This window comes from Streptomyces sp. NPDC043746 (genome assembly GCF_056436485.1).
On sequence record NZ_JBWKCM010000013.1, the window covers coordinates 111,045 to 167,594 of the forward strand.

Genomic DNA, 56,550 nt, shown 5'->3' on the forward strand with positions numbered 1-56,550 from the left:
GACGAGATGCTCGCACGGGACGGACGGAGCTGGAGGCGGCCATGAAGATCGATCTCACGGAGACCACATCCAGCAAGATCAACCAGGCGCTGGTCTCGGCCCGCCGGGCGATCGGCACCCCCGCCATCGGCATGGTGCTCACGCTGGTCATCGTCACCGACGAGGAGAACGCCTACGACGCGCTCAAGTCGGCCGGTGACGCCTCCCGCGAGCACCCCTCGCGGATCATCGCGGTGATCAAGCGGGTCAGCCGCTCGCCGCGGGCCCGGCGCGACGCACGCCTGGACGCCGAGGTCCGGGTCGGCTCGGACGCGGGGACCGGCGAGACCGTCGTCCTGCGCCTCCACGGCGAACTGGCCAACCACGCCCAGTCGGTGGTGCTCCCGCTGCTGCTCCCCGACGCCCCGGTGGTGCTGTGGTGGCCCGAGGACGCCCCGGCCGACCCGGCGAAGGACCCGCTGGGCGCACTCGCCCAGCGCCGGATCACCGACACCTACGCCGCGGAGGCCCCGCTCGACGAGCTGGCGGTGCGGGCGGCGACGTACAGCCCCGGCGACACCGATCTGGCCTGGACCCGGATCACGCCGTGGCGCTCCATGCTGGCCGCCGCCCTGGACCAGCAGCCGGCGACGGTGATCGGCGCCGTCGTCGAGGGCGAGAGCGACAACCCGAGCTGCGAACTGCTCGCGATGTGGCTCGCGGACCGGCTCGGCGTCCCGGTGGAGCGCACGCTCTCCGGTGGCCCCGGACTGACCGCCGTACGGATGGAGACGAAGAACGGCGTCATCGTGCTCGACCGGGCCGACGGCTCACTGGCCACGCTCTCCATGCAGGGCCAGCCGGACCGCGCGGTGGCGCTCAAGCGCCGCGAGACCGCCGAGCTGCTGGCGGAGGAGCTGCGCCGGCTGGACCCGGACAACACCTATGAGTCCGCGGTGAAGTTCGGGGTGGAGAAGCTCCACGCGGGCGGCGAGGTCACGGCGAAGCCCGTGGACGGGAAGCCCGCGGAGGGCGAGCGCAAGACGCCCGCCAAGAAGGCCCCGGCCAAGAAGGCGGCCGCCAAGTGACCCCTCCCCAACTGGTCGTGCACCGCGACAAGGAGCTGATGGCGCAGGCCGCGGCGGCCCGGCTGATCACGAGGATCGTGGACGCCCAGGCCGCCCGGGGCCACGCCTCGGTGGTGCTGACCGGCGGGCGCAACGGCAACGGCCTGCTGGCCGCGCTCGCCGCCGCCCCCGCCCGGGACGCGGTCGACTGGGCGCGCCTGGACCTGTGGTGGGGCGACGAGCGGTTCCTGCCCGAGGGCGACCCCGAGCGGAACGTCACCCAGGCCCGGGAGGCGTTGCTCGACGCCGTCGAACTGGACCCGGCGAGGGTGCACGCGATGCCCGCGTCAAACGGCCCGTACGGCGAGGACGTGGACGAGGCGGCAGCGGCGTACGCGGCCGAACTCGCCGCCGCCGCAAGGCAAGAGGACCACGGTCCGGTGCCCGCCTTCGACGTGCTGATGCTGGGCGTCGGCCCGGACACCCATGTGGCCTCGCTCTTCCCGGAGCTGCCCGCGGTACGGGAGACCGAGCGCACCGTCGTCGGTGTGCACGGGGCCCCCAAGCCGCCGCCGGTCCGTATCTCGCTCACGCTCCCCGCGATCCGCGCGGCGCGTGAGGTGTGGCTGCTGGCGGCGGGCGAGGACAAGGCGAAGGCAGCGGCCATCGCGCTGGCCGGGGCCGGGGAGATCCAGGCCCCGGCGGCGGGCGCGTACGGGCGCGACCGTACGCTCTGGCTGCTGGACGCGGCGGCGGCCTCGCAACTGCCGCCCGCGCTGTATCCACCGGCTTCCGCCTGAGCGTCCTCGGCCTCCCGGCCACCGGGCCCGGCCCGCTTCTCACGAGCGGGCCGGGCCTTCGGCGTGAAAGGCTCGCCCCCATGGTGCATATCGGAACCGTGGTGATGGGCGCGAGTGACGTACGACGAGCCGCCGCCTTCTGGAAGGCGGCGCTCACGTACACCGAGCGCGAGCCGGGGACGGACGGCTGGGTGGTGCTGGTACCGGTCGAGGGGCCCGGCGTCGGAGTGGCGCTGGGGCGCTCCACCTCCCCCGTGCAGGAGGTCCCCCGGGTCCACCTCGACCTCTACTCGGACGAGCAGGAGGCCGAGGTGGAACGGCTGGTCGCGCTGGGCGCCGAGCGGGTGGCGTGGGAGCTGTATCCGCCGGACCCGGACTTCGTGGTCCTCGCCGACCCCGAGGGCAACCGCTTCTGCGTCATCGACACGGCGCACGGCGGCTGAGGGCCCCGTACCTCAGAGGATGATCTGGTCCGTGCCCTGGTGCAGCCTGGTGATCGCGGCCCGGCAGGCGCCGACGAAGCGGTCGAAGACCTCGGTCGTGCTGCCCGCCCGGCCCGCGCGGGTGTTGTTGGTGAACATGGCGGCGCGCAGCTCCGTGGTGAGTTCCAGCTGACCGCCCTTGGAGAGCATGGTGCGGTTCACCGGGTTGTTGGGGTTGACGCCGGCCAGGTCGGGCGTCTCGTTCCCGTCCCGCCAGGCGATGCCCACCTTGTCGAACTCCGCCTTGAGCAGGGTCTTGAACCGGGTGTTCAGGCCGCCGACCACCACGGCCTGCGGGACGGTTCCCGCCTGCGCCGACGTACAGCCGTGCAGGCTCAGGACGTTGAGGCTGCTGAACGCCATGGAGAGCGCGACATGGTCGTCGCAGTTCTTGGCGGTGACGTGCAGGTCGCGGTTGCCCGAGGAGCGCAGTCCCTCGAACATCCAGTAGTCGTGCACCCCGTGGCCGTCCTGGAGCGGGGCGAGGGTGGCGGGGTGGTAGCCGGCTATGCCGAGGCACAGCTCGGAGGTGCCGGTCTCGATGCCGCCCCCGTGCAGGGCCATGACGGTGGTCCGGTTGTACGGGTACTTCTCCGGGGTCGAGTGGTCGACGTACTCATGTCTCTTGTAGCGGCGGGCGAACTCGACGCCCTCCTTGCCCGCGAGCTTCTTGTAGAGGTCGGTGTTGGAGGTGTAGATGTCCAGGTCGCCCTTGGCGTGGGCGGGGGTCGCGGTGAGCGAGCCGAGCAGCGGGCCGCTGACGGCGGCGGTGGCGAGGGCAGTGAGTACCGTACGACGGTGGGTGAACGTCATGATCGATATCGTCGCCCACGCGGGCTCACCAGCACAACGCCGGGATGGTGTTCTCCGTCACGGACCGCCCGTCAGGCAGCGGGACCGTCCGTCGCGGCGTCGGTGCCCTCCAGGAACGGCTCCAGCAGCCCGGGGACGGCCTCGGAGGCGAAGGCCAGCCCCTCGGCCGCGTCGGTGTCGTACGCCGTGTACGCGCCCCCTCCGGCCGCCGTGGTGGCCGTGATGGTGAGCAGCCCGGCCCGCCGCTGGAAATACGACTGCTTGACGGTCCAGCCGATCACCCCGGCCCGCTCCAGGGCGGCGGTGGAGCGGCGGAGCGTGCCGGAGCGGGTCACGAGGTAGCGGCCGGAGATCGCGTGGCCGAGCCCCCGGTACGCGTCCAGGGCCAGCGCCACCGCGAGCGGCAGGGACACCGCCGCGCAGCCGAGGGAGATCCACAGCAGTACGGGGGCGAGCAGCGCCCCGAGGAGAGCGAGGAGCAGGACCGGGGCGAGGGCGGCGGCGAGCGCCCAACGCAGCCTGCGGCCCCGGGCGGCGCGCGGGTGGCGGGTCAGCGCGGCACCGGTCGGGGTGACCGCCTCCCGGAGCACGTCGGCGGCGACGGAGTCGGCCAGTGGGCGCGGCACCACCGGGAGGACGGTGTTGTGGTCGGCGTTCTTCGCCTCGTGGTCCTTGGCGAGGCCGGTGGTGATGGCGTCCAGCCGAGCGGCGCCGAACAGCCGTACGCCGAGGGGCTCGACGAGGTCGACCCCGCGCAGCCGGGCCTCCTCCACGGAGATCGACCGGGAGGTGAACAGCCCGCGCCTCACCCGCAGGGTGCCGCCGGGCTCGCGCTCCAGGCGGTAGTTCCACCACATCTCGATCCAGAGGCCGAGCGCGCCGATCGCCCCGGCGGCCAGGGCGGCGGCGACGAGTGTGACGACCACCCACAGGAGCGGGGTCTCCTGGAAGCGGTCCCCGGCCCAGGCGATGACCGCGCCCCGGGCGCCGAGCCAGTCGCTGATCTGCATGACCGCGCCGAGCGCCGCGCCGCCGAGCATGGGGGCGACGAAGGAGACGGGGGCGTAGCGGATCCAGCGCGGGTCGAGCGTGGCCAGTTCGCCGTCGCGGTGGACGCCGGGCGGGGCGGTGGCGGTGCGTTCGAGAAGGAGGCGGCGGAGCCGTTCGCCCTCGGCGCGGGTGACCGGGTCCAGCTCAAGGGTGGATTCGGCGCCCTGTTCGCCGGTGCCGATCCTGACGGTGACCAGGCCGAGCACGCGCAGCAGCAGGTTGGCGGTGAGGTCGACCGTACGGATGCGGCCGCGGGCCAGGGAGCGGCGCTTGACGAGGAGGAGGCCGGTGTGGAGGTCGACGCGCTCCTCGCCGATGCGGTAGCGGGTGCGGTGCCAGCGGACCCGGTCGGCGCCCGCCGCGGCCCCGATGACCAGGAGGCCGACGCCGGCCGCGGCGAACACCGCGCCGGGGAGCCCGAGCCAGCGGGAGAGGCCGAGGGTGACGGGGAGGGCCGCGCCCGCGACGACGCCCGCCACGACGAGGGCGGAGACCAGGACCGTACGGGGGTCGAGGCGGCGCCAGTCGTCGTAGGGGGGACGCGGGGTGCTCATGTGGCGTCGCCGGGGGTGTTGCGGGTGATGCGGGTGAGCCGTTCGGCCAGTTCGGCGGCGACCTCGTGGTCCAGGCCCTCGATCCGTACGGCGCCCCGGGAGGAGGCGGTGGTGACCGTGACGGTGGCGAGCCGGTGGAGCTGCTCCAGGGGGCCACGGACGGTGTCCACGGTCTGGATGCGGGACATGGGCGCGATCCGCCACTCCTGCCAGAAGAACCCGGTGCGTACGTAGACCGCGTCCTCGGTCACCTCCCAGCGGTGGGTACGGAACCACCAGAGCGGGAGCAGCAGGGCGGCCCCACCGCCCGCCGCGGCGATCACCGCGGCGGGCAGCAGCAGCCAGAAGCGGGCGGGCTCGATGAGCGCGCCGAGCACGGCGAGCGGGACGACGGGGACGGCGGTCGTCAGCAGCCACTGGGCCCGCCACCAGCCGACCGCCCGCTCGTTCAGCGTGTTGCGCGGCGGCCGCAGCCGTATCTCCGCCTTCGTCCCGCCCTCCGGCATGGGTCAGCGCCCCCGCAGCGTGCGGTAGGCGGCGACCAGGGCGGCGGTGGAGCTGTCCAGCTCCCCGGCGCCGGTGCCCTCGGCCCCGGCGTCCCCGGTCAGGAGGGGCTCGATCCGCTTGGCGAGGACCTTGCCCAGTTCGACGCCCCACTGGTCGAAGGAGTCGATGTCCCAGACGGCGCCCTGGACGAAGACCTTGTGCTCGTAGAGCGCGATGAGCTGGCCGAGGACCGAGGGGGTCAGCCGGTCGGCGAGGATCGTGGTCGTCGGGTGGTTGCCGCGGAACGTCTTGTGCGGGACCAGCTCCTCCGGCACACCCTCCGCGCGGACCTCGTCGGGCGTCTTGCCGAAGGCGAGCGCCTGGGTCTGGGCGAAGAAGTTGGCCATCAGCAGGTCGTGCTGGGCGATCAGGCCGGGCAGCAGGTCGTGGACCGGGGCGGCGAAACCGATGAAGTCCGCCGGGATCATCTTGGTGCCCTGGTGGATCAACTGGTAGTAGGCGTGCTGCCCGTTGGTGCCGGGGGTGCCCCAGACGACCGGTCCCGTCTGCCAGTCCACCCGGTCGCCCTGGCGGTCCACGGACTTTCCGTTGGACTCCATGTCGAGCTGCTGGAGGTAGGCGGTGAACTTGGACAGGTAGTGGCTGTAGGGCAGCACGGCGTGCGACTGGGCGTCGAAGAAGTTGCCGTACCAGACGCCGAGCAGGCCCAGCAGGAGCGGGGCGTTCTCCTCGGCGGGGGCGGTGCGGAAGTGCTCGTCGACGAGGTGGAAGCCGTCGAGCATCTCGCGGAACCGGTCCGGGCCGATGGCGATCATCAGCGAGAGGCCGATCGCGGAGTCGTAGGAGTAGCGGCCGCCGACCCAGTCCCAGAACTCGAACATGTTGGCCGTGTCGATGCCGAACTCCTCGACCTTCTCCGCGTTGGTCGACAGCGCCACGAAGTGCTTGGCGACGGCGTCCTGACCGGCGCGCAGCTCGGTGAGGAGCCAGTCGCGGGCGGAGGTGGCGTTGGTGATCGTCTCGATGGTGGTGAAGGTCTTCGAGGCGATGATGAACAGCGTCTCGGCCGGGTCCAGGTCGCGGACCGCCTCGTGGAGGTCGGCGCCGTCGACGTTGGAGACGAACCGGACGGTGAGCGAGCGGTCCGTGAAGGAGCGCAGCACCTCGTGCGCCATGGCGGGGCCCAGGTCGGAGCCGCCGATGCCGACGTTGACGATGTTCTTGACGGGCCGGCCGGTGTGGCCGGTCCACTCCCCCGCCCGGACCTTCTCGGCGAAGGCGGCCATCTTGTCGAGGACGGCGTGGACGGCGGGCACCACGTTCTCGCCGTCGACCTCGATCACCGCGTCGCGCGGGGCGCGGAGCGCGGTGTGCAGGACGGCCCGGTCCTCGGTGGTGTTGATCTTCTCGCCTCGGAACATGGCGTCCCGCAGCTCCGCTACCCCGGTGGCGGCGGCGAGCTCGCGCAGCAGACGCAGCGTCTCGTCGGTGACCAGGTGCTTGGAGTAGTCGAGGTGGAGGTCACCGACCCGGAGGGTGTAGGCGGTGCCACGGTCCGGCGCCTGCGCGAACAGCTCGCGCAGTCCGGTGGCGCCGAACTCCTCGCGGTGCTTGGCGAGAGCCGTCCACTCGGGGGTCTGGTTCAGCTTGGTTCGGCTTGCTGCGTTCATCCCGGATATCAGCCCACTTCTTCTCGTACGTCAGCATCCCCGCTGCCCCTCCAACCTAGTTGATCGAGGAGGCGTGCGACGCGGACGCGGGGCGTGCGGCGGAAAAGCGGTCGGCCGGACACCCGTGGGGTGTCCGGCCGGTGAACGACTGGGTGGTGCGTGGGTCAGATCTCGCCGCGGAGCTTGGCCAGCGCCTCGGCGAGGATCGCCTCGCCGTCCTCGTCGCTGCGCCGCTCGCGTACGTATGCGAGGTGGGTCTTGTACGGCTCGGTGCGGGGCGGGTCCGGAGGGCTGTCCTTGTCCTGGCCGGCCGGGAAGCCGCAGCGCGGGCAGTCCCAGGTGTCCGGCACCTGCGCGTCATGGGCGAAGCTGGGCTGTGTCTCGTGCCCGTTCGAGCACCAGAAGGAGATGCGCAGGCGCGGCGCGGACTCGCCCCGCTCGGCCTCGCCCATCGGCCCCGCTCCGACCCGGCTTCCCCGGATCGCGTTGCCACTTGCCACGGTCGTAACTCCCTGCCTGACGGTGCTCGACGAAGCCTCAGTCTACGTAAGGCCCAACGCACGTCCAGTGAAAGGAGTTACACCGTCACCGGGAATCGCGGGCGGGGTCAGTCCCCGAGCTTGACCAGCAGACCGAGGACGACGACACAGGCGAACCAGATCAGACCGACGACGACGGTGATGCGGTCGAGGTTGCGCTCGGCCACCGAGGAGCCGCCGACGGAGGACTGCATTCCGCCACCGAACATGTCGGAGAGGCCGCCGCCCTTGCCCTTGTGCATGAGCACCAGCAGCATCAGCAGCAGGCTGAAGACGATCAGAGCGATCTGGAACGCCATAACCACGGCTGGTCCCTACTTTCCGGAATTCTCGACTACTGCCTGTTCGTGACTGCGGGGGCCGGAAGGGTGGACAACCCTCTCGGCCCCCGCAAGGGTACGACGGATCCGCGCTACCGCATACTCACTGGTCGCGGAAGCGGACGATCTTGACGAACTCGTCGGCGTCCAGCGCCGCGCCGCCGATCAGGGCGCCGTCGACGTCGGGCTGAGCCATGATGGCCGCCACGTTGCCGGACTTCACCGAGCCGCCGTACTGGATGCGGACGGCGTCGGCCAGCTCCTGCGAGTACAGCTCGGCCAGCCGGCGGCGGATCGCCCCGCAGACCTCCTGGGCGTCCTCGGGGGTGGCGACCTCGCCGGTGCCGATGGCCCAGACGGGCTCGTAGGCGATGACGATGGACTCGGCCTGCTCGGCCGGGAGGTCCTTCAGGGCGCCGTCGAGCTGCGCGAGGGTGTACGGGACCTGGTCGCCGGCCTTGCGGACGTCCAGGCCCTCGCCGACGCAGAGGATCGGGGTCAGGCCGTGCTTGTAGGCGGCCTTCACCTTGGCGTTGCAGATCTCGTCACTCTCGCCGTGGTACTGGCGCCGCTCGCTGTGCCCGACGGCCACGTAACGGCAGCGCAGCTTGGCGAGCATCGGGCCGGAGATCTCGCCGGTGTACGCGCCGGAGTCGTGCGCGGAGATGTCCTGGGCGCCGTACTTGATCTTCAGCTTGTCGCCGTCGACCAGGGTCTGCACGGAGCGCAGGTCGGTGAAGGGCGGAAGGACGGCGACCTCGACGGCGTCGTAGTCCTTGTCGGTGAGGGCGAAGGAGAGCTTCTGGACGTGGGCGATGGCCTCGAGGTGGTTGAGGTTCATCTTCCAGTTGCCCGCCATCAGCGGGGTGCGGGTGGTCATCGGGGTTAGCCCTCCAGTGCGGCGAGGCCGGGAAGCGTCTTGCCCTCGAGGTATTCGAGGCTGGCACCGCCACCGGTCGAAATGTGTCCGAAAGCGTTCTCGTCGAAGCCCAGGATGCGGACGGCGGCGGCGGAGTCACCGCCGCCGACGACGGTGAACGCCGGGGAGTCGATGAGCGCCTGGGCCACCGCCCGGGTGCCCTCGGCGTAGTCGGGGTGCTCGAAGACGCCCATCGGGCCGTTCCAGAAGACGGTGGCCGTGTCGGCGAGCTTCGAGGCGTAGAGCTTGCGGGACTCGGGGCCGATGTCCAGGCCCATCTGTCCTGCGGGGATGGCGTCGGCGGCCACCGTGGCGGGGTGCGCCGGAGCCTTGGTCTTCATGTCCGGGAACTCCCCGGCGACCAGCACGTCGACGGGGAGCACGAACTCCACGCCGCGCTCCTTCGCCCGCTCGATGTACTCCTTGACGACCGGGATCTGGTCCTCCTGGAGGAGCGAGGCGCCGACCTCGTGCCCCTGGGCGGCGAGGAAGGTGAAGACCATGCCGCCGCCGATCAGGATGCGGTCGGCCTTCTCCAGCAGATGGTCGATGACGCCGAGCTTGTCGGAGACCTTGGCCCCGCCGAGGACGACGGCGTACGGGCGCTTGACGTCGGTGGTGAGCTTCCTGAGGACGCCGACCTCGGTGGCGATGAGGTAGCCCGCGTAGTGCGGCAGGCGCGCCGGGAGGTCGTAGACGGAGGCGTGCTTGCGGTGTACGGCCCCGAAGCCGTCGCCCACGTACACATCCGCCAGCTCGGCCAGCCGGTCGGCGAAGGCGCCGCGCTCGGCGTCGTCCTTGGAGGTCTCACCGGCGTTGAAGCGGAGGTTCTCGACGACGGCGACCTGGCCGTCGGTGAGGCCCGCGACGGTGGCGCGGGCGGAGTCGCCCACGGTGTCGGTGGCGAAGGCGACGTCGGCGCCGAGGAGTTCACCGAGGCGCGCGGCGGCGGGTGCCAGCGAGAACGCCGGGTCCGGGGCGCCCTTGGGGCGGCCCAGGTGCGAGGCGACGACGACGCGCGCGCCGGCTTCGGCGAGTGCCGCGACGGTCGGCAGGACGGCTCGGATCCGGCCGTCGTCGGTGATGGTGGTGCCGTCCAGCGGCACGTTGAGGTCGGCGCGGACGAATACCCGCCTGCCGGCGACCCCTTCGGTGAGAAGTTCGTCGATCGTCTTCATCTGGTCTTCCGTTACTCCTTGCAAGGACGGATGAACATGCTAAGAGGCTCGACCGGCGCGTCGTTGCGCCGGTCGAGCCCCTTGCTCACATCGTGGTGCCGCCGACCCCGAGGATCAGAGCTGGCTGCCGACGAAGACCGTCAGGTCGACGAGGCGGTTGGAGTAACCCCACTCGTTGTCGTACCAGCCGAGGATCTTCACCGTGTTCCCCTCCTGGACCATGGTCAGGGAGGAGTCGAAGGTGCAGGACGACGGGTCGCCGACGATGTCCGAGGAGACGATCGGGTCCTCGGTGTACGTCAGGAAGCCCTTGAGGGCACCGTCGTCGGAGGCCTTCTTGAACGCGGCGTTGACCTCGTCCTTGGTGACCTCGCGGTCCAGGGTGACGACGAGGTCGGTGGCGGAACCGGTCGGGACCGGGACGCGCATGGCGATGCCGTCGAGCTTGCCCTTGAGCTGCGGGAGGACCAGGGCGGTGGCCTTGGCGGCACCGGTCGTGGTCGGAATGATGTTCTCGGCGGCGGCGCGGGCGCGACGCAGGTCCGAGTGCGGGAAGTCCAGGATGCGCTGGTCGTTGGTGTACGCGTGGACCGTCGTCATCAGGCCCTTGACGATGCCGAAGTTCTCGTCGAGAACCTTGGCCATCGGCGCCACGCAGTTGGTGGTGCAGGAGGCGTTGGAGATGACGTGGTGGTTGGCCGCGTCGTACTTGTCCTGGTTGACGCCCATGACGATGGTGATGTCCTCGTCCTTGGCCGGAGCCGAGATGAGGACCTTCTTGGCGCCACCGGCGATGTGCTTCTCGGCGTCGGCCTTCTTGGTGAAGATGCCGGTCGACTCGATGACGATGTCGACACCCAGCTCACCCCAGGGGATGTCGGCCGGGTTGCGCTCGGAGAGCACCTTGATCGTGTGACCATCGACGGTGATGGTGTCGGCGGTGTGGCTGACCTCTGCCTTGAGACGACCCAGGATGGTGTCGTACTTCAGCAGGTGGGCCGTGGTCGCAGTGTCACCCAGGTCGTTGACAGCCACGATCTCGATGTCCGCACCCTGCTCGAGCAGCGCGCGGAAGTAGTTGCGACCGATGCGGCCGAAGCCGTTGATGCCTACGCGGATCGTCACGAACCGATCTCCTCGTATAGGTACGCCGGTTTCTGAAGCCGACGAGGTGTATAGGGATGTCCCCGACCGCTATCGACCCTACCTCTCCGAGGCCCCTGGGGTGACATCGAGAGGGCCGGTACACGCCACGGAAAACAGCGGAGGCCCGTACTCCCCAGTAGGGTGCACGGGCCTCCGTTCAGGGTGCGGGACCTTGGTCCCGAAGCGGCCCGGGACGTTGGTCCCGGGCCGCCGACGGCTCAGCCGACCAGACCGTCCGCCATCTCCTCGCTGAGCGTCGCCTCCGTGCCGGGGATGCCGAGATCCTGGGCGCGCTTGTCGGCCATGGCCAGCAGTCGGCGGATCCGCCCGGCGACGGCGTCCTTGGTGAGCGGCGGGTCGGCCAGGGCGCCCAGCTCCTCCAGGGATGCCTGCTTGTGCTCCATGCGCAGCCGGCCGGCCGCCGCGAGGTGCTCGGGGACCTCCTCGCCGAGGATCTCCAGCGCGCGCCCCACCCGGGCCCCGGCGGCGACGGCAGCGCGGGCCGAGCGGCGCAGGTTGGCGTCGTCGAAGTTGGCCAGCCGGTTGGCCGTGGCGCGGACCTCGCGCCGCATCCGGCGCTCCTCCCAGGCCAGCACCGACTCGTGGGCGCCGAGCCGGGTGAGCAGGGCGCCGATGGCGTCACCGTCGCGGACGACGACCCGGTCGACCCCCCGCACCTCGCGGGCCTTGGCCGCGATGGAGAGCCTGCGGGCCGCGCCGACCAGGGCGAGGGCCGCCTCGGGGCCGGGGCAGGTGACCTCCAGCGAGGAGGAGCGGCCGGGCTCGGTGAGCGAGCCGTGTGCGAGGAACGCCCCGCGCCAGGCGGCCTCGGCGTCGCAGGTGGCCCCCGAGACCACCTGCGGCGGCAGCCCGCGGATGGGGCGGCCGCGGCCGTCCACCAGGCCGGTCTGGCGGGCCAGCTGGTCGCCGCCGGCCACCACCCGTACGACATAGCGCGAGCCGCGCCGCAGCCCGCCGGGGGCCATCACGATCAGCTCCGAGCTGTGCCCGAAGATCTCGAGGATGTCGCGCTTGAGCCGGCGCGCCGCCATCGCGGTGTCCAGCTCGGCCTCGATCACAATGCGGCCGCTCACCAGGTGCAACCCGCCCGCGAACCGAAGAATCGCCGAGACCTCTGCTTTCCTGCAGCAGGTCCGGGTGACGGGAAGCCGAGAGATTTCGTCCTTCACCGCTGGCGTCATCGCCATGGGCCGATCCTTCCATGCATCCGAAAAATACGGTCGTACGCGGCGGCCAACAGCTCCTGATCATGGACCGGAAGGCCGTCGGGCGATGCCACCGGCGCCAGCTCGACCGCGGCCCCGAGCCGCTGGGCGGCGTCGTCGAGCGCTGCGCGGTCGGGCACGGCTGCCGCGTCGGCCAGCACCACGTCCAAGGCGAGTTTAGGGGCGTGTCGTCCCAAAACCTCCACATGACGCTGCGGTGAGAACCCCTCGGTTTCCCCGGGCTGTGGTGCGAGATTCAACGAGAGGACCTTGCGGGCCTTGGTGGTGACCAGTGCGTCGAGCAGCTCCGGCACCAGAAGGTGCGGGATCACCGAGGAGAACCAGGAGCCGGGGCCGAGGACCACCCAGTCGGCGTCCAGGACCGCGGCGACGGCCTCCGGGACGGCCGGCGGGTCGGGCGGGACGACGTGCACCGACTGCACCTCGCCCGGGGTGAGCGCCACGGTGGCCTGGCCGCGCACGGTGACGATCGCGTCGGGCAGCTCGGGGTCGTGGCCCTTGACCAGTGCCTGGAGCTCCAGCGGCACGGCGGACATGGGCAGCACCCGCCCGTGCGCGCCGAGCAGCTTGCCGACCAGGTCGAGCGCCTGGACATGGTCGCCCAGCTGCTCCCACAGGGCCACGATCAGCAGATTGCCGACCGCGTGCTCGTGCAGGTCGCCCTTGGACTCGAAGCGGTGCTGGATGACCCGGGACCAGGTGCGGCCCCAGTCGTCGTCGCCGCAGAGCGCGGCGAGCGCCTTGCGCAGGTCGCCGGGGGGCAGGACGCCCAGCTCCTCGCGCAGCCGACCGCTGGAACCGCCGTCGTCCGCGACGGTGACCACGGCCGTGAGGTCGCCGGTGATCCGTCGCAGCGCCGCCAGGGACGCCGAGAGGCCCATGCCGCCGCCGAGCGCGACGACCTTGGGCTGCCCACCGCGTCTGCGGCCGGAGAGTGCCGCGCCCGCGCGGCTCAGCCGACGCATCCGCAGATTGCGACCGGTCACTCGCGCCCCATGTCCCGGTGGACGAGGACGGTCTCGATCCCTTCGGCGGCCAGGCGGGCCGAGAGCTTCTCCGACATGGCGACGGAGCGGTGCTTGCCGCCCGTGCACCCCACGGCGATGGTCACGTACCGCTTGCCCTCGCGGCGGTAGCCGGCGGCGATCAGCTGGAGCAGCTCCGTGTACTGGTTGAGGAACTCCTTGGCGCCCGGCTGGTCGAAGACGTAGCCGGAGACCTCCTCGTTGAGGCCGGTGAAGGGGCGCAGCTCGGGGACCCAGTGCGGGTTGGGCAGGAAGCGGCAGTCGACGACGAGGTCGGCGTCGACGGGCAGGCCGTACTTGTAGCCGAAGGACATCACCGTGGCACGAAGCTCCGGCTCGGACTCGCCCGCGAACTGGGCGTCCATCTTGGCCCGCAGCTCGTGCACGTTGAGGCTGGAGGTGTCGATGACCAGGTCGGCGTCGCCGCGCAGCTCGCGCAGCAGGTCGCGCTCGGCGGCGATGCCGTCGACGATGCGGCCGTCGCCCTGGAGGGGGTGCGGGCGGCGGACCGACTCGAAGCGGCGGACCAGGGCGTCGTCGGAGGACTCCAGGAAGACGATCCTCCGGGTGACGTGCTTGGCCTCCAGGTCCGCGAGGGATTCGCGGAGGTTGTCGAAGAAGCGGCGGCCGCGCACGTCGACGACGACGGCGATCCGCGCCACGTTGCCCTGGGAGCGGGCGCCCAGCTCCACCATGGTGGGGATCAGCGCGGGCGGCAGGTTGTCGACGACGAACCAGCCGAGGTCCTCCAGACACTTGGCGGCGGTGCTGCGGCCGGCGCCGGACATGCCGGAGATGATCACCAGCTCGGGGATGGCCGGCAGCGCTGCCTCGCCCGTCTCGTTCGTGGTGTTCGTACTCACGTCTGCTCCGTCTGCTCGGTCTGTTCGTTCGTGCTGCTGCTGGTGGCCGGGGTCTCCGGGGCGGGTGGTGGCGCCCCGGTGGGCGGCCCTGTCGATGGGTTCGCTCATGACGTGGCCCCGTCGTCCTCTTCCATGATCTCTCCTGTGGCCGTGTTCACGGCAGGGGCCGCGGGAGCTGCCGCGGCGAGGGCGGCCGCCACCGATTCGGCCGTCCGGCGCCCTATCCCGGGGACCTGGCAGATCTCCTCGATTGTCGCCTGCCGGAGCTTCTTCACGGAGCCGAAGTGCTTGATCAGCGCCTGTTTGCGGGTCTCACCGAGCCCGGCCACGTCGTCCAGGGGGCTGGAGCGGATGCGCTTGGCCCGCTTGGAGCGCTGGTAGGTGATGGCGAAGCGGTGGGCCTCGTCGCGCACCCGCTGGAGGAGGTAGAGCCCCTCGCTGGAGCGGGGCAGGACGACGGGGTCGTCGTCATCGGGGAGCCAGACCTCCTCCAGTCGCTTGGCCAGGCCGCAGACGGCGATGTCGTCGATGCCCAGCTCGTCCAGGGCGCGCCGGGCGGCGGCGACCTGGGGCTGTCCGCCGTCGACCACGACGAGCTGCGGCGGATAGGCGAACCGCTTGGGGCGGCCGTCGTCCTCGCGGGGCTCGCTGTCGCCGGCCGGCAGCGGGACGCCCTCCCGGGCCGGGTCCGGGGCCGCGGGGACCTGGACGGGGTGCGGGGCCTCCCCCGAGGCCGGCGGGGTCTGCTCCCACTCCCCCGTGCGCGCCTTCTCCTGGAGGTAGCGCCTGAAGCGGCGGCCGATCACCTCGTGCATCGAGCGGACGTCGTCCTGTCCCTCGAAGCCCTTGATCTGGAAGCGGCGGTACTCGCTCTTGCGGGCGAGGCCGTCCTCGAAGACCACCATGGAGGCCACCACGTCGTCGCCCTGGAGATGGGAGACGTCGTAGCACTCGATGCGCAGCGGGGCGGTGTCCAGACCGAGCGCCTCCGCGATCTCCTCCAGCGCCCGGGAGCGGGTGGTCAGGTCGGAGGCGCGCTTGGTCTTGTGCAGGCCGAGCGCCTGCTGGGCGTTGCGCTGGACCGTCGCCATCAGGTCCTTCTTGTCGCCGCGCTGCGGGATGCGCAGGCTGACCTGGGCGCCCCGGCGCTCGGCGAGCCACTGGGCGACCGCCGCGGTGTCCTCGGGCAGGGCGGGCACCAGGACCTCCTTGGGGACGGCGTCCCCGCGCTCCTCCCCGTACAGCTGCTGGAGGGCGTGCTCGACGAGGCCTGCGGTGTCGACCGCCTCGACCTTGTCGGTGACCCAGCCGCGCTGGCCGCGGACCCGCCCGCCGCGCACGTGGAAGATCTGGAGGGCGGCCTCCAGCTCGTCCTCCGCGACGGCGATCAGATCGGCGTCGGTGGCGTCCGCGAGGACGACGGCGCTCTTCTCCATGGCCCGCTTGAGGGCCCCGGCGTCGTCCCGGAGTCGGGCGGCGCGCTCGTACTCCATCTCCTCGGCCGCCTGCATCATGTCCTTCTCCAGGCGGCGGATGTAGGTGCCGGTGCGCCCGGCCATGAAGTCGCAGAAGTCCTCGGCCAGCGCCCGGTGTTCCTCGGGGGTGACCCGGCCGACGCAGGGGGCCGAGCACTTGTCGATGTACCCGAGGAGGCAGGGGCGGCCGGTGCGCGCGGCGTTCTTGAAGACCCCGGCGGAGCAGGTGCGGACGGGGAAGACCCGGAGCATCAGGTCGACCGTCTCGCGGATGGCCCAGGCGTGCCCGTACGGACCGAAGTAGCGCACGCCCTTCCGCTTGGCCCCGCGCATCACCTGGACGCGGGGGAACTCCTCGTTCAGCGTGACGGCGAGATAGGGATAGCTCTTGTCATCCCGGTACTTGACGTTGAACCGGGGGTCGAACTCCTTGATCCAGGTGTACTCCAGCTGGAGCGCCTCGACCTCGGTGGAGACGACCGTCCACTCGACGGAGGCGGCGGTCGTGACCATGGTGCGCGTGCGCGGGTGGAGATGGGCCAGGTCCTGGAAGTAGTTGGCGACGCGCTGGCGGAGGTTCTTGGCCTTCCCGACGTAGATCACCCGGCGGTGCTCGTCGCGGAACTTGTAGACCCCCGGGGAGTCGGGGATCTGCCCCGGGCTGGGGCGGTAGCTGGAGGGGTCTGCCATGCCTCACACCCTACTTGCGGGGTGTGACAGCGCGTCGTCCTCCAGGGCACGGGGCGGTGTGCTCCCCGGTACGGGGGCTCCGGGGCGCCGGGGGGTGTCGGCGCCCCGGAGCACGGCTCAACGGCCGTGGGCCGCGCTCCGGGGACGTGCTGGACGGGCAGGGCGTACTGGGCGTACGGCCCCGGAGCGTTCCCTCCGCTCAGGCGTCCGGGGCGCCGCCCTGCCGGGTGCGGTTCCGGCGGCCCACGGCGGCGGCGCCGCAGAGGGCGAGGGCGAGCAGGGCCCCGGCCCCGGCGACCGTGGAGACCGCTCCCAGGGCGGTGTCGGGCGTGCCCGCGGCCGTGGTCGTGTCCGGCTCGTCGGCGGGCGCGGGGCCGGGGGCCGGTGCCTGGGCGCCGAGTGCGGCTTCCGGGGCCCGGGCGCCGGGGGCGGGGGCCTGCCCGGTATCCGCACCCGCGGCCTCGGGGCCGTAGCCTCCCGCCTTGCCGGACTTCGCGTACCCGGAGCCGGGCAGCTTGTCGCCGTACGCCTCCTTCACCCGGGCCCGGTAGGCGTCGAGTGTGATCCCCCCGGTCCCCACGGCGGCCTTCGCGTCCTGGTCCAGCGGCAGGACCCGGGAGGCGTCGTGGACGTACCAGGCGTCGATCTGCGGTTCGCGGAAGACCGTGCCGCCGGGGAGCGCGCGGGCCCCCTGGGCGGTGTAGCGGGCCTCGTCGTCGCCGGTGGCGATGTTCACCACCTGCCACTTCCCGCTGCCGCCGGACCCGGGGACGGTCCACAGGGAGGCCTTCTGGCCGTCGGAGGAGACGGCGGTGGCGGCGAGGTAGTCCAGGGTGCTCGGCGCGGCCCCCGGCTTCCCGGCGACGAACGCGGCCGAGAGGGTCCGCACCGGCACGGTCCCCGCCTCGATACGCGGTGCCGCCGCCGTACGGGCCACCGCGCCCTCCCGGGCGAAGAACCGGGACAGGGTGTCCAGGGTCGCCGGTGCTGAGGCCGCCTCGTGGGCGGCTGCCAGCGTGGCGGCGGTCAGCACGGGCGGGGCGGGCGTCCCGTCGGCGGGCGGCCCGTCGGCGGAGGCCACAGGTGCGGCGGCGAGCAGGACGGTCGCGGCGAGTGCGGTGGCGGCGGCGAGGCGCCGGGTGGTCGCGGTCATGTCCTCACACCCCGATCCGGTAGAGCGAGTGGGTCCAGGAGAACTGGTTGTTGTTCACGTACCAGGAGTGGGAGGCCCAGTTGTAGCGGTCGCTGGAGGGCCACGGGTCGCCCCAGTAGACCCAGCTGTTGGCGTCGTCGTACCCGTAGATGACGTGCATGTGCCCGCCGCCGGACGACCACTGGATGCGGGTCTCGATGGGCCGCCGGGCGGATATCTCGCTCTGCACGGTCGGGTAGCGCAGCCAGCCCGTGACGTAACTGCCGGGCCGGACGCCGGTCCAGGACAGCCCGGTCTGGACGTTGCCGAGGGTGGCCTGCGAGTTGGGGCACTCGGTGTTCTGGTTCCGGTTGAAGGAGGCGTTGCAGAACTGGTTCTGGGAGTAGCTGCGGCCGAACCAGGCGGCGATGGTGTTGCCGCCGGCCGCCCAGCACCAGTTGCTCTTCTGCTGGGCCTGCATGGTGATGTTGAGGCGCTGGGCGGCGGCGATGGCGACCCCGCCGTCCTGGGCGGCGGGCTCTGCTGCCGCGGCGGTGGCGGTGGCCGCGGGGACGGCGAGAAGGGCGGCGGCCAGGAGGGCGGTGGACGAAAGCCTTCGTGGCCGGATTCTTCGGTTGCGCATGGCGTTCCTCCCAAGGCGGGGGCACAACAGGGGGGTGGGGATCGGAGGAGCGCGTCCGGACGCTGATGAGAAGGATCGATCGTTGTCCGGAACAGGTCAACACGCTTCAATACGGAGTGACATCACGGTGTGAACGGCGCGACGGCCGTGTGAACGGCGCAGCCCCGTCACCTGCTCCCCCGCATCCCCCGGGGGCGGTGTCCCCTCTCCCCCACGTGAACGTTCACCGGAGGCGCCCTATGCGGCACACCGAGAGAGAACTCGCCCGCATCCTGCACACCGGCCCCTTCCATCTGGCCCTGCGCACCGCCCTCTCCGTGCGCGGGCTCCCCCTCCACCGGGTGCAGCACCATCTGGCCCACCGGGGCGTCAAGCTCGGGGTGACCAGCCTGAGTTACTGGCAGCAGGGCGTACGCCGACCCCGGCGCCCGGAGTCGCTGCGGGCCGTCCGCGCGCTGGAGGACGTGCTGGCGCTGCCGGACGACTCGTTGCTGCGGCTGCTGCGGGACGGTGGTCCGGGTGCGGACGGGGAGCGTCCGGCGGCCCGCCCGTACCGCTCGCTGCTGGAGTCCTCGGGCGCGGTGGAACGGCTGCTGGCGGCGATGGAGTCACCGGTGGACGGCGGGCTGCACACCGTGGACCACCAGGAGCGGGTACGGATCGGGGCACGGCGGGAGCTGGCGGGCCGCACCTCGCTCCATCTCGTACGCGCCCACCGGGACGGGATCGACCGCTATCTGGCCATCCACCGCGGGGACCCGGGGTGCGACCCCTCGCGGGTCGCCGTGCGGGCCGGGGAGAACTGCCGGCCCGGGCGGGTGCGCTGGGACGCCGAGGCGGGGGTGCTGGTGGCGGAACTGCTCTTCGACACCCGGCTCCGGTCGGGCGAGACGTACCTCTTTAGCTACGGCTTCGAGGACGGTACCGGAGGGCCCAGCGACGAGTACGTACGGGGCTTCACCTTCGGGGGTGGGCAGTACGTGCTCCAGATCGGCTTCGACGAGGCCGCGCTGCCGGTGCGGTGCCGCCGGTTCGAGCAGTCCTCGGCCGGGGCGGCCCGCGCGGCCCGCCGTGACCTCACGCTCACGGGACTCCACCGGACCGTGCACGTGGTGGAGGAGGGCGTACGGCGGGGGCTCGTCGGCATCGACTGGGACTGGGACTGACCGCCCCGAGGGCGGAGTTGGGGTGGTGCCCGGTCGGCGGGGCCGTGAGCCGTGCGGAGGCGGCTTCAGGCGACCGGGCCGCACCGCGGTGGGCTTCAGGCGTCCCCGGCCGTACCGCGGCGGACTTCAGGCGTCCGGATCGAACCCCGGTGTCAGGCGTCCGGGCCCGCGACGAGCTTTCCGCCCTCGGCCGTGACCGGGACGGCGGGCAGCGGCACGGTGGCCGGGCCCTGGAGGACCTCACCGGTGGTCGTGTCGAACCGGCTGCCGTGGCAGGCGCAGTGGCCCTCGGTGCCCTCGATCTTGGTCAGGACGCAGCCGCCGTGGGTGCACTGGGCGCTGAACGCCTTGTACTCCCCCTTGGCCGGGCAGCTGACGACGAGGCGCTGCTCCCGGTAGAGCTTGGCGCCGCCGACGGGCACCTCGGAGGCCTCACCGAGGGCGACGGGGGCGGTGGGGGTGGGCTGCTTGGCGTGGCCGAGCTTGGACTCGGTCGAGCAGGCGGCGGCCCCCAGCCCGGCGGCACCGGCGAGCGCGGCGCCCTTCAGCACGGTACGGCGGGCGGCGGGCAGGCCGGGCATGCGAACTCCACGGATCGTTGGTCGCGGTGGTGCGGTTCGGGGTGGTGCGGGCGTCGCCGGAGAGGCAGGGAGGCGACGAGAGCCGCGGCCGCCCGTTCCCCGCCGGTGACGGAACCGACGATACCGGCGGGGAACGGACGGCCTGCGGCCGGGCCTGCCTCCGGTGGGCCGCCCACCCACTGCGGCGGCCCACCGGAGAGGGGCCGTGCCGGGCGTCGCGGGCCCGGTCAGGATCCGCCGGACACGCCCTGACGCCGTGCGGACGCCCGGGCACCCCACGCATACCCCGTGCGGGAGGCAGGCGCTCGGCTCGCACCGTGCGGGCGCTCGGGCGTCCTGGGATCACGCCTTGCGGGCGCGCGTCGCCTTCTTCGCGGCGGCCTTGGTGGCGGTCGCCTTCTTGGTCGCCGTGGCCTTGGTCGCCGTGGCCTTGGTCGCCGTGGCCTTGGTCGCCGTGGCCTTGGTCGCCGTGGCCTTCTTGGTGGCGGCGGTCTTCCTCGGTGCCGCCGCCTTCTTCGCCGTGGCCGTCCGACGAGCCGCGCTCCGCCCCGACGGGACCGCGGCCTCGCTGATCCGGTCCGCGTCCAGGATCCCCTGGAGGAACTTCCCGGTGTGGCTGGCGGGGACCGATGCGACCTGCTCCGGCGTGCCCTCGGCCACGACCAGACCGCCGCCGTTGCCGCCTTCGGGGCCCATGTCGATGACCCAGTCGGCGGTCTTGATGACGTCCAGGTTGTGCTCGATGACGATCACCGAGTTGCCCTTGTCGACCAGGCCGGAGAGGACGGTGATCAGCTTGCTGATGTCCTCGAAGTGGAGACCGGTGGTCGGCTCGTCGAGGACGTAGACCGTCCGCCCGGTGGAGCGCTTCTGCAGCTCGCTCGCCAGCTTGACGCGCTGCGCCTCGCCGCCGGAGAGGGTCGGCGCGGACTGCCCGAGCCGGACGTAGCCGAGGCCGACGTCGTTGAGCGTACGGAGGTGGCGGGCGATGGCCGGGACGGCCTCGAAGAACTCCAGGCCCTCCTCGATCGGCATGTCCAGCACCTCGGCGATGGACTTGCCCTTGTAGTGGACCTCCAGGGTCTCCCGGTTGTAGCGCGCACCGTGGCAGACCTCGCACGGGACGTACACATCGGGCAGGAAGTTCATCTCGATCTTGATCGTGCCGTCGCCGGAGCAGTTCTCGCAGCGACCGCCCTTGACGTTGAAGGAGAAGCGGCCCGGCAGATAGCCGCGCACCTTCGCCTCCATCGTCTCCGCGAACAGCCTGCGGACGTGGTCGAAGACCCCGGTGTACGTCGCCGGGTTGGACCGGGGGGTCCGGCCGATCGGGGACTGGTCGACATGGACCACCTTGTCGACGAGGTCGTCGCCGTCGACCCGGGTGTGGCGGCCGGGGACCGACTTGGCGCCGTTCAGCTCGCGGGCCAAGTGGGTGTAGAGGATGTCGTTGACCAGGGTCGACTTCCCGGAGCCGGAGACTCCGGTGACGGCGGTGAGCACACCGAGCGGGAAGGAGACGTCGATGTCGTGCAGGTTGTTCTCGCGGGCGCCGTGCACGGTGAGGCTGCGGGCCGGGTCGACCGGGCGGCGGACGTCCGGCGTCGGGATGGACCGCTTGCCGGAGAGGTACTGCCCGGTGACCGACTCCTTGTTGGAGAGCAGCTCCTTGAGCGAGCCGGAGTGGACGACCTTGCCGCCGTGCTCACCGGCGCCCGGGCCGATGTCGACGACCCAGTCGGCCACCTTGATGGTGTCCTCGTCGTGCTCGACCACGATGAGCGTGTTGCCCATGTCGCGGAGGCGGACCAGGGTCTCGATCAGCCGGTGGTTGTCGCGCTGGTGGAGGCCGATGGACGGCTCGTCCAGGACGTACAGCACGCCGACCAGGCCGGAGCCGATCTGGGTGGCCAGCCGGATGCGCTGGGCCTCGCCGCCGGAGAGGGTGCCGGCCGCGCGGTTGAGCGAGAGGTAGTCCAGGCCGACGTCGACCAGGAACTTCAGCCGCTCGTTGACCTCCTTGAGGACGCGCTCGGCGATCTTCTTGTCGCGTGCGTTCAGCTTGAGGCGGCCGAGGAACTCGGCGCACTCGCTGATCGACATCGCGGAGACCTCGGCGATGGACCTCTCCATCACCGTCACCGCGAGGACGATCGGCTTGAGCCGGGAGCCCTCGCAGGTGGGGCAGGGCACCTCGCGCATGTAGCCCTCGAAGCGCTCGCGGCTGGAGTCGCTCTCGGCCTCGGTGTGGCGCCGCTTGACGAACTGGACCGCGCCCTCGAAGGCGGGGGTGGTGTAGGCGCGCTCGCGCCCGTACCGGTTGCGGTAGCGGACCTCGGTCTGGATCTTGTGTCCGAAGAGCAGGGCCTTCTTGGCGCGCTGCGGGAGTCCGGCCCAGGGGATGTCCGTACGGAAGCCGAGGGCCTTGGCCAGGGCCCCGATCAGCCGGCCGAAGTACTCCTTGGTGTGGCCGTGGGACCAGGGGTGGATCGCCCCTTCGTCGAGCGACTTCTCCTCGTCCGGGACGATCAGCTCCGGGTCGACCTCCATGCGGGTGCCGATGCCGGTGCAGTCCGGGCAGGCGCCGAAGGGCGAGTTGAAGGAGAAGGAGCGCGGCTCCAGCTCCTCGAAGGAGAGGTCGTCGTAGGCGCAGTAGAGGTGCTCGGAGTACATCCGCTCACGCTCGGGGTCGTCCTCGGGGAGGTCGACGAAGTCGAGGACGACCATGCCGCCGGAGAGGCCGAGGGCGGTCTCCACCGAGTCGGTGAGGCGGCGCTTGGCGCTGTCCTTGACGGTGAGGCGGTCGACGACCACCTCGATGGTGTGCTTCTCCTGCTTCTTGAGCGTGGGCGGCTCGGAGAGCTGGATGGTGGCACCGTCGACCCGGGCGCGGCTGTACCCCTTGGTCTGGAGGTCGGCGAAGAGGTCGACGAACTCTCCCTTGCGCTCGCGGACGAGCGGCGAGAGGACCTGGAAGCGGCTGCCCTCGGGCAGGCCGAGGACCTTGTCCACGATGGCCTGGGGCGACTGGCGGGCGATGGGACGGCCGCACTCGGGGCAGTGCGGCTTGCCGATCCGGGCGAAGAGCAGGCGGAGGTAGTCGTAGACCTCCGTGATGGTGCCGACCGTCGAGCGCGGGTTGCGCGAGGTCGACTTCTGGTCGATGGAGACGGCCGGGGAGAGACCCTCGATGAAATCGACGTCCGGCTTGTCCATCTGGCCGAGGAACTGCCGGGCGTACGAGGAGAGGGACTCCACATAGCGCCGCTGGCCCTCGGCGAAGATCGTGTCGAACGCGAGGGACGACTTGCCCGACCCGGAGAGCCCGGTGAAGACGATGAGGGAGTCACGGGGGAGATCGAGCGAGACGTTCTTCAGGTTGTGCTCGCGCGCGCCACGGACGATGAGACGGTCGGCCACGCCGGTCCGCACCTTTCTGGAGAGAGACGGGGGAACTGAGCCCCCGATCCAGGTTATGGGGGGCGCCACAGCGATGGGGAAGCTTTGTCTCCTCCGAGCGTATAGCACGCACATTCGATTTACGGTCGCCCTGGAACACCTTCACCCGAACGAGTGGCGGAGCTAGGCTCGGCCGCATGATGGATCATGCGCATGACCTGGCAGCTGTACGCGAAGCGACCGATCGGCTGCTCGGCGAAGCGGGGAAGTGGGACGAGGCCGCACTCGCCGAGCCGTCACGGCTGCCCGGGTGGAGCCGGGGCCACGTTCTGGCCCACCTGTCACGTAACGCCGACGCGCTCGGAAATGTTCTCCGCGGGCTGCCGATGTACGCGAGCAGCGAAACCCGGGACGCCGACATCGCGTCCGGCGCCACCCGCTCCCTGGCCGAGCAGGTGGCCGACTTCCGGGAGAGCGCCGACGGCTTCCAGGCGGTGGCGGCGGAACCGGCGGACTGGTCCCGTACGGTCACCCTGCGCAACGGCGTGACGGACTCCGCTTCCCGCGTCCCCTTCCGCCGGCTGATCGAACTGGAGATCCACCACGTCGACCTGGACGTCGGCTACGAGCTGGAGGACCTGCCGGGCGGCTTCACCGAGCGGGAGATCGTCTTCCTCACCGACCGCTTCACCGGCCACCCGGACGTCCCCGCCACCACGGTGACCGCCGAGGACGGCCGGACCTGGACCACCGGCGGCGGGACGGACGGCCCGGCCGTGTCGGTACGGGGCACGGCGGCCGACCTCCTCGGCTGGCTGGCCGGCCGCCGCGACGGCTCCGCGCTGACCGTCACCGGGGGCGCACTGCCCGCGCTGCCCCCGCTGTAGGTCGCCGTGCCCGCGGGGTCCGGCCGGTTCCCCTCGGACACCGTCCGGCCCCGGCGGCGACGGATTAGGGTGAACGGTATGACGTACAGCGGAGCGGTGAAGGTCGGCGGACCGGCGAGCGTGCACGAACTGGCGGATCTGATGATCTCCAAGGTCGCCGTGGGTGCCATGGACAACAACGCCTATCTGCTGCGCTGCCGGGCCACCGGCGAGCAGCTCCTGATCGACGCGGCGGCCGAGCCCGCCACCCTGCTCTCCCTGATCGGTGACGACTCCATCGCGTCCGTCGTCACCACCCACCGCCACGGTGACCACTGGCAGGCCCTAGCCGAGGTGGTGACGGCCACCGGCGCCCGTACGTACGCGGGCCGGTACGACGCCGAGGGCATCCCGGTCCCCACGGACGTGCCTGTGGAGGACGGCGACACGATCACCGTCGGCCGGGTGGAGCTGACCGCCCGCCACCTGACGGGCCACACCCCCGGCTCGATCGCCCTGGTCTACGACGACCCGCACGGGGCCCCGCACCTGTTCACCGGGGACTGCCTCTTCCCCGGCGGGATCGGCAACACCCATCAGGACCCCGAGGCCTTCGTGAGCCTCCTGAACGACGTCGAGACGAAGCTCTTCGACCGGCTCCCCGACGAGACCTGGGTCTACCCGGGCCACGGCAACGACACGACCCTCGGCGCCGAGCGGCCGCATCTGCCGGAGTGGCGCGCGCGGGGCTGGTGACCCCGGCCCGTTCTCCCCGGAGCCGGTGCGGCTCCGCACCGCTCTCCCGTACACGCACAGCGGCCGGGACGGACGGCTTCCGCCGTTCCGCCCCGGCCGCTGCCGGTGACTCCCTGCGCAGCTCCCGGCTGCCCCGGGTCAGCTGCTGACGCTCTCCGGCTGCTCGTCGGTCGCGCCGACGCTCTTCGCCTTGGCCGCCGCCTCGGCTTCCGCCGCCTCCTGCTTCCTGTTGGCGATCAGGCTGGTGATCGTGGTGACGACCAGGACGCCGCAGATGACGGTGAGGGAGAACGGGATGGAGATCTCGGGCACGTGCACCCCGGACTCGTGCAGGGCGTGCAGCACCAGCTTGACGCCGATGAAGCCGAGGATCACCGACAGGCCGTAGCTGAGGTGGACCAGCTTCTTCAGCAGACCGCCGATGAGGAAGTACAGCTGGCGCAGACCCATCAGCGCGAACGCGTTGGCCGTGAAGACGATGTACGGGTCCTGGGTCAGGCCGAAGATCGCCGGGATCGAGTCCAGCGCGAACAGGACGTCGGTGGTGCCGATGGCGAGCATGACCACCATCAGCGGTGTCAGGACGCGCTTGCCGTTCCGCTGGATGAAGAGCTTCGTGCCGTGGTACTGGTCCGCGACCCCGAAGCGCTTCTCGATCGACTTGAGGAGACGGTTCTCCTCGAACTCCTCTTCCTCCTCGTCGGCCCGCGCCTCCTGGATGAGCTTCCAGGCGGTGTAGATCAGGAACGCGCCGAAGATGTAGAACACCCACGAGAAGTTCGCGATGACGGCGGCACCGGCCGCGATGAAGATCGCCCGGAGCACCAGGGCGATCAGCACACCGATGAGCAGCACCCGCTGCTGGAGGTGCGAGGGCACCGAGAACTTCGCCATGATCAGGACGAAGACGAAGAGGTTGTCGACGCTCAGCGACTTCTCGGTGATGAATCCGGCGAAGAACTCGCCGGAGGCCTGGCTGTTGCCGAACACCAGCAGGCCGAGGCCGAAGAGAACGGCCAGCGCGATCCAGACGACCGTCCAGATCCCGGCTTCCTTGGTCGACACGTCATGCGGCTTGCGCCCGATGAAGAAGTCGACGGCGATCAGGGCGGAGAGACCGATGATGGTCACAGCCCAAAGAGTCCATGAAACGTCCACTGCGCCTCCGGCAGTTCGCTACGGCTACTGATCAGCGTCGTCGCTGCCGGAGGTCTCTTCCACCCTGGCGACACGGGATGCGCGCCGGGCCGACGCCCCGGGACCGGTCACGGTCCGTACTGACGGGACGTCGCGTAAGGAGTACTCCCCTCCGTGGACCGAACAGTACAGGCACGGCCAAGCGCAGGTAAAGAAAATAGTAAAGAGATTACCAAATGCGCAGGTCGGAATGGTGTTCGGAGATCAGCGGCCAGCGGCTCCGCGGGCCGTCGCGACCGCCGCGAGGACCTGCTCCAGGACGCGGCTGCCCGGCGGCACGACCGGCGGCTCATAGGTCCACGCGTGACCGACCCAGGGGTCCGCGAGGTGGTTGTCCGCGACCGGGGTGATCCGCAGCAGCGAACGCCACAGCGGGTCCAGCACCGGACCGTACGCACTCGCGTCTTCGCGGTCCGCCACCATCAGCAGATGGACACCGACGGCCGGGCCCTCGTCGGCGAGGTACCGGAGCTGGGTGACGGCCCGGTCGTCGAAGCCGTGCGGGAAGTCGTTGACGACCAGGAGCTGCTCACCGGTGTCCAGGTCGGGCGGGAGCGAGTCGGCCGCACCGGCCCGGACCGCCATCTGCACCAGGTCCACCCGGCGGGTCAGATGGGCCAGGACCGAGGCCACGCCCTGGGCCCCGGCGGCCGGAGGCCCGGCGAGGACGCCCGCGTCGACCAGTGGCGCCAACGGGCCCGCCGCCGCGCCCGCCGGGTCGATGACGTGCACCGAGAACTCCCCGGGCGGATAGACCGAGAGCAGCCGGGCCGCGTGCAGGACGGCGGTCTCCATCGCCTGACGGCGGAGCCGGCCGCCGTCCATGAGCGCGGCGGCCTCGGAGGCCGTACGCCCGCTGTCCACCCATATCCCCCGCTCCAGCGGCAGCCGGACCAGCAGCGGGACGCGCAGGTCGGTGCGCTCGGGCAGATGGAGGTCGCCCAGGCGCAGGGCCATCGGCAGCTCCATCGGGATGCGGTGGGCATGCCAGACGGGGTTGCCCCACCCGGCGTACGCGGCCGGGAGCGCGGGCTCGACGACCGCGGCCTCGGCGGCCAGCTGGCCGAGGTCCCGGTCCAGCGCCTCCCGGGCCCGGGCGGTCAGCTCGTCGCGCTTGGCACGGGCCTCCTCGCGGGCCCGGTCGCCCGCGCCGCCGATCCGGTTGCGCGGGTCGGAGAGGGCGCGGTCCAGCTCCTGGCCCATCCGGGACTCGGCGAAGTCCACGGCGCTGCGGTAGGCGGCGACGGCCCGGGCCAGGTCCTCGAACATGCCCCAGATCTGGTTGTAGAGCCGCTCGTCCATCGACCAGCCGGTGGCGTCCCCGGCCACCGGCTGGGGCGCCTGCCCGGGCTGCGCGGGCGCCGGGGCGGGCGGCGGAGCGGGCGGGGCCGGCGGCGCGGTGGGGCGGCGCCGGGGGTGAGCGTAGTTGATGGGGCCACCGGGGTGAGGGACGCCTGGGGCGGGTGCCGTGGGTGTGCCTGCGGTGGGGGAGGTGGTCGGCGTGGGCGTGCCGGAAGCGGGGGCGACCGGGTCTGTGACGGGGCGGGGGCCCGTGCCGGCGCCGGAGGGCGCGGTGGGCGGCGTGTGCGGTTCCGACGTCTGCCGTACGCGGTCGGCTTCGGGGGTGCGGGGCGGTGGCGGGGGGACCGAGCGGGCCAGGGAGCGGGCGACCGCCTCCTGGATGGCGGCGGCCAGCCCGGCGGCACCGGGCAGGCCCTGGTCCGCGAGCATCTCGGCCAGCCCGGCCGCGTACCCCTGTCCGACGGCCCGGACCTTCCAGGCGCCGTGGCGGCGGTACAGCTCCAGGGCGTTGACCGCGGTCTCGGCGTCCAGGCCGGTGAGCGTGAACGTGGCGATCTCGGTGCCGTCGAGTCCGGTGACGGCGGCAAAGGGCGCGGCGGTGGCGCCGAACCTGGCCGGTCCTCCGGTACCCACCGGGAGGGCGAGCAGCACGGTGACCCGGTGCACCGCCTCGGGCAGGGCCTCCAGGTCGACGGCGAGGCGGTGGCCGGCCGCGGCCTGCCGGGAGACCTCCAGGCCGGGGAGGCGGTGCGCGCCGGGGTGGGCGACCCACTCGACGCCGCGTACCGTACCGCTCTCGTCGGCGAGGGTGGCGCCGGCCACGACGGGTGAGCCCGCCGAGATCCGGATCTCCAGACGGGTCTGGGGCAGGGTGTGGTTCTGCCCCCGGACCAGTTCGGCCGTCATTGCGCTGTCCCCCTCGACGATGTGCGGTGCGCCGGGCCCCGCGCGGTGCAGCTCCCGGAGGCGGTGCCTCCGGGAGCTGCACGTGCCGGTGCCGGCCTGTTCCGGTCCCGTCCGCCTACAGGTGCGGAAGGATGGACGGCATCAGGTCCTGGAACGTGCGGCCGTTGGCCGGGTTTCCGAGGGCGGTCATCTGCCATCCGCCGCCGACGCGGTGGACCTTGGCCATGATCTGGGCGGTGTACTGGCCGCCGCCGTCCAGGGTGTACCGGGCCAGCTCCTGGCCGTTGGTCTCGTCGACGATGCGGCAGAAGGCGTGTCGGACCTCCTGGAACGTCTGGCCGGTGAAGGAGTTCACCGTGAAGACGATCTGGTCGATGTGGACCGGGACGCGCTGGAGGTCGACGAGGATCGCCTCGTCGTCGCCGCCGGAACCGGCGCCGCCGACCAGGTTGTCGCCGGTGTGCTTGACCGAGCCGTCGTCACTGACCAGGTGGCGGAAGAAGACGACGTCGACGGGCTGCTTGTCGGCGAAGAGCACCGCCGAGGCGTCCAGGTCGATCTCCCGGGTGCGCGAGCCGAACAGGCCGCGGCGCGGAGCCGCCTGCCAGCCGAGCCCCATCCGTACCGCGGTCAGGGTCCCCCCGTCGCCCTTCTGCAGGCTGATGGCCTGCCCCTTGGTCATATTGACCGTCACGCGCTGTCCCCTCTCCGCATTGCCCCGCAACCGTCCGTGTGCGGTTTCCCCGCACCCTACGCATTCCCCCCGGCGCGGCAGCAGGTTCGGTCCGTTTTTGTGTCGGTCTTGCAACACACCGCGCGGGCACGGCGGTAGCCCCGTGCCCGGTGGGCGGGGCCTCAGGCGAGGCCCGCCTCCTTCATCTGGCGCAGCTCCTTCTTCAGTTCGCCCACCTCGTCGCGGAGCCGGGCGGCCACCTCGAACTGGAGGTCGGCTGCGGCGGCCCGCATCCGGTCCGTCATCTCCTCGATGATCCCTGCCAGTTCGGTCGCGGGGCGGTCGCCGACGACCGCCGCGCCCTTGGCCTTGCCCCTGGTGCCCGCCCTGGCGCCGCCCCTGGCCGTCTGGGTGCCGAGCGTCGGGACCGGCGTCTTGGGCTCCCCGCCCTGGCGGTAGCCGGTGCCGAGGAGCTTCTCGGTGTCGATCTCCTCGCGGGCGATGGTCGCGACGATGTCGTTGATCTTCTTGCGCAGCGGCTGCGGGTCGATGCCGCGCTCGGTGTTGTAGGCGATCTGCTTCTCGCGGCGTCGGTTGGTCTCGTCGATCGCCTGCGCCATCGCCGGGGTGACCTTGTCCGCGTACATATGGACCTGACCGGAGACGTTGCGCGCCGCGCGGCCGATGGTCTGGATGAGCGAGGTGCCGGAGCGCAGGAAGCCCTGTTTGTCGGCGTCGAGGATGGCCACGAGGGAGACCTCGGGGAGGTCGAGCCCCTCGCGGAGGAGGTTGATGCCGACCAGGACGTCGTACTCGCCGGAGCGCAGCTCGCGCAGCAGCTCGATGCGGCGCAGGGTGTCGACGTCGCTGTGGAGGTAGCGGACCTGGATGCCCAGCTCCAGGAAGTAGTCGGTGAGGTCCTCGGACATCTTCTTGGTGAGGGTGGTGACCAGGACGCGTTCGTCGCGCTCGGTGCGGGTGCGGATCTCGTGCACCAGGTCGTCGATCTGGCCCTCGGTGGGCTTGACGACGATCTCGGGGTCGACCAGGCCGGTGGGGCGGATGATCTGCTCGACGAAGCCGTCGCCCCGAGAGAGCTCGTACTTCCCCGGGGTGGCGGAGAGGTAGACGGTCTGGTCGATCCGCTTCAGGAACTCCTCCCATTTCAGGGGGCGGTTGTCCATGGCGGACGGCAGCCGGAAGCCGTGGTCGACGAGGGTCCGCTTGCGGGAGGCGTCGCCCTCGTACATCGCGCCGATCTGCGGCACGGTGACGTGCGACTCGTCGAGGACGAGCAGGAAGTCCTCGGGGAAGTAGTCGAGGAGGGTGTTGGGGGCGGTGCCGGGGGCCCGCTCGTCGAAGTGCATCGAGTAGTTCTCGACGCCGGAGCAGCTGCCGATCTGGCGGAGCATCTCGATGTCGTACGTGGTGCGCATGCGCAGCCGCTGGGCCTCCAGCATCTTGCCCTGCTTCTCCAGCTCGGCCAGACGCTCCTCCAGTTCCTGCTCGATGCCCCGGACCGCCCGCTCCAGCCGCTCGGGACCCGCGACGTAGTGGCTGGCGGGGAAGACGTGGACCACGGGGTCCTCGCTGATGACCTCGCCGGTGAGCGGGTGAAGGGTGGAGAGCGCCTCGATCTCGTCCCCGAACATCTCGATGCGGACGGCCAGCTCCTCGTAGACCGGGAAGATCTCGACGGTGTCGCCCCGGACCCGGAAGGTGCCGCGGGTGAAGGCGAGGTCGTTGCGCGTGTACTGCATCTCCACGAACCGGCGCAGCAGCTGGTCGCGGTCGATCTCCTCGCCGACCTTGAGCTGGACCATGCGGTCCACGTACTCCTGGGGGGTGCCGAGGCCGTAGATGCAGGAGACGGAGGCGACCACGACGACGTCGCGCCGGGTGAGCAGCGAGTTCGTGGCGGAGTGGCGCAGCCGCTCGACCTCCTCGTTGATGGAGGAGTCCTTCTCGATGTAGGTGTCCGACTGCGGGACGTACGCCTCGGGCTGGTAGTAGTCGTAGTACGAGACGAAGTACTCCACCGCGTTGTTCGGCAGGAGCTCGCGGAACTCGTTGGCCAGCTGGGCTGCGAGCGTCTTGTTCGGCGCCATGACCAGGGTGGGGCGCTGCAGCTTCTCGATCATCCAGGCGGTGGTCGCGGACTTGCCGGTGCCGGTCGCGCCGAGCAGGACGACGTCTTTCTCACCGGCGCGGATACGCCGGTCCAGCTCGGCGATGGCCGCCGGCTGGTCGCCGCTGGGCTGGTAGGGACTGACGACCTCGAAGGGCGCCACCGAACGTTCGATCTTGGAAACGGGCCGCATGCAACCACCGTACGGCCCCCCACTGACAACGGCCTCGGATCCGCGCCGAGCGGGCCCTGCGGTCCGCGCCGCACCGGCGGTCGTGCCCTCGCGCGCGGGCGGCGAAGGCGGTCAGTCGGCCCGGGGGTCGGCGGAGACGACGGTGGGCGCACCGGGCTGCAGCTGTACGCCGAGCGCGGCCATGCCCGTGTAGTGCATCCCGGTCACCGCGAGGGCCATCATGACGCCCGCGCCGAGGCGGGAGAGGAGGGTGCGGGGGGAGAGCGCGGACCAGAGGGCGGCGGTGGCGCCGGTGGCGGCGATCAGGACCGAGAGGACGACGAGAGGCGTCTCGTACGTGAAGTGCCCCGGGAAGCGGATCCCCGCCATGCCCAGGTAGTGCGTGGAGGCGATGCCGAGGCCGGTGAGGGCGCCGCCGGTGATCAGCGCCATGCGGGTGGCACCCCGGTACCCGACGACGAAGAGGCCGACCCCGGCCATCACGACGAGCACGACCAGGCCGATGAGCACGTGGGGCCGGTCGCGGGAGAGGGGTGCCTCCACGACGGTGAAGCCCGTGATGGCCACGTGGTGCATGATCCAGATGCCGAAGCCGACGGAGAGCGCGCCGAGCAGCAGCCGGACGGTGCCGGAGAGGTGTGCCGTGCGCGTCGTGCGGGGTGGCCTGATGGCGCAGCGGAGGCCCACCGCGGCCCCCAGGCAGGCCACGAGGAACGCGAGCGCCAGGATCGCCGGGGCATGGGTGAATCCGTCGACCGTTCCCCGCACGCTGGCACACCCTTCCCGAAGGTTGGTTTCGAGAGGGTCCCCAGGGGACGGACTCGGCAGACAGATATCAGGACAAGCATTCTATAGTTGCGATGCCTCTGACGTTCACGCTGCGGTCACCGCCCCCGTACCCCGCGTTGGCAGGCCACCGCCACACTTGTCGTGGCCCCCAACCCCGGTTACGAGGAGTCGACGTGTCGGTCCGCACCACAACCGCCCTGGCCGCAGCCGCGGTCGTGCTCGGCACGGCCGCCGCGACCGTGTTCGGCGTCGGCGCCCTGCTGCCCGGCGCCCAGCCGCGGACGGCGGACGCCCGGACCCCGGACCGGTCGGCGAGCCCCGTCGTCCTGGCCCACCGGGGCGCCTCGGGCTACGCGCCGGAGAACACGCTCGCCGCCGTGGACGCCGCGAAGGCGCTCGGCATCGACTGGGTGGAGAACGACGTCCAGCGCACCAAGGACGGTGAGCTGGTGGTGCTGCACGACACCGACCTGAAGCGCACGACGGACGTCGAGGAGGTCTTCCCCGACCGTGCGCCGTGGGCCGTCAAGGACTTCACCGCCGCGGAGATCGCGAAACTGGACGCGGGCAGCTGGTTCGGGGAGCGGTTCGCGGAGGCCCGGGTGCCGACACTCACCCAGTTCCTGCACCGCCTGGACCGCAACCGGCAGAAGCTGCTCCTGGAGATCAAGAGCCCGGCCACCTATCCGGGCATCGAGCGGGACATCCTGCGGGTGCTGCGCAAGGAAGGGTGGCTGGATCCCTCGCACGTACGCGACCGGCTGGTCATCCAGAGCTTCGGCGCCGACAGCATCAAGGAGGTGCACGCCCTGCGCCCCGACGTGACCACCGGCTTCCTGGGCACCCCCGATGTGGCCGAACTGCCTTCCTACGCGGCGTTCACGGACCAGATCAACCCCTCGTACAAGACGATCGGCGCAGACTACGTGGCGGCCGTGCAGCGGCTCAAGGGCCCCCACGGCAAGCGGCTGCGGGTGAACACCTGGACGGTCGACAGCGCGGCGGACGCGGCAAGGGTCCACGCCTACGGCGTGGACGGCATCATCACCAACTACCCCGACGTGGTGCGCGACGCCACCCGCTGATGCCGTCCTCCGACGGACCCCGCTGACGCGCCCCGTGGTGGCGGGCGGGCCGGGGGCGCCGACGGCCGGCAGGCTCTGTCAGCGGGCGGTCGTACCGTGGACGGCATGAACAGCTACGGGCTCGGTGGAGAGCCGGCCGTCGAGTGGTCCGTCGTGACGAGCGCCGTCGGACCGCTGCTGCTCGCCGCGACGCCCGTCGGCCTGGTCACCGTGGCCTTCCACGCCCGGCCCGACGTGCGGGACGCGGCGCTCGCCAGGCTGCGGACGCGGCTGGGCACGGAGCCGGTGGAGGCGCCCGGCTCGGCGCGGCTCGCCGAGCCGATACGCAGGCTCGCGGCGTACTTCGCGGGTGGGCTGCGGGAGTTCGGCCTGGAGCTGGACTGGTCGCTGACGGCCGGTTTCCCGCGCGAGGTGCTCCGCGAGCTGGAGTCCCAGGTGCCCTACGGGACGGTCATCGGGTACGGGGAGCTGGCCGCCCGGGTCGGGCGGCCGGAGGCGGCGCAGGCGGTGGGGGCCGCCATGGGGTCCAACCCGCTGCCTGTGGTGGTGCCCTGCCACCGGGTGGTGGAGAACGACGGCGGCCTCGGGGGGTTCGGCGGCGGGCTGGAGACGAAGCGGCGGCTGCTGGCGCTGGAGGGGCTGCTTCCGCAGCCGCTGTTCTAGCAGCAGCTGTCGGGGGAGCGCCGGTCCTGGGCCTGCTCCAGGGGGTGGCGATCCGGACGGTTCGTCGGCCGGTTCACCCGTGCGGGTGCAGCACGCCGTTCATGTGATGGCACACTGCGCCGGTGACACCACCACTCCCCCGCTCCGCCGTCCCGCCGGTCACGGCCGCCGCGCTGCCCGCCCTCCAGCGCCGCACCTCGGCCGTGCTCGTCGTCAGCCAGATACTCGGCGGCCTCGGTGTGGCCATCGGTATCGCCCTGGCTCCGATGCTGGCGACCGAGGTGACCGGCTCCGAGGCCCTGTCCGGTCTGGCCCCGACCGCCTCCGTCGTCGGCACGGCACTGCTGTCGCTGCCGCTGGCCGCCCTGATGACCTCGCGCGGCCGGCGCCCCGGCCTGGTGCTCGCCTATCTGATCGGCGCGCTCGGCGGTGCTCTGGTGGTCGTCGGCACGGTGGTCCGCAGCTTCCCGTTGCTGCTGCTCGGGATGGCCGCGTTCGGCGCCGGGTCCTCCGCCAACCTCCAGGCCCGGTTCGCGGCCGCCGACCTGGTCGGGCCGGAGCGGCGGGGCCGGGCGATCTCCACCGTCGTCTGGGCCACCACCATCGGCTCGGTGGTCGGCCCCAACATCGCGGCCCCGGCGGGCCGGGTGTTCCGCGGCAGCCCGGTACCCGAGACCGCGGGCCCCTATCTCTGGTCCGCGGTCGCCTTCCTGCTCGCCGGAGTGGTCGTGGCCGTGCTCCTGCGCCCCGACCCGCTGCTCACGGCACGCGCCCTGGCCCCGCAGAGCCCGCGGGGACGGCCGAAGCGGTCCCTGCGCGCCGGGGTCGCGGCGGTCCGCGCGTCGCCGATGGCTAAGCTGGCCCTGGGGACCGTCACCGTGTCGCACACCGCGATGGTGTCGATCATGGTCATGACCCCGGTCCATCTGGGCGGGCACGGCGCCGGTCTCCAGCTGATCGGGCTGGTCATCAGCGGCCACATCGCGGGCATGTACGCGTTCTCGCCGGTGATGGGGTGGCTGGCCGACCGGTTCGGCCGGCTCTCGGTGATCGGCCTGGCGGTCGGTCTGCTGAGCGGCGCCGCGCTGCTCGCGGGGACCGCGGGGCCCCGGCACGGCCAGACCGCCCTGGGGTTGTTCCTGCTCGGCCTCGGCTGGTCGGCGGGGATGATCGCCGGTTCGGCGCTGCTCACCGACTCCGTGGCGCAGGATGCCCGGGCGGCCGTGCAGGGCCTGTCGGACCTGACCATGAACGCGGCGGCGGGCATCGGCGGAGCGACGGCCGGGGTGATCGTCGCCCAGTGGGGGTACGGCCCGCTGAACGCGATCGGTGCCGCCCTGCTCCTGCCGGTGGCCGCGCTCGCCCTGCGCCGAAGCCTGAAGGGGGCAGAGCGGCCGGAGCCCTCTGAGCGGTCCGAGCACTCCGAGCGGTCGGACCCCTCTGAGCCCTCAGAGTCCACGAAGGCGTGAGCCCCAAGGGTGTGCGGGCGCGTAGGTGGGAGGGCCTGAAGGTGCGAGGGCCTGAAGGTGTGGGGCGCGAAGGCTCCCGCGCCTCACGGGGCCTTCACGCCGACGACCTCGCAGATCTCGGGGCCTCAGAGGCTGATGTGGTACGCCTTGCGGAGCGTCTCGTGGACCGTCCAGGTCGTCCGGTCGCCCTCGCGCAGTACGCAGGCGTCCCCCGGCCCGATCTCCAGGGTCGCGCCGCCCTCGACCGCCACGGTCGCCCGGCCGCTGACGACCACGAACAGCTCGTTCGCCTCGGTGTCGGTGACCACGCCCGGGGTGATCTGCCAGATCCCGCGCACCTGCTTGCCGTCGGCGGACTCCCACAGCACCTTGCCCGTCACCACGGGCTCACCCGAGACGATCTGGGCCGGGTCGAGGGGCTCCGGTTCAAGGTCGGCGTCCGGGATGTGTACGGCGAAGGAGGCGGGGGCCTGGTCATGTGTCGTCATGGCCGGTCACCCTAGCGACCGCTTCCGGCCGACCCGCCACCGGGACGGGCCGGAAACCGTCCCCTCGTGGTTTGCCGCCCTCCCGCCCGCGACAGGGATGGGGACATGCCACAGAACATCGACACCTCCTACGAGCCGGCCCTCTCCACCGAGGTACGCGCCGCCCTGGCCGACGGGCTCCCCGTCGTGGCCCTGGAGTCGACGATCATCGCGCATGGGCTGCCACGCCCCCGCAACCTCCGGGTGGCACGCGAGCTGGAAGGGATCGTCCGGTCCGCCGGGGCCGTCCCGGCGACCATCGCCGTTCTGGACGGGCGGGCCCATGTGGGGTTGGAGAAGGACCAGTTGGAGCGGATCGCCACCGATCCGGCGGTCCGGAAGCTGGGCCATCGCGACCTGGCCCCCGCGCTCGCGCTCGGGGCGAGCGGAGCGACGACGGTCTCCGCGACCGCGTTCCTCGCGGCCCGGGCGGGGCTGCGCTTCTTCGCCACCGGCGGGCTCGGGGGCGTACACCGGGAGTGGGCCGAGAGCCAGGACGAGTCCGCCGATCTGCGGCTGCTCGCCCGGACCGGGATCACGGTGATCTGCGCGGGAGTGAAGTCGATCCTCGACGTCCCCGCCACGCTCCAGCGGCTGGAGACCCTGGGGGTGGGCATCCTCGGTTACGGCACCGCGCACTTCCCGGGCTTCTACCTGAGCAGTTCGGGCCACCCGGTCGACTGGACCGTGCGCAGTCCGGGAGAGGTGGTGGAGGTGATGCGGGCGAAGGAGGCGCTGGGCGGCCCGGAGGCGGCGCTGATCGTCGCCAACCCCGTACCGGAAGCGGACCAGTTGGCCCCCGCCCTGCACGACCGGGTGCTGGCGGAGGCGCTCGACGCGTGCCGGGAGCGCGGGATCACCGGACAGGGCGTGACCCCCTTCCTGCTGGACCACCTGATGCGGCGGACCGAGGGCGCGTCGCTGGAGGCGAACCTGGCGGCGGTGCGCGGGAACGTACGGCTCGCGGCGGCGATCGCCGCGGCGGCAGCCGTACGGTGAGCCTCCCCCGGGCAGGCAGCGCCGCCGCCCCCGCCCCGGGGCGCGGGCTCCTCGTGGTCGGGGAGGTGGTCACGGACGTCGTGGCGCTGCACGGCTCCCCCCTCGTCCACGGCACGGACACCGCCGCCCGGATCCGGAGCGTGCCCGGCGGCGCGGGGGCCAACGTCGCGTGCTGGGCGGTGCGTTCGGGGTGCCGGGACGTGGCGCTGCTGGCACGGGCCGGGGCGGAGTCCGTCGACTGGCACCGGGACGCGCTGGAGGGGGCCGGGGTGCGGGCGCTGCTGGCGGTGGACGACGAGGTGGCGACCGCGACCGTCATCGCGCTGGTGGACTCCGCCGCCGAGCGGACCTTCCTGACCGACAGCGGGGCCGTACTTCGGCTCGCCGCCGAGGACTTCGCGCCCTCGATGCTCGACGGCACGGGGTGGCTGCACCTCTCCGGCTACCTCCTGTTCGCCGCCACCAGCCGTGCCGCCGCGCTGCTCGCCCTGCGGACCGCCCTGGAGCGCGGGGTTCCGGTGAGCGTGGACCCGGCGTCGGCGGGGTTTCTGGGGGAGCTGGGCCCGAAGCGGTTCCTGGAGTACGCCGAGGGGGCCGAGCTGCTGCTGCCGAACGCGGACGAGGCCCGGCTGCTGACCGGGCTGCCCGAACCGGCCGAGGCGGCGGCGGAGTTGAGCGTTACGTTCCCCCGCGTCGTCGTCACCCTGGGCGGCGGGGGCGCGGTGGTGGCGGCCGGGGGCCGGGTGACGGGGCGGGTCGATGCCCGGCCGGTACCCGCTCCCGTCGACTCCACCGGCGCGGGCGACGCGTTCACCGGCGGGTTCCTCGCGGCCGTGCTGGCGGGGGCGGACGACCGGGCCGCCGCGGCGGCGGGCTGCCGGGCGGGGGCCGAGGCGGTCGCCACGGTGGGGGGCCGGCCGCCCACGTAACCGGTATGCCCTCGCGTGAACCGGTGAGCCCGCACGTGCACAGCCCCCCTAGGCAGCGCCCACGCCCGACCACGCCGGATGCCCCGGGTCGTCGGCGCGCACGACCACGTCCGCCCGTTCGGCGGGCGCGGCCTCCTCCTCGTACCGGGCGAAAGCCGGCAGTGTCCACCGTTCCGCCTCCGGGGTGCGCCGTCGCAACGCGCCCGGCGAGAGCCGCACATGCACGCTCAGCGCGAACGGGAACCACTGGCCGAGCAGCAGCGGCCCGTGCACGATCGCCACCCCGCCCTCCGGCAGCCGGTGGTACGGAGTGCGCGTGGCCCGGTCCGTCGCCGGGTCCCACAGGTCGGGCAGCACCCGTCCGGAGCCGCCCGCCTCCAGCGGCCCGAACACCTCGCGCCAGAGCGCGCCCGTGTCGAACCAGCTGTCCGCGTACGCGTCCGGGTCCTCCTTCCCGTACTCGAACCGCAGGCTCGCCGGGCGCAGGAAGCCCTCCGTGGAGACCACGAGCACCGACCGGCCCCGCAGCCTCAGCTCCCCGGCGACGCGTTCGGCCAGGTCAGCGGTGCGGGCGGCCGGGGCGCCGTCGATGCCGAGGGCGAGCCGGGGCGATCCGTCGGCGGCGGTCAGGCCGTCCGCGTGCCGGGCCAGCTCGCCGGCCAGCCGTTCCCAGGTGATCGCTTCGAGTCGCACACCTCCATCATCCACGCGGGAGGACACGGACCGGGGGCACGGGCCCGCACGCCTCACCCGCCCCGCAGTTCGGTGGCGAGCGGCCCCTCCCCCGCCACCTCGATCCGGCCGTCCTTGACCGCCTCCGCGAGGGTGACACCGCCGCGTCCCAGCTCCAGGCAGAGTTCGGCGTCGAGGGTGATGCGGGCGTCGGGCCGGGGCGCCGGGCCGAACCCGTACAGCTCGCCGCCGGGCTCGACCGCCGCGCCTCCTCCCGTACGGACATGGAACTCGCCCTCTTCCAGCAGGACTTCGAGGACGCCCTCCTGGGTGAGACCGGCCAGGGCGCGCAGCAGGGGCAGGGCGAACCAGTGGGCGCGCACGGCGTCGGTGGGGCGGCGCTCGGTGAGGGCGGGGGCTCCCCACTCGGCGAGGGCGGTGAGGACGGGGAGCAGACCGTGGCCGCGCTCGGTCAGTTCGTAGACCGACGCGGCGGCGGGCGGCGGGAGCTTGCGGCGTACGGCGAGGCCGCCCTGCTCCATGTCCTTGAGACGGGAGGCCAGGACGTCGGTGGAGACGCCGGGCAGATCGGCGTGGAGGTCGGTGTAGCGGCGGGGTCCGGCGAGCAGTTCGCGGACGATCAGCAGCGTCCACCGGTCGCCCACGGAGTCGAGGGCGCGGGCGGTGGCGCAGAACTGGTCGTAGCTCCGGCGTCTGACGGGGCGTTGGGCGGCGGGCTGCTGACGTGGCATACGACGCAGTCTAGACATGTTGTTGGACTTTCCAAGCTCCAGCTTGGTAAAACCAAGTGTCGCAGTTCGGCTCGGGGAGGCACCGCATGGAGTTCCGGCAGTCCAGCAAGCTCAACGAGGTCTGTTACGAGATCCGGGGCCCGGTCATCGAGCAGGCCAACGCCCTGGAGGAGGCGGGCCACAGCGTGCTCCGGCTCAACACGGGCAATCCGGCGCTCTTCGGCTTCGAGGCGCCGGAGGAGATCGTCCAGGACATGATTCGGATGCTGCCCCAGGCCCACGGGTACACCGACTCGCGCGGGATCCTCTCCGCACGGCGGGCGGTGGCCCAGCGCTACCAGGCCATGGGGCTGACCGAGGTCGGCGTGGACGACGTCTTCCTGGGCAACGGGGTCTCCGAGCTGATCTCGATGGCCGTGCAGGCGCTGCTGGAGGACGGCGACGAAGTGCTGATCCCGGCCCCGGACTTCCCGCTCTGGACGGCGGTGACCACGCTCGCGGGCGGCAAGGCCGTGCACTACGTCTGCGACGAGGGCTCCGACTGGAATCCGGACCTCGCCGACATGGCGTCGAAGATCACCGACCGGACCAGGGCCGTCGTGATCATCAACCCGAACAACCCCACCGGGGCGGTCTATCCGCGCGAGATCCTCGAAGGCATCCTGGATCTGGCCCGCCGGCACCACCTGATGGTCTTCGCGGACGAGATCTACGACCAGATCCTGTACGACGGGGCCGAGCACCACAGCGCGGCCGTCCTCGCCCCGGACCTGGTGTGCCTCACCTTCAGCGGACTCTCGAAGACGTACCGGGTGGCAGGATTCCGCTCCGGCTGGATGGTGGTCTCCGGTCCGCAGCAGCACGCCCGCAACTATCTGGAGGGCCTGACCACGCTGGCCTCCATGCGGCTCTGCCCCAACGCGCCCGCGCAGTACGCCATCCAGGCCGCGCTCGGCGGGCGGCAGTCCATCCGGGAGCTGGTGGCGCCGGGCGGCAGGCTGCACGAGCAGCGCGACCGGGCATGGGAGCGCCTGAACGAGATCCCCGGCGTCTCGTGCGTGAAGCCGAAGGGCGCGCTGTACGCCTTTCCGCGCATCGATCCGAAGGTCCACACCATCGTCGACGACGAGAAGTTCGTGCTGGACCTGCTGCTGCGCGAGAAGATCCAGGTGGTGCAGGGCACGGGCTTCAGCTGGCCGCGTCCGGACCACTTCCGCATCCTGACGCTTCCGTACGCCGACGACCTGGACGCGGCCATCAGCCGCATCGGCCGCTTCCTCAGCGGCTACCGGCAGTGACCCGGCCTCGGGGATCCGGGGGCCCTGGGCGCAGGAGCGGGCCCGGAGGCGTAGCCGGCCTCCGGGCCCCGAGGGTGCCGCCCATCGGGCACGCCGGCGCGTTTAAGGGTCCGGGTCAGTCATGATGTCGTCGCGTCCTGCCTTTGGACCACCGCAGATCGGAGCTCTGCGGGCCGGACTTGAACCGGCATCTCGACGCGCGCGGGCCCGGGCCCGTTCGATCCGGCGATCGGCGGCGAATGCTGAGTCTGGAGCAAGAGTCTGAGATTGACGGCGGTCTGCCTCTGCCTGCTTGGGCTACTCCGGCCCGTGCCGGAGGGAGGAGTCGAACCTCCACTGGAACCGCGCCTTCACGACAAGCTTCCGTTTCAGCTTGCGCTCCTCGCGCACCCCGGTCGCCGTCATCGGCGGCCGGGGAATCCATGGTCGGTCACCCGAAGAGGTAACCGAATACCGCTTCACCCACCCGCTGGTCGGTGACTTCTGCGCCGTTGGCCTCCTCGCGGGCGAACTTCACGGCCTGCTGGAGCTTCTCGATCCGGTCCAGCAGCTCGTTGACGCGTCGCGCGGGCAGCGCACCGGAGAACTTGACGGTGGTCCAGTACCCGATCGGGATGTCCTCGTAGTACACCTCGACCTGGGCCGGGTGCTTCTCGGTGGCCTCCGCCTTGACGTGGTTGCGGGGCACCTTCTTCGTACGGACCGTGCGGACCGGCTCGGTCTTCCAGGCGTCGGTCGACGGGTCCTGCACCCAGGCCTCGGCCGCGTCCAGCACCGGGAGCTTGCGGATGAAGGTGTTGAGGTCGGTCAGCTGCTTCTCCAGGAAGAGCAGATACGACACCGGCACCTCGGCCACCAGCACCCGGCCGTCGACCTTCACATCGGCCCGGGCCGAGCAGTTGGCCCAGTCCTTGGTGGCGGTCACGTCGAAGAGCCGGGTGAGCGTGGTGGCGGTCTCCCGCAGCACGTCCTCGGTCCTGACCTGGACCAGGGTCGACTCGGGCGGAAGCTGCTCGCCCTCCTCGTCCTTGGGCTGGTAGGTCCGGGAGATACCGGCCAGCAGCGCGGCCTTCTGCAGGCCGTGGTGTGCTGCCGTGAGGTCCTGGTGCGCCTTGGACTTGACGCCCTTCTCCACTGCGATGATCTGATTGAGTTTCGCCACGTCGGGGACGCTAACAGGGCCGACTGGCCGGTGGCCAAAGGTTTTGCCGCCCGTCTCCGGCCCCCGGGCGTGACGCTCGCCCGGAGGCGCGGTTCAGCGGACGTACGACGGGGTGTCCTCCGGGTCCGGGACCGCGTCGCCGGCCAGCAGCGCTTCGAGGACGGCGACCGGGTCGGGGTGCGGGGCGGCCCGGGGCCACCAGTCGTCGGCGCCGGGGTCGGACTCGTAGCCGTACCAGCGCATGTCGTGGCCGAAGCGGAGCTGGAACGAGCCGTCGGGGTGGGTGAGGTGGTTGCGCCGGGGCGTGAAGCGCGGGAACCCGGCGGCGGCCAGCAGCGGTCTGGCCCGGTCGAACGGCCCGGCCGGCGGGTCCCAGGGCTCCTCCAGGACCGCCAGCCCCTCGGCTCCGCCCTGCCGCCAGGCGGCCACCGCGCGGGCCAGGCCGGTGGTGTTGCGGCCGGTGGCGTGGGCCAGCTCCCGGTAGAGCGCGCGGGTGGTGGCGGTGAGCCCGGCGGTCGGGCGGGAGGCGGCGATCCGGACGGCGTCCTGCCAGGGGGTGAGCCCGGCCAGCGGGTCGCGGCCCGTCGTCAGGAGCGCGTGGGCGCGGGCCGCCGCGTCGGTGGCGAGGTGCTCCAAGCCCAGCGGGTCGCGCGCGCCCGGCAGATCCGGGTAGGACGGCGGCCGGTCGGGATGGGCCGGTACGGGGAGGGGCGGCGGGAGCGGCGGCAGGAAGCGGTCCGCCAAGGCCTTTGCCGCGGGGAGGGACGGGGCGACGGGAGGGGCGGCGGGGCGTTCGCGGGCGGAGTGCTCGGCGTTGCGGCGGCCCAGCTCGTCCAGCAGATCGCGCTCGCCCCGGCCCCGCATCAGCAGCAGGACGAACGGGTCGCTGTCGAGCAGCCGTGCGGTCTGGTAGCAGAGGGCGGCGACGTGCTTGCAGGGCCGGCCGTGGTCGGGGCACGTACAGCTCGGGTCCAGGTCGTCCCCGCCGGGCAGAAGCCGGACGCCGGCGTCCCGGGCGGTGTCGGCCAGGGAGTGCGGCATCTCCTTGGCCAGCAGCGCGGAAAGGTGGCCGGGGTGGGCGGCGACCGCGTCGAGCAGGGTGTCCCAGCCGGTGTCGGTGAAGGTGCGCAGCCGCAGCTCCGAACGGTAGGGGCGGGGGCGGCTGCCGTGCACATAGGCGACGGCCCGGCCGGGGGTGACGGTGATCGCGGCGACCTTGCCCTCGTCGGCGTAGGCCCGGCCGCGGGCGAGCCGGGCCCCGTCCATCGACAACGACTCCAGCGCGGCCACCCAGGCGCGGCCCCACCAGCTGTCCGCGAAGGGATCGCCCTCCCGCGCGGTCCGGGCGGGCACGGCGTCGAAGCTACGCCGCAGATCGTCGGGGCCCGGCCGCGCACGCGGCGCCGAGCGGGGCACCGGGGCCGGGCGGGGTGCCGCCCCGGACGCCGCTGCCGGACGCGGCCGGGAACCGGGGGCCGGGCGCGGGCTCATGCGGGCCTCCGCAGCGAGACGAGGTCGGCCAGATCGCGGTCGCTCAGCTCGGTCAGGGCGGTCTCCCCCGTGCCGAGAACCGCGTCCGCCAAGGCCCGCTTGGACTCCAGCAGCTCGCCGATGCGGTCCTCCACCGTGCCCTCCGCGACGAGGCGGTGGACCTGCACGGGCTGGGTCTGGCCGATGCGGTACGCCCGGTCGGTGGCCTGCTCCTCCACGGCCGGGTTCCACCAGCGGTCGTAGTGGACGACATGGGCGGCTCGGGTGAGGTTGAGCCCGGTCCCGGCGGCCTTGAGGGAGAGCAGGAAGACGGGGACCTCACCGGACTGGAAGCGGTCCACCATCCGCTCCCGCTCGGCCACCGGCGTACCGCCGTGCAGCAGCTGGGAGGGGACCGCCCGGGAGGCGAGGTGCGCGGAGAGGAGCCGCGCCATGGTCACGTACTGGGTGAAGACCAGGACCGAGCCGTCCTCGGCCAGGATCGTGTCGAGGAGTTCGTCGAGCAGGGCGAGCTTGCCGGAGCGGCCGGTGAGCCGGGTGGGCTCCTCCTTCAGATACTGCGCGGGGTGGTTGCAGATCTGCTTGAGCGCGGTCAGCAGCTTCATGACGAGGCCGCGGCGGGCGATGCCCTCGGCCCCCTCGATCCGCGCCATCGTCTCGCGCACCACCGCCTCGTAGAGCGTGGCCTGCTCCCGGGTGAGGGAGACGGGGTGGTCGGTCTCCGTCTTGGGCGGCAGTTCGGGGGCGATGCCGGGGTCGGACTTCTTGCGGCGGAGCAGGAAGGGACGGACCAGTCGGGCGAGCCGCTCGACCGCCTCCTCGTTGCCGAGACCGGCGGCGGTGTCGGTGCTCTCCACGATCCGGGCGTGCCGGGCCCGGAACGCCTTGAGCGGGCCGAGCAGTCCGGGGGTCGTCCAGTCGAGCAGGGCCCACAGCTCGGAGAGGTTGTTCTCCACGGGGGTGCCGGTCAGGGCGACCCTGGCCGGGGCGGGAATGGTGCGCAGGGCCTTGGCGGTGGAGGAGTGCGGGTTCTTGATGTGCTGGGCCTCGTCGGCGACGACCAGCCCCCAGGTGTGCGCGGCGAGTTGCCCGGCGCTGGAGCGCATCGTGCCGTACGTGGTGAGGACGAAGCCGCCGTCCTGCCCGCCCAGCTCCCGGGCGGTGCCGTGGAAGCGCCGGACCGGCACGCCCGGGGCGAAGCGCTGGATCTCCCGGTGCCAGTTGCCTAGGAGGGAGGCGGGGCAGACGACGAGCGTGGGGGCCTGCCGGGCCCGGTGCAGATGAAGGGCGATGAGGGTGATCGTCTTGCCGAGGCCCATGTCGTCGGCCAGACAGCCGCCCAGCCCGAGCGAGGTCATCCGGTCCAGCCAGGCCAGGCCGCGCAGCTGGTAGTCGCGCAGGGTCGCGTCGAGCCCGGGCGGTGGTGCGATCGTGGTGTCCTCGTCGAGGATCCGCGTGCGGAGGGCGGCGAGGGCTCCGGCGGGCACGGCCTCGACCTGCTCCCCGTCCACCTCGGCGGTCCCGGTGAGGGCGACGGCCAGGGCGTCCACCGGGTCCAGCAGCCCCAGCTCCCGCTTGCGCGCCTTGCGTACGAGGCCGGGGTCGACGACCACCCACTGGTCGCGCAGGCGCACCACCGGGCGGTGGGCCTCCGCGAGGGTGTCCATCTCGGCCTCGGTCAGCCGCTCGTCGCCCAGGGACAGCTGCCAGTCGAAGGAGAAGAGCTGCTCGGCGTCGAAGAACGAGGTGCCGTCGGTGGCCGATCCGGGCGCGGGCCGGACGACGGCGGCCGCGGTGAGCGAACGGGCCAGCTCGCGCGGCCAGTGCACCTGGACCCCGGCGGCCGCGAGCCGGGCCCCCGCGTCGCTCAGCAGTTCGTACAGCTCGTCCTCGGTGATCGCGAGCACATCGGGGACGGGCTGGTCGAGGAGCCGTTCCAGCGGGGCCCAGACCCGGGCGGCACGGCGCAGCGCCAGAACCGCGTCGACCTGGGAGCGCGGCCCGAACGGCTCGCCGGCGAGCCCGTTCCACAGGGCGGCGGCGTCGATCACGTACGTCGGGTCCGCGAGGCTGTGCACCTGCACGACGGCCGCGGCGGCATGGCGGTGCGCCGGGTCTTCGGGGTGCGCCGGACCGGGGCGGTGCGCGGGGTCGTGCGGGTGCACCGGGTCCTGGGGCTGCCCTGCGGACTCTGTGTGCGCCGGAGCGTCCTCCCCGGCTGCCGTGACGGCGTAGGTGTCGGCGGTGTCGAACAGTTCGTGGGCGGAGAGGTCGAGCCGGAGCGAGACCCGCACCCCCGCGTCCGTGCCGGAGGCCACCTCGACGGCCCAGGCGGCGGCGTGCGGCAGGTGCTGGGGCTCACGGGCGGCGAAGGGCGCGCCCATCGCGAAGGCGGCGGCGGGGGTGCGCGGGAGGGTGTCGGCCACCGCGTCCAGGAAGGAGCCGAGCAGCGCCTCCGGGTCGGGGAGCAGGGGCGGGTCCAGCCCCGGGAGCGGCACCGCGTGCCCCTCGGGCGGCAGCGCGGCGGCGGCCGCCCGCAGATGCGCGACGTCCTCGGCGTCCCGGGGGCCCGCCCGCCACGCGTCGTGGCCGTCCGCCGTGAGGCCGGGCAGGAGCCTGCCGCGTGCGACCAGGTGGAGGGCGTGCAGGGCGGCCGCGCCCCAGCAGCGGGTGGCGGGGTGGGCGGACGCCTGGTGCCGGGCCCGGACGAGCACGGGCAGCGCGTCCGCCACGGAGAGCAGCGCGGCGGGCACCTCGACGCTGCGGACACCGGGGTGCCCGTCGGCCGGGGACCCACCGGGGCCCGTCTCCCGCCGGACCACGGTGACCTCGGCCGGGCGGTACGGCACGGTGTCGGCCGGAGCCCGGTCGTCGGCAGCGGACCCGTCCGCGTACACGAAGGGCGACGGGGCCGCGGGGCCCTCGGCATGCGGGTCCCAGAAGGCGAACAGGCCGTCCCTCGGGACGGAGCCGGGCAGGAAGACCGCCGCACAGCGCAGCAGACGGCCGACGTCCGCCTCCCGCGGCTCGCCACCGCCCGGAGCGCGCGCACCCTCAGCAGCCATACCGGTCACCTCCCTCCCGACCTGATCCACCGATATGCCCGACCCACCGGCTCGACGCCGACCGGATCCAGCACCGTTCCTCGCTGACCCTGCGAGTCTAGGCGGGGGGTCTGACAATGCCGTCCGCAGCCGTATCACCGCAGGTCGAAGCGGGGTACGGCACAGGCGGAACCACCGGGGAGCGGACACGTCGAGAGACGGGCGAGCGGTGTCCCCGTACCAGCGCGGGGCGGCTCTCCGCGGTCCGGCCGCCGACGCGGGATGTCCCTGCTCCACCCCGCCCCCTCGCCCGGTCGGCCGCGCACCGGATGCCCGGGGGGTGCGGAGCGGGCAGGGTGGCCAGCGCCAGCACGTCTCCGCGGCGCACCGATGAGAGCCGAAGGCGTACCGAACGAACCGGACGAGCACCGGTGAGAGCCGGACGAGCACCGGACGAGCAGACGAGGACCCGCCCATGTCCGTGACCGCGCCCGATCCCCGCCGCCGACGCCGTCTCGGCGCCGTCGCCGCAGCCTCGCTCCTCGCCCTCACCGTCTCGGGCTGCTCCGGCCTCGGCCGTACCGCCGTCGGCCCGGTGACCTATCACACCGACCGCCACGCGGTGGTGCAGGTCAACAGCCCCTCTGTACGCGGCTGCCACCGGCTCGCCCCCAGCGGGGCCAGGGAGATCGAGAACGGCACGCTGGTCGACATCGTCCTCTACCCCACCCGCGACTGCACCGGTGAGGGGACGGCCTATGTGGCCACCCGGTTCAGCGATGTGGCGGCCGAGAGCGGCCCGCCGTGGCGCAGCTACACCTTCGTGCACTGAGCGAACCGCATACGGAAACCGCAGGTCAGCGGAGTGGGCGGGCCGGCAGCCGGGAGGGCGGGCCGGCAGCCAGGTGCCGGCGTCGGTGGGGGCGCGGTCCACCGTCAGCCCCGCCGCCGGTCGTCCGGCGAGCGGCCCCTCGGACAGCGCGCGACCGGAACGTCCCTGTCCACCGGGCGACACCGAAGTGGTGCTCCGCACGCCGAACGCACGCCGTCCCCCACCGCCTCGGCGGGGACGATCCGTATACGGCAGCCGGAGGCGCCGCCCCGCTCCCACGGCGGCTTCGAGCGGTGTGCCACGCCTTCTCGCTGGATGGGGGCGATCCCCTCGCCCCTCGCCCGACGGCGGCGGACGCGCAGCATGCCCGTCCCGCGGAGGCTCGCGCCGGGCGCGGCCAGCGAGGCGATCACGTCCGGCTCCGCGCCGGCGGCGAGCCGTCGGTACAGCTCGACGGCGCACCCGTCCGGAGTGAGGACCCCGGGCCCGACCCCGCGTATCCCCCCGTGCGGGTGCTCCGCTCAGGAGGGACCAACGGATCGCCGGGCGGCCCGGGTTCCCGCCGGGGACGCGGAGGGTCCATGCTGGAGGGTGAGGTGATCGCCATGCGTACCGGCAGCGAGCCCGCGACCGCCCGCAGTCCGCTGCGGATGCGGCTCTGGCTGAGTCTCTGGGGGACGTTCTGGGCCCTCTTCGGCCTGCTGGCCTTCTCACTGACCGGGCGGCCGGGCTGGGCGGTGGCGTGCGCGGCGCTCCTGGCCCTCACGATCCTGGACCTCTGCGTGGTCACGTACCGCATGCGCCAGGGCGCGCGCTACCAGCCGGGCCGGGACGTGCCGCCGTACGAACCCGACCGGAGCGGCCGCCCCCAGTGGCGCAGGCCGGACCCCGGGGACCGTACGAAACCTCCGTGAGGCGCCTGGAGGAGGCCTGCGGACCTGGTGACGGCCGTCGGACCCGGCGCCGGGCATCGAAAGCACGCCCTGGGTTCCGCCCCGGCCCGTCGGCCCGTGCGGACGGCGCTCAGCCCTCGGCCTCGAAGCGGGCCGCCTTCAGGTACTCCGGCCTCGGATCGAGCGCCGCCGCAAGCCGGAAGTGGCGCGTCGCCGCGTCCGGGCGCCCTGCCCGCTCGAAAGTGCGGGCCAGTGCGTAGTGGGCGAACGCGTTGTCCGGCTCGCGCTCCAGCACCAGCTCGAATTCCAGCTCGGCCGGGCGCAGTTGGGCGGCGGCGAAGAAGGCGCGGGCCCGGAGCAGCCGGGCGGCGGTGTTCTCCGGGTGGGCGGCGATCACCGAGTCGAGGAGTTTGACCGCGCCCCGGGGGTCCCGGGCGTCGAGCAGCTGCTCGGCCGCGCGGAAGTCGATGACGTGGGTTTCCGGGTTGCTCTCGGGCACGGTCGCATCCTTCCCTCACTCCCGCGATTCCAACGCTCGGTCGGTGTCCGGTATTCCGGCCCGGGTTCGGCCCGTAGCGGCCGGGTCCAGCCGGTGGCGCCCGGGTTCACCCGGTGGCGGCTGCCGCCCTGCGCAGCAGTTCCTCCCAGACCTCGCGGACCTGCGGCTCCAGGGCCTCCAGCGGCCCGTCGTTGTCCACGGTCAGATCGGCGATGGCGAGGCGTTCCTCGCGGGTCGCCTGAGCGGCCATCCTGGCACGGGCGTCGGACTCGGTCATGCCACGCAGGTGCACCAGTCGGTCGAGCTGGGTCTCTGCCGACGCGTCCACGACCACGACCAGGTCGTACAGGGGCGCGAGGCCGTTCTCGGCCAGCAGCGGTACGTCATGGACGACGACAGCCTCCGCGCCGGCCTCCCGCTCCAGCTCGGCGGCGCGGGCGCCGACCAGGGGGTGGACGATGGCGTTGAGCGCGGCGAGGCGGTCCGGGTCGGCGAAGACGATCGCGCCGAGCGCCGCCCGGTCCAGGGTCCCGTCGGGGGCCAGGATGTCCGCCCCGAACTCCTCGACCACGGCCGCGAGCCCGGGGGTTCCGGGCTCGACGGCCTCACGCGCGATCCGGTCGGAGTCGACCAGCACGGCCCCGTACGAGACGAGCAGCCGCGACACTTCGCTCTTGCCGGCGCCGATCCCGCCGGTCAGGCCCACTTTCAGCATGGCCCGCAGCCTACGGGCCCGGCCGGGGCACCGGGCGACCGCCCTCCGGCTCGGTGCGGCACCACCGGGTGGTGGACCCCGCCCACTCCGCGGCCCGGTGCGCGCAGCGGCCTGTTCCACGCCCGGACCGGCCGGGTGCTCGGCGATCAGGGGTGAGCGCCCGGCCTCGCCCGGCGGGCCGGGCGGGGCGCTCAGCCGTCACCCTCCCGCTCCGCGAGGAAGCGCTCGAACTCGCGGCCGATCTCGTCGGCGGAAGGCAGATCCACCGGTTCGGCGACCAGGTTGCCCCGCGTCTCGGAGCCGGCGACCGCGTCGTACTGGTGCTCGAGGCCCTCGACGAGGGAGACCAGTTCCTCGTCGCCCTGGCGGATCTGCCGGTCGATCTCCGTCTGGGTGCGGTGCGCCTCGGTGCGCAGGGAGTGCGCGAGGGCGGGCAGGACCAGGCCGGTCGCGGCGGTGATCGCCTCCAGCGCGGTCAGGGCCGCGTCCGGGTACGCGGAGCGGGCCACGTAGTGCGGGACGTGGGCGGCGACCCCGAGGACGTCGTGGCCGGACTCCATCAGCCGGTACTCGATGAGGGACTCCGCCGAGCCGGGGACCTGGGCCTCGTCGAAGGGGCTGCGGTGGCCCGGCATCAGGTCGGTGCGGTTGCCGTGCGGGGTGATGCCGACGGGGCGGGTGTGCGGGACGCCCATGGGGATGCCGTGGAAGTTGACCGTGAGGCGGACGCCCAGGCGCTCGACGATCTGCTCGACGGCGGCGGCGAACCGCTCCCACTCCACGTCCGGCTCCGGGCCCGACAGCAGCAGGAAGGGTGCTCCGGTGGCGTCCTGGACGACCCGGACCTCCAGCGTCGGGGCCTCGAAGGCGGTCCAGCGGTCGCGCCGGAAGGTCAGCAGCGGGCGCCGGGCGCGGTAGTCGACGAGCCGGTCGTGGTCGAAGCGGGCCACGACCTGGTGGGGCAGCGTTTCGAGCAGGCCTTCGACGATCTGCTCGCCGGCCTCGCCCGCGTCGATGTACCCGTCGAAGTGGTAGAGCATGACCAGGCCGGCCGACTCCTGGGCCAGCGCCATGTCGACGACGGCCAGGCCCTTCGGCTCCCATTCGTACAAACTCTGCGGATCAGGCACGGTTACCGCTCCTCCTCGTGTTCCCTGGGAAGAACGCGGCCGGTTCCATGAGCATTCCCCGCGACCGCGCATTCCGGCAACGGGTCGTCAGGTAAGGCCGGTTGGGCCATCAGCCATGACCCCTCGCCTATTGGTCCAGACCTTGACGCACCCTGCCCCAGCCCCTACCGTCACGGGGCGACACATTCAGGAACGCGCCCCCCCATGCATGTACGGGAACATTCCAGGCCGCTCCGACTCCGACGGGAAGGCTCCCCCATGCGCCCCCGCACCCCCCTCACCGTCCTGCTGACCGCCGTCCTCACCACCGGCGGGCTGGTCCTGACCGGCGCCGGGCCCGCGCACGCGGCCGTGATCGACGTGTCCACCGCGGCCCAGCTGAAGTCGGCGCTCACCACCGTCTCCCCCGGCGACACGATCCGGCTCGCCGACGGCACGTACACCGGGAACTTCAAGGCCACCCGCCCCGGCACCTCCGGCGCCCGCATCACCCTCACCGGCTCCAGCCGCGCCGTCCTGACCGCGGGCGGCGGCTACGGGCTCCACCTGAACGGCGCGTCGTACTGGACGGTCCACGGGGTCACGATCCGGGGCGGCCAGAAGGGGATCATGGCCGACGCGGCGAACGGCGTCGTCATCGACTCGGTCACCGTCCACGACCTCGATATGGAGGGCGTCCACTTCCGCAGGTCCAGCCGCGACGGCGTCCTGAAGAACTCCCGCATCCACGACACCGGACGCAACGGCCGCGGCATGGGCGAGGGCGTGTACGTCGGGACGGCGAACGACCTCACCGACCGGAGCGACAACGCGCTGATCCTCGACAACACCATCGGGCCGGGGGTCGGCGGCGAGAACATCGACATCAAGGAAGGCACCACCGGTGCCCGGATCATCGGCAACACCTTCGACGGCAGCGGGCTCACCGGGGCCCACTACGACGACTCCTGGGTCGACGTGAAGGGCAACGACGTCCTGGTCGAGGGCAATCGGGGCACGCGTACCACCAACAACGGCTACGAGACCCACACCCAGCGGCCCGGCTGGGGCTGCGGCACCGTCTTCCGTGACAACACCTCGGACCTGACCGGCGCCACCGGGGACCGCCGACTCGCCATCAACGTCACCAACAACAGCGCCACCTGCCGCACCACGGTCCACGCGAGCAACACCGTCACCGGCGGCAACGGGCTCACCAACATCGCCGTCACCCCGTGACCGTGACGATGACGGCCTGAACACACGCATGAGGCCCGCCCCCCGAAGGGGACGGGCCTCACTCAGTGCTCTACAGCTCTACCGCAGCCGATGAGCCGTCGGGGGTCAGAGCGTCAGCTCTGGCCGCCCGCCAGCTTCTCGCGCAGCGCGGCCAGGGCCTCGTCCGACGCCAGGGCGCCGGAGTTGTCCGCCGACTCCGAGGAGTACGAACCGCCACCGGAGCCGCCCGAGGCGGCCGGAGCGGCGCCGGCCGGGGCGGCAGCGCCCTCGGCAGCGGCGGCCTCGTCGGCCTCGCGGCTCTTGATGACCTGGGCCTGGTGCTGCTCGAAGCGCTGCTGCGCCTCGGCGTACTGGGTCTCCCAGACCTCGCGCTGCGCCTCGAAGCCCTCGAGCCAGTCGTTGGTCTCGGGGTCGAAGCCCTCGGGGTAGATGTAGTTGCCCTGGTCGTCGTAGGACGCGGCCATGCCGTACAGGGTCGGGTCGAACTCGACCGAGGCCGGGTCGCCACCGAAGGACTCGTTGGCCTGCTTCAGCGAGAGGCTGATGCGGCGGCGCTCGAGGTCGATGTCGATGACCTTGACGAAGATCTCGTCGTTGACCTGGACGACCTGCTCCGGGATCTCCACGTGGCGCTCGGCCAGCTCGGAGATGTGGACCAGACCCTCGATGCCCTCGTCGACGCGGACGAACGCACCGAACGGAACGAGCTTGGTGACCTTACCCGGGACGACCTGACCGATCTGGTGCGTACGGGCGAACTGCTGCCACGGGTCTTCCTGCGTCGCCTTGAGCGACAGGGAGACGCGCTCGCGGTCCATGTCGACGTCGAGGACCTCGACGGTGACTTCCTGACCGACCTCGACGACCTCGGAGGGGTGGTCGATGTGCTTCCAGGAGAGCTCGGAGACGTGCACGAGACCGTCGACGCCACCCAGGTCCACGAAGGCACCGAAGTTGACGATCGAGGAGACGACGCCGGAGCGGACCTGACCCTTCTGCAGGGTGGTGAGGAACGTCTGGCGAACCTCGGACTGGGTCTGCTCGAGCCAGGCACGGCGGGACAGGACCACGTTGTTGCGGTTCTTGTCCAGTTCGATGATCTTCGCCTCGAGCTCCTTGCCCACGTAGGGCTGGAGGTCGCGGACACGACGCATCTCGACGAGCGACGCCGGGAGGAAGCCGCGGAGGCCGATGTCGAGGATGAGACCACCCTTGACGACCTCGATGACGGTACCGGTGACGATGCCGTCCTCTTCCTTGATCTTCTCGATGGTGCCCCAGGCACGCTCGTACTGAGCGCGCTTCTTCGAGAGGATCAGGCGGCCTTCCTTGTCCTCCTTCTGGAGAACCAGGGCCTCGATCTCGTCGCCGACCTTGACGACCTCGTTCGGGTCGACGTCGTGCTTGATCGAGAGCTCGCGGCTCGGGATGACACCTTCGGTCTTGTAACCGATGTCGAGGAGAACCTCGTCCCGGTCAACCTTGACGATGACACCGTCAACGATGTCGCCGTCGTTGAAGTACTTGATCGTCTCGTCGATCGCCGCGAGGAACGCGTCCGCGTCGCCGATGTCGTTGACCGCAACCTGCGGAGTGGTGGCGGTGGTCTCGGTGCTGCTCGTCATGTGGGAAAGGGCTCCGGTACGGACAGAGAGTCGTAGGTACTGCTACGCCGAAAGCCCGTATCGCCTCTGCAGAAGCCGGACAGCCTGGAAAGCGCCCTACCCGTTTCCGGGGGAGGTGCCTCGACAACCGAGGGGACATGCAACAGACGCGAGCGCGGCCTGCTAGGTCTGAGGCGCGCAGGCTCGCAGCGCAACTTGTAGCATACGGGGGCAGCCGGGCAGGGTCAATGCGCGCAGGCACGAACCGAGGGGCACCACGGCCCCGAATCGGCCCTGTACCGGAGCAACTCCTGTTCTCCGAGGCGCGTGTCGGGCCGATCGACCCGTACACAATACGGCAGTGCGGCAAGGCGTCGCGCACACGCGCCCCTCGCGCGGTACCGCCTCTGGTCCGTACCGCGTGCGGCGAGTGAAGGCAAACTACAACGACGGGCACGATGAGCCAAGAGATCCACGGCACCCACTCCGGCGAACCCGCGGAGCCGGAAGCGACCCGGCGCGCGGCCGACGAGGCCGAGAGCAGCCGCGCCAGCCGCGGCTGGTGGGACCGGAACGCCGACGAGTACCAGAGCGACCACGGCGGCTTCCTGGGGGACGACCGCTTCGTCTGGGGCCCCGAGGGGCTCGACGAGGCCGAGGCCGGCCTGCTGGGGCCCGCCGCCGCCCTCGAAGGGCTCGACATCCTGGAGATCGGCGCCGGGGCCGCCCAGTGCTCGCGCTGGCTGGCCGGCCAAGGCGCCCGCCCGGTGGCGCTCGACCTCTCCCACCGCCAGCTCCAGCACGCCCTGCGCATCGGCGAGGGGATCCCGCTGGTGGAGGCGGACGCGGGGCGGCTGCCGTTCCGGGACGCCTCCTTCGACCTGGCTTGCTCCGCGTACGGGGCGGTGCCCTTCGTCGCCGATCCCGTACGGGTCTTCCGCGAGGTCCACCGGGTGCTGCGGCCCGGCGGGCGGTGGGTCTTCTCCGTGACGCACCCCATCCGCTGGGCCTTCCCGGACGAGCCGGGGCCCGAGGGCCTCTCCGTCGCCGCCTCCTACTTCGACCGCGTGCCCTACGTCGAGCAGGACGAGGACGGCAACGCGGTCTACGTGGAGCACCACCGCACGCTCGGCGACCGGGTGCGGGACGTGGTGGCGGGCGGATTCCGGCTGCTCGACCTGGTCGAACCGGAATGGCCGGAGTGGAACGACCAGGAGTGGGGCGGCTGGTCACCGCTGCGGGGCAACCTGATCCCGGGGACGGCGATCTTCGTCTGCGAGCGGGACTGACGTCCTTCGCGGCCGGGACCGCTGCCCCTCGGGTGCGGGCCGGGCCGACGTCCCGCCCGGGGACGCGCCCGTACGACACTGGGACGGTGATCCGCACCGAAGTCCTGGACCGCCTCCCCGTCCGCTCTGCCGTCCCCGCCCTGGAGCGCGCGCTCGGCGCCCGGGGTGTCGCCGTGCTGTGCGCCCCGCCCGGCACCGGCAAGACGACCCTCGTGCCGCTGGCCCTGGCCGGGCTGACCGGCGACGGGCCGGTGCGGCGGGTCGTGGTGGCCGAGCCGCGCCGGATCGCCGCGCGGGCGGCGGCGCGGCGGATGGCGTGGCTGCTCGGGGAGCGGCCGGGCGGGCGGGTCGGCTTCACGGTGCGCGGCGAGCGTGCGGTGGGGCCGGACACCGTCGTGGAGGTCGTGACCACCGGGGTGCTGCTCCAGCGGCTCCAGCGCGACCAGGAGCTGGCCGGGGTCGACGTGGTGGTCATCGACGAGTGCCACGAGCGCCATCTCGACGCGGACACGGTGGTCGCGTTCCTCCTCGACGTACGGGAGGCGATCCGGCCCGATCTGCGGCTGGTGGCGGCCTCCGCGACGACGGACACGGCAGGGTGGGCGCGGCTGCTGGGCGATGCGCCGGTGGTCGAGGCCGAGGGTGTCTCGTATCCGGTGGAGGTGGTCTGGGCGCCGCCCGCGCGGCCGGTGAAGCCTCCGCACGGGGGTGGGGCCTCCCCTGGTCGAGCGCAGTCGAGAGCTTGGGGAAGCGTCGATCCGGCGCTGCTGACGCATGTGGCGGCGACCGTGCGGCGGGCGCTCGCTGAGCGGGAGGGGGACGTGCTCTGCTTCCTGCCGGGTGTCGGGGAGATCGCGCGGGTGGCCGGGCAGCTGGCCGGGGTGGACGCGGAGGTGCTCCAGGTGCACGGGCGCGCCCCCGCCGCCGTGCAGGACGCGGTGCTGGCCGGGTCGCTCGGCGTACGGCGGGTGGTGCTGGCGACCTCGGTGGCGGAGTCGTCGCTGACGGTGCCGGGGGTGCGGGTCGTCGTCGACTCGGGCCTGGCCCGGGAGCCCCGTACCGACCATGCCCGGGGGCTGAGCGCCCTGACCACCGTACGGGCCTCGCGGGCGGCCGGGCGGCAGCGTGCGGGCCGGGCAGGGCGGGAGGCGCCAGGCTCGGTGTACCGGTGCTGGGAGCAGGCCGAGGACGGGCGGCTCGCGCGCTTCCCGGCCCCGGAGATCAAGGTGGCCGACCTCGCCGCGTTCGCGCTCCAGGCGGCGTGCTGGGGCGACCCGGACGCCTCCACGCTGGCTCTGCTGGACCCGCCGCCCGCCGGGGCGATGGCCGCCGCCCGCGATGTGCTGGGGGCGATCGGGGCGGTGGACTCGGCGGGCCGGGTCACCGACCGGGGCGTACGGATGTCCCGGCTCGGGCTGCACCCCCGGCTGGCGCGGGCGCTGCTGGACGGGGCGGCGGAGGTCGGGGCGCGGCGGGCGGCGGAGGTGGTGGCGCTGCTGAGCGAGGAGCCGCCGAGGGAGTACGGGGACGATCTGGCGGCGGCGCTGCGGACCGCCCGCCGGGGCCAGGACGGGTACGCCGGACGCTGGAAGCAGGAGGTTCGGCGGCTGTCGGCACAGGTGGACGGCGCCGGGTCCCGCCCCGGGGCCGCACCGGGTCCCGGGTCCGGCGGGGGCCGCTCCGACGACGCCGTCGTGGGCCTCGTCGCCGCCCTGGCCTACCCCGAGCGGGTGGGGCGGGCCCGGGGCGAGGGGGCGTTCCTGATGGTGTCGGGGACGGGCGCGGAGCTGCGGGACTCCTCGCGGCTGCGCAGCGCGCCCTGGCTGGCCGTCGCCGTGGCGGACCGGCCCGCCCACGTGGCCTCGGCGCGCGTCCGGCTGGCGGCGGTCGTCGACGAGGCGACCGCCCTGCTGGCCGCCGGTCATCTGCGGGTGCGCGGCGAGGAGGTCCGCTGGGCCGACGGTGATGTGGTGGCCCGGTCGGTGGACCGGGTGGGGGCGGTGGAGCTGTCGGTCCGGCCGCTGGGGCAGCCCGACCCGGAGCTGGTGCGCGGGGCGCTGGTGGAGGGGCTGGAGCGGGAGGGGCTCGGACTGCTGCGGTGGAGCCGGGACGGTGAGCAGTTGCGGCTGCGCCTGGCGTTCCTGCACCGGGTGGTGGGCGCGCCGTGGCCGGATGTGTCGGACGGGGCGCTCCTCGCGGACCCGGGCGCCTGGCTGGAGCCGGA

General features: G+C 72.5%; 50 protein-coding genes and 1 pseudogene (2 of these 51 running past the window's edge). 18 read left to right on the forward strand and 33 right to left on the reverse strand.

The annotated features are described in order from the left end of the window. The 4 genes from zwf to AC0682_RS16580 all read left to right on the forward strand — a co-directional run. Positions 1 to 45, forward strand: partial view of a glucose-6-phosphate dehydrogenase gene (gene zwf / locus AC0682_RS16565; RefSeq protein WP_478533509.1) — the final stretch only. 1,488 nt of this gene lie to the left of the window's left edge; only the last 45 of its 1,533 coding nucleotides appear in the window; the start codon falls outside the window, past its left edge; it ends in the stop codon at positions 43 to 45. Continuing rightward, entirely contained in the window at positions 42 to 1,067 is a 1,026-nt protein-coding gene (opcA, locus tag AC0682_RS16570; protein WP_478533510.1) for a glucose-6-phosphate dehydrogenase assembly protein OpcA, read from the forward strand. The genes zwf and opcA overlap by 4 nt, the downstream gene beginning before the upstream one ends. Then, positions 1,064 to 1,846, forward strand: a complete 783-nt coding sequence (gene pgl / locus AC0682_RS16575; RefSeq protein WP_478533511.1) for a 6-phosphogluconolactonase — start codon at positions 1,064 to 1,066, stop codon at positions 1,844 to 1,846. Before opcA ends, pgl begins: the two co-directional genes overlap by 4 nt. 80 nt (positions 1,847 to 1,926) lie before the next feature. Then, a complete protein-coding gene (locus tag AC0682_RS16580; RefSeq protein WP_478533512.1) occupies positions 1,927 to 2,289 on the forward strand; it encodes a VOC family protein in 363 nt (120 codons plus the stop codon). Positions 2,290 to 2,301: 12 nt separating this feature from the next. Here AC0682_RS16580 and AC0682_RS16585 read toward each other — a convergent pair whose 3' ends face one another. From AC0682_RS16585 to AC0682_RS16655, 15 genes are all read right to left on the reverse strand, one after another. Further along, on the reverse strand, positions 2,302 to 3,141 hold the full coding sequence (locus AC0682_RS16585) for a poly-gamma-glutamate hydrolase family protein (RefSeq protein ID WP_478533514.1): 840 nt from the start codon (positions 3,139 to 3,141) through the stop codon (positions 2,302 to 2,304). A gap of 71 nt (positions 3,142 to 3,212) precedes the next feature. Beyond that, positions 3,213 to 4,745 (reverse strand): PH domain-containing protein, encoded by a 1,533-nt coding sequence (locus AC0682_RS16590; protein ID WP_478533516.1) that lies wholly within the window; start codon positions 4,743 to 4,745, stop codon positions 3,213 to 3,215. Next, a complete protein-coding gene (locus AC0682_RS16595; RefSeq protein WP_478533517.1) occupies positions 4,742 to 5,251 on the reverse strand; it encodes a PH domain-containing protein in 510 nt (169 codons plus the stop codon). Before AC0682_RS16595 ends, AC0682_RS16590 begins: the two co-directional genes overlap by 4 nt. Positions 5,252 to 5,254: 3 nt before the next feature. Next, the gene (pgi, locus tag AC0682_RS16600; protein WP_254812828.1) at positions 5,255 to 6,922 is read right to left on the reverse strand and encodes a glucose-6-phosphate isomerase; all 1,668 of its coding nucleotides are present in this window, start codon (positions 6,920 to 6,922) and stop codon (positions 5,255 to 5,257) included. A gap of 164 nt (positions 6,923 to 7,086) precedes the next feature. Next, entirely contained in the window at positions 7,087 to 7,422 is a 336-nt protein-coding gene (locus tag AC0682_RS16605; protein WP_073217477.1) for an RNA polymerase-binding protein RbpA, read from the reverse strand. A 107-nt stretch (positions 7,423 to 7,529) separates the two neighbouring features. Then, a complete protein-coding gene (gene secG / locus AC0682_RS16610) occupies positions 7,530 to 7,766 on the reverse strand; it encodes a preprotein translocase subunit SecG (RefSeq protein ID WP_026237546.1) in 237 nt (78 codons plus the stop codon). A 118-nt stretch (positions 7,767 to 7,884) separates the two neighbouring features. Beyond that, on the reverse strand, positions 7,885 to 8,661 hold the full coding sequence (gene tpiA / locus AC0682_RS16615; RefSeq protein WP_478533518.1) for a triose-phosphate isomerase: 777 nt from the start codon (positions 8,659 to 8,661) through the stop codon (positions 7,885 to 7,887). A gap of 5 nt (positions 8,662 to 8,666) precedes the next feature. After that, positions 8,667 to 9,878, reverse strand: a complete 1,212-nt coding sequence (locus tag AC0682_RS16620; RefSeq protein ID WP_478533520.1) for a phosphoglycerate kinase — start codon at positions 9,876 to 9,878, stop codon at positions 8,667 to 8,669. 114 nt (positions 9,879 to 9,992) lie between these two features. Next, positions 9,993 to 11,003: a type I glyceraldehyde-3-phosphate dehydrogenase gene (gap, locus tag AC0682_RS16625; protein WP_254812826.1), complete on the reverse strand. Its 1,011-nt coding sequence runs from the start codon at positions 11,001 to 11,003 to the stop codon at positions 9,993 to 9,995. 239 nt (positions 11,004 to 11,242) lie between these two features. Then, complete coding sequence (gene whiA, locus AC0682_RS16630) at positions 11,243 to 12,232, reverse strand: DNA-binding protein WhiA (protein WP_026237545.1); 990 nt, start codon at positions 12,230 to 12,232, stop codon at positions 11,243 to 11,245. After that, positions 12,223 to 13,257, reverse strand: coding sequence for a gluconeogenesis factor YvcK family protein (locus AC0682_RS16635; protein WP_254812825.1), 1,035 nt, complete (start codon positions 13,255 to 13,257; stop codon positions 12,223 to 12,225). Before AC0682_RS16635 ends, whiA begins: the two co-directional genes overlap by 10 nt. Then, complete coding sequence (gene rapZ / locus AC0682_RS16640) at positions 13,254 to 14,267, reverse strand: RNase adapter RapZ (protein WP_478533521.1); 1,014 nt, start codon at positions 14,265 to 14,267, stop codon at positions 13,254 to 13,256. The genes AC0682_RS16635 and rapZ overlap by 4 nt, the downstream gene beginning before the upstream one ends. Next, entirely contained in the window at positions 14,264 to 16,324 is a 2,061-nt protein-coding gene (gene uvrC / locus AC0682_RS16645; protein ID WP_478533522.1) for an excinuclease ABC subunit UvrC, read from the reverse strand. The genes rapZ and uvrC overlap by 4 nt, the downstream gene beginning before the upstream one ends. 199 nt (positions 16,325 to 16,523) lie before the next feature. After that, a complete protein-coding gene (locus AC0682_RS16650) occupies positions 16,524 to 17,477 on the reverse strand; it encodes a hypothetical protein (protein ID WP_478533524.1) in 954 nt (317 codons plus the stop codon). Positions 17,478 to 17,481: 4 nt separating this feature from the next. After that, the gene (locus tag AC0682_RS16655) at positions 17,482 to 18,099 is read right to left on the reverse strand and encodes a papain-like cysteine protease family protein (RefSeq protein ID WP_478533525.1); all 618 of its coding nucleotides are present in this window, start codon (positions 18,097 to 18,099) and stop codon (positions 17,482 to 17,484) included. A 239-nt stretch (positions 18,100 to 18,338) separates the two neighbouring features. On the opposite strand from AC0682_RS16655, the gene AC0682_RS16660 reads away from it, so the two are divergent. Beyond that, positions 18,339 to 19,265 (forward strand): hypothetical protein, encoded by a 927-nt coding sequence (locus tag AC0682_RS16660; RefSeq protein ID WP_478533527.1) that lies wholly within the window; start codon positions 18,339 to 18,341, stop codon positions 19,263 to 19,265. A 152-nt stretch (positions 19,266 to 19,417) separates the two neighbouring features. On the opposite strand, the gene AC0682_RS16665 is transcribed toward AC0682_RS16660, so the two are convergent. Next, positions 19,418 to 19,846 (reverse strand): Rieske (2Fe-2S) protein, encoded by a 429-nt coding sequence (locus tag AC0682_RS16665; RefSeq protein ID WP_254812819.1) that lies wholly within the window; start codon positions 19,844 to 19,846, stop codon positions 19,418 to 19,420. Positions 19,847 to 20,188: 342 nt separating this feature from the next. Next, positions 20,189 to 23,266, reverse strand: coding sequence for an excinuclease ABC subunit UvrA (uvrA, locus tag AC0682_RS16670; RefSeq protein WP_478533529.1), 3,078 nt, complete (start codon positions 23,264 to 23,266; stop codon positions 20,189 to 20,191). A 176-nt stretch (positions 23,267 to 23,442) separates the two neighbouring features. Between uvrA and AC0682_RS16675 the strand changes: the two genes are divergently transcribed. Beyond that, entirely contained in the window at positions 23,443 to 24,132 is a 690-nt protein-coding gene (locus AC0682_RS16675) for a maleylpyruvate isomerase family mycothiol-dependent enzyme (RefSeq protein ID WP_478533531.1), read from the forward strand. A 78-nt stretch (positions 24,133 to 24,210) separates the two neighbouring features. Then, positions 24,211 to 24,867: an MBL fold metallo-hydrolase gene (locus AC0682_RS16680; protein WP_478533532.1), complete on the forward strand. Its 657-nt coding sequence runs from the start codon at positions 24,211 to 24,213 to the stop codon at positions 24,865 to 24,867. Positions 24,868 to 25,005: 138 nt separating this feature from the next. Here the strand turns inward: AC0682_RS16680 and AC0682_RS16685 are convergent, their stop codons facing one another. From AC0682_RS16685 to AC0682_RS16705, 5 genes are all read right to left on the reverse strand, one after another. Next, the gene (locus AC0682_RS16685) at positions 25,006 to 26,025 is read right to left on the reverse strand and encodes a TerC family protein (protein WP_478533533.1); all 1,020 of its coding nucleotides are present in this window, start codon (positions 26,023 to 26,025) and stop codon (positions 25,006 to 25,008) included. 243 nt (positions 26,026 to 26,268) lie between these two features. Further along, positions 26,269 to 28,272, reverse strand: a complete 2,004-nt coding sequence (locus AC0682_RS16690) for a TerD family protein (protein ID WP_478533534.1) — start codon at positions 28,270 to 28,272, stop codon at positions 26,269 to 26,271. Positions 28,273 to 28,387: 115 nt separating this feature from the next. Further along, entirely contained in the window at positions 28,388 to 28,966 is a 579-nt protein-coding gene (locus AC0682_RS16695; protein ID WP_254812813.1) for a TerD family protein, read from the reverse strand. Positions 28,967 to 29,127: 161 nt separating this feature from the next. Further along, positions 29,128 to 31,266 carry an excinuclease ABC subunit UvrB gene (gene uvrB / locus AC0682_RS16700; protein WP_478533536.1) on the reverse strand — a complete coding sequence of 713 codons (2,139 nt, stop codon included), beginning with the start codon at positions 31,264 to 31,266 and terminating at the stop codon, positions 29,128 to 29,130. Positions 31,267 to 31,377: 111 nt separating this feature from the next. Beyond that, positions 31,378 to 32,034 carry an MHYT domain-containing protein gene (locus AC0682_RS16705; protein ID WP_478533537.1) on the reverse strand — a complete coding sequence of 219 codons (657 nt, stop codon included), beginning with the start codon at positions 32,032 to 32,034 and terminating at the stop codon, positions 31,378 to 31,380. 194 nt (positions 32,035 to 32,228) lie between these two features. Between AC0682_RS16705 and AC0682_RS16710 the strand changes: the two genes are divergently transcribed. The 3 genes from AC0682_RS16710 to AC0682_RS16720 all read left to right on the forward strand — a co-directional run bounded on the left by AC0682_RS16710 (position 32,229) and on the right by AC0682_RS16720 (position 35,272). After that, on the forward strand, positions 32,229 to 33,140 hold the full coding sequence (locus AC0682_RS16710) for a glycerophosphodiester phosphodiesterase family protein (protein WP_478533538.1): 912 nt from the start codon (positions 32,229 to 32,231) through the stop codon (positions 33,138 to 33,140). A gap of 105 nt (positions 33,141 to 33,245) precedes the next feature. Next, a complete protein-coding gene (locus AC0682_RS16715; RefSeq protein WP_478533540.1) occupies positions 33,246 to 33,803 on the forward strand; it encodes a methylated-DNA--[protein]-cysteine S-methyltransferase in 558 nt (185 codons plus the stop codon). A 203-nt stretch (positions 33,804 to 34,006) separates the two neighbouring features. Then, entirely contained in the window at positions 34,007 to 35,272 is a 1,266-nt protein-coding gene (locus tag AC0682_RS16720; RefSeq protein WP_478533580.1) for an MFS transporter, read from the forward strand. 125 nt (positions 35,273 to 35,397) lie between these two features. On the opposite strand, the gene AC0682_RS16725 is transcribed toward AC0682_RS16720, so the two are convergent. After that, a complete protein-coding gene (locus tag AC0682_RS16725; RefSeq protein ID WP_478533542.1) occupies positions 35,398 to 35,760 on the reverse strand; it encodes a cupin domain-containing protein in 363 nt (120 codons plus the stop codon). A gap of 105 nt (positions 35,761 to 35,865) precedes the next feature. On the opposite strand from AC0682_RS16725, the gene AC0682_RS16730 reads away from it, so the two are divergent. Together AC0682_RS16730 and AC0682_RS16735 are read left to right on the forward strand one after the other, a co-directional pair. Beyond that, positions 35,866 to 36,798, forward strand: a complete 933-nt coding sequence (locus AC0682_RS16730; RefSeq protein WP_478533543.1) for a pseudouridine-5'-phosphate glycosidase — start codon at positions 35,866 to 35,868, stop codon at positions 36,796 to 36,798. Continuing rightward, positions 36,795 to 37,727 carry a carbohydrate kinase family protein gene (locus AC0682_RS16735; RefSeq protein ID WP_478533544.1) on the forward strand — a complete coding sequence of 311 codons (933 nt, stop codon included), beginning with the start codon at positions 36,795 to 36,797 and terminating at the stop codon, positions 37,725 to 37,727. Before AC0682_RS16730 ends, AC0682_RS16735 begins: the two co-directional genes overlap by 4 nt. Before the next feature lie 48 nt (positions 37,728 to 37,775). Here the strand turns inward: AC0682_RS16735 and AC0682_RS16740 are convergent, their stop codons facing one another. Together AC0682_RS16740 and AC0682_RS16745 are read right to left on the reverse strand one after the other, a co-directional pair. Further along, entirely contained in the window at positions 37,776 to 38,420 is a 645-nt protein-coding gene (locus AC0682_RS16740) for a nucleoside/nucleotide kinase family protein (RefSeq protein ID WP_478533546.1), read from the reverse strand. A 53-nt stretch (positions 38,421 to 38,473) separates the two neighbouring features. Further along, positions 38,474 to 39,151: a winged helix-turn-helix transcriptional regulator gene (locus tag AC0682_RS16745; protein WP_478533547.1), complete on the reverse strand. Its 678-nt coding sequence runs from the start codon at positions 39,149 to 39,151 to the stop codon at positions 38,474 to 38,476. A gap of 86 nt (positions 39,152 to 39,237) precedes the next feature. Between AC0682_RS16745 and AC0682_RS16750 the strand changes: the two genes are divergently transcribed. Beyond that, positions 39,238 to 40,449 (forward strand): pyridoxal phosphate-dependent aminotransferase, encoded by a 1,212-nt coding sequence (locus AC0682_RS16750; RefSeq protein WP_478533549.1) that lies wholly within the window; start codon positions 39,238 to 39,240, stop codon positions 40,447 to 40,449. Between the two features lie 430 nt (positions 40,450 to 40,879). On the opposite strand, the gene AC0682_RS16755 is transcribed toward AC0682_RS16750, so the two are convergent. From AC0682_RS16755 to AC0682_RS16765, 3 genes are all read right to left on the reverse strand, one after another. Beyond that, the gene (locus AC0682_RS16755; RefSeq protein ID WP_478533551.1) at positions 40,880 to 41,611 is read right to left on the reverse strand and encodes a DUF7873 family protein; all 732 of its coding nucleotides are present in this window, start codon (positions 41,609 to 41,611) and stop codon (positions 40,880 to 40,882) included. Positions 41,612 to 41,704: 93 nt separating this feature from the next. Then, positions 41,705 to 43,102, reverse strand: a complete 1,398-nt coding sequence (locus tag AC0682_RS16760) for an SWIM zinc finger family protein (RefSeq protein ID WP_478533552.1) — start codon at positions 43,100 to 43,102, stop codon at positions 41,705 to 41,707. Next, positions 43,099 to 46,167, reverse strand: a complete 3,069-nt coding sequence (locus AC0682_RS16765) for a DEAD/DEAH box helicase (RefSeq protein WP_478533554.1) — start codon at positions 46,165 to 46,167, stop codon at positions 43,099 to 43,101. Before AC0682_RS16765 ends, AC0682_RS16760 begins: the two co-directional genes overlap by 4 nt. 454 nt (positions 46,168 to 46,621) lie before the next feature. Between AC0682_RS16765 and AC0682_RS16770 the strand changes: the two genes are divergently transcribed. Continuing rightward, positions 46,622 to 46,978, forward strand: coding sequence for a hypothetical protein (locus AC0682_RS16770; RefSeq protein WP_478533556.1), 357 nt, complete (start codon positions 46,622 to 46,624; stop codon positions 46,976 to 46,978). A 54-nt stretch (positions 46,979 to 47,032) separates the two neighbouring features. Here AC0682_RS16770 and AC0682_RS16775 read toward each other — a convergent pair. Next, positions 47,033 to 47,478 (reverse strand): annotated as a pseudogene (locus AC0682_RS16775) (hypothetical protein); the annotation flags it as partial. 81 nt (positions 47,479 to 47,559) lie between these two features. On the opposite strand from AC0682_RS16775, the gene AC0682_RS16780 reads away from it, so the two are divergent. Next, positions 47,560 to 47,892 (forward strand): DUF6343 family protein, encoded by a 333-nt coding sequence (locus AC0682_RS16780; protein WP_478533557.1) that lies wholly within the window; start codon positions 47,560 to 47,562, stop codon positions 47,890 to 47,892. A gap of 109 nt (positions 47,893 to 48,001) precedes the next feature. Here AC0682_RS16780 and AC0682_RS16785 read toward each other — a convergent pair whose 3' ends face one another. From AC0682_RS16785 to AC0682_RS16795, 3 genes are all read right to left on the reverse strand, one after another. Continuing rightward, the gene (locus AC0682_RS16785; protein WP_478533559.1) at positions 48,002 to 48,370 is read right to left on the reverse strand and encodes a tetratricopeptide repeat protein; all 369 of its coding nucleotides are present in this window, start codon (positions 48,368 to 48,370) and stop codon (positions 48,002 to 48,004) included. A 106-nt stretch (positions 48,371 to 48,476) separates the two neighbouring features. After that, on the reverse strand, positions 48,477 to 49,085 hold the full coding sequence (gene coaE, locus AC0682_RS16790) for a dephospho-CoA kinase (protein WP_478533560.1): 609 nt from the start codon (positions 49,083 to 49,085) through the stop codon (positions 48,477 to 48,479). 191 nt (positions 49,086 to 49,276) lie between these two features. Further along, on the reverse strand, positions 49,277 to 50,215 hold the full coding sequence (locus tag AC0682_RS16795) for a PAC2 family protein (protein ID WP_254812806.1): 939 nt from the start codon (positions 50,213 to 50,215) through the stop codon (positions 49,277 to 49,279). 258 nt (positions 50,216 to 50,473) lie between these two features. Between AC0682_RS16795 and AC0682_RS16800 the strand changes: the two genes are divergently transcribed. Beyond that, positions 50,474 to 51,433, forward strand: coding sequence for a right-handed parallel beta-helix repeat-containing protein (locus tag AC0682_RS16800; RefSeq protein ID WP_478533562.1), 960 nt, complete (start codon positions 50,474 to 50,476; stop codon positions 51,431 to 51,433). Positions 51,434 to 51,546: 113 nt separating this feature from the next. On the opposite strand, the gene rpsA is transcribed toward AC0682_RS16800, so the two are convergent. Further along, positions 51,547 to 53,058 (reverse strand): 30S ribosomal protein S1, encoded by a 1,512-nt coding sequence (rpsA, locus tag AC0682_RS16805; protein WP_018512105.1) that lies wholly within the window; start codon positions 53,056 to 53,058, stop codon positions 51,547 to 51,549. A 437-nt stretch (positions 53,059 to 53,495) separates the two neighbouring features. Here rpsA and AC0682_RS16810 point away from each other — a divergent pair, with 437 nt between their 5' ends. Then, on the forward strand, positions 53,496 to 54,326 hold the full coding sequence (locus AC0682_RS16810) for a class I SAM-dependent methyltransferase (protein WP_254812804.1): 831 nt from the start codon (positions 53,496 to 53,498) through the stop codon (positions 54,324 to 54,326). 86 nt (positions 54,327 to 54,412) lie between these two features. Then, on the forward strand, positions 54,413 to 56,550 hold the 5' portion of the coding sequence (locus AC0682_RS16815; protein WP_478533564.1) for an ATP-dependent RNA helicase. The gene runs 433 nt beyond the window's last position; the window shows 2,138 of its 2,571 coding nt (coding positions 1-2,138); the start codon lies at positions 54,413 to 54,415; its stop codon lies beyond the right edge, outside the window.

What these genes read in the sequence shown, in the direction of transcription:
- AC0682_RS16585 (WP_478533514.1), bottom strand. Translation starts at nt 3,141, where the DNA reads ATGACGTTCACCCACCGTCGTACGGTACTCACTGCCCTCGCCACCGCC.
- AC0682_RS16730 (WP_478533543.1), top strand. Translation starts at nt 35,866, where the DNA reads ATGCCACAGAACATCGACACCTCCTACGAGCCGGCCCTCTCCACCGAG.
- AC0682_RS16655 (WP_478533525.1), bottom strand. Translation starts at nt 18,099, where the DNA reads ATGCGCAACCGAAGAATCCGGCCACGAAGGCTTTCGTCCACCGCCCTC.
- pgi (WP_254812828.1), bottom strand. Translation starts at nt 6,922, where the DNA reads ATGAACGCAGCAAGCCGAACCAAGCTGAACCAGACCCCCGAGTGGACG.
- tpiA (WP_478533518.1), bottom strand. Translation starts at nt 8,661, where the DNA reads ATGACCACCCGCACCCCGCTGATGGCGGGCAACTGGAAGATGAACCTC.
- AC0682_RS16760 (WP_478533552.1), bottom strand. Translation starts at nt 43,102, where the DNA reads ATGAGCCCGCGCCCGGCCCCCGGTTCCCGGCCGCGTCCGGCAGCGGCG.
- AC0682_RS16765 (WP_478533554.1), bottom strand. Translation starts at nt 46,167, where the DNA reads ATGGCTGCTGAGGGTGCGCGCGCTCCGGGCGGTGGCGAGCCGCGGGAG.
- AC0682_RS16650 (WP_478533524.1), bottom strand. Translation starts at nt 17,477, where the DNA reads ATGACCGCGACCACCCGGCGCCTCGCCGCCGCCACCGCACTCGCCGCG.
- opcA (WP_478533510.1), top strand. Translation starts at nt 42, where the DNA reads ATGAAGATCGATCTCACGGAGACCACATCCAGCAAGATCAACCAGGCG.
- AC0682_RS16770 (WP_478533556.1), top strand. Translation starts at nt 46,622, where the DNA reads ATGTCCGTGACCGCGCCCGATCCCCGCCGCCGACGCCGTCTCGGCGCC.
- AC0682_RS16590 (WP_478533516.1), bottom strand. Translation starts at nt 4,745, where the DNA reads ATGAGCACCCCGCGTCCCCCCTACGACGACTGGCGCCGCCTCGACCCC.
- uvrB (WP_478533536.1), bottom strand. Translation starts at nt 31,266, where the DNA reads ATGCGGCCCGTTTCCAAGATCGAACGTTCGGTGGCGCCCTTCGAGGTC.
- AC0682_RS16780 (WP_478533557.1), top strand. Translation starts at nt 47,560, where the DNA reads ATGCTGGAGGGTGAGGTGATCGCCATGCGTACCGGCAGCGAGCCCGCG.
- coaE (WP_478533560.1), bottom strand. Translation starts at nt 49,085, where the DNA reads ATGCTGAAAGTGGGCCTGACCGGCGGGATCGGCGCCGGCAAGAGCGAA.
- AC0682_RS16725 (WP_478533542.1), bottom strand. Translation starts at nt 35,760, where the DNA reads ATGACGACACATGACCAGGCCCCCGCCTCCTTCGCCGTACACATCCCG.
- rpsA (WP_018512105.1), bottom strand. Translation starts at nt 53,058, where the DNA reads ATGACGAGCAGCACCGAGACCACCGCCACCACTCCGCAGGTTGCGGTC.
- AC0682_RS16580 (WP_478533512.1), top strand. Translation starts at nt 1,927, where the DNA reads ATGGTGCATATCGGAACCGTGGTGATGGGCGCGAGTGACGTACGACGA.
- AC0682_RS16810 (WP_254812804.1), top strand. Translation starts at nt 53,496, where the DNA reads ATGAGCCAAGAGATCCACGGCACCCACTCCGGCGAACCCGCGGAGCCG.
- AC0682_RS16595 (WP_478533517.1), bottom strand. Translation starts at nt 5,251, where the DNA reads ATGCCGGAGGGCGGGACGAAGGCGGAGATACGGCTGCGGCCGCCGCGC.
- AC0682_RS16690 (WP_478533534.1), bottom strand. Translation starts at nt 28,272, where the DNA reads ATGACGGCCGAACTGGTCCGGGGGCAGAACCACACCCTGCCCCAGACC.
- AC0682_RS16665 (WP_254812819.1), bottom strand. Translation starts at nt 19,846, where the DNA reads ATGCCCGGCCTGCCCGCCGCCCGCCGTACCGTGCTGAAGGGCGCCGCG.
- AC0682_RS16750 (WP_478533549.1), top strand. Translation starts at nt 39,238, where the DNA reads ATGGAGTTCCGGCAGTCCAGCAAGCTCAACGAGGTCTGTTACGAGATC.
- AC0682_RS16675 (WP_478533531.1), top strand. Translation starts at nt 23,443, where the DNA reads ATGATGGATCATGCGCATGACCTGGCAGCTGTACGCGAAGCGACCGAT.
- AC0682_RS16660 (WP_478533527.1), top strand. Translation starts at nt 18,339, where the DNA reads ATGCGGCACACCGAGAGAGAACTCGCCCGCATCCTGCACACCGGCCCC.
- AC0682_RS16680 (WP_478533532.1), top strand. Translation starts at nt 24,211, where the DNA reads ATGACGTACAGCGGAGCGGTGAAGGTCGGCGGACCGGCGAGCGTGCAC.
- AC0682_RS16715 (WP_478533540.1), top strand. Translation starts at nt 33,246, where the DNA reads ATGAACAGCTACGGGCTCGGTGGAGAGCCGGCCGTCGAGTGGTCCGTC.
- AC0682_RS16620 (WP_478533520.1), bottom strand. Translation starts at nt 9,878, where the DNA reads ATGAAGACGATCGACGAACTTCTCACCGAAGGGGTCGCCGGCAGGCGG.
- uvrC (WP_478533522.1), bottom strand. Translation starts at nt 16,324, where the DNA reads ATGGCAGACCCCTCCAGCTACCGCCCCAGCCCGGGGCAGATCCCCGAC.
- AC0682_RS16745 (WP_478533547.1), bottom strand. Translation starts at nt 39,151, where the DNA reads ATGCCACGTCAGCAGCCCGCCGCCCAACGCCCCGTCAGACGCCGGAGC.
- whiA (WP_026237545.1), bottom strand. Translation starts at nt 12,232, where the DNA reads ATGGCGATGACGCCAGCGGTGAAGGACGAAATCTCTCGGCTTCCCGTC.
- AC0682_RS16800 (WP_478533562.1), top strand. Translation starts at nt 50,474, where the DNA reads ATGCGCCCCCGCACCCCCCTCACCGTCCTGCTGACCGCCGTCCTCACC.
- rapZ (WP_478533521.1), bottom strand. Translation starts at nt 14,267, where the DNA reads ATGAGCGAACCCATCGACAGGGCCGCCCACCGGGGCGCCACCACCCGC.